39 protein-coding genes and 1 pseudogene (2 of these 40 only partly in view) are annotated in these 57,671 nt (G+C 65.8%); 22 read left to right on the forward strand and 18 right to left on the reverse strand.

The window, feature by feature from the left end; genetic code table 11:
* Positions 1-261, reverse strand: partial view of a DoxX family protein gene (locus LZC94_37235; GenBank protein ID WXB13476.1) — the 5' portion only. The gene continues 156 nt to the left of window position 1, outside the view; 261 of the gene's 417 nt are visible here — the first part of the coding sequence; its start codon is at positions 259-261; its stop codon lies off the left edge, out of view.
* A gap of 105 nt (positions 262-366) precedes the next feature.
* Here LZC94_37235 and LZC94_37240 point away from each other — a divergent pair, with 105 nt between their 5' ends.
* The 3 genes from LZC94_37240 (at position 367) to LZC94_37250 (ending at position 4,295) form a co-directional block, all read left to right on the forward strand.
* Entirely contained in the window at positions 367-1,008 is a 642-nt protein-coding gene (locus tag LZC94_37240) for a TetR/AcrR family transcriptional regulator (GenBank protein ID WXB13477.1), read from the forward strand.
* 229 nt (positions 1,009-1,237) lie between these two features.
* Positions 1,238-2,710, forward strand: a complete 1,473-nt coding sequence (locus LZC94_37245; protein ID WXB13478.1) for a cellulase family glycosylhydrolase — start codon at positions 1,238-1,240, stop codon at positions 2,708-2,710.
* Between the two features lie 112 nt (positions 2,711-2,822).
* Positions 2,823-4,295 carry a tetratricopeptide repeat protein gene (locus LZC94_37250; GenBank protein ID WXB13479.1) on the forward strand — a complete coding sequence of 491 codons (1,473 nt, stop codon included), beginning with the start codon at positions 2,823-2,825 and terminating at the stop codon, positions 4,293-4,295.
* 63 nt (positions 4,296-4,358) lie between these two features.
* Here the strand turns inward: LZC94_37250 and LZC94_37255 are convergent, their stop codons facing one another.
* Positions 4,359-5,576 (reverse strand): DUF2236 domain-containing protein, encoded by a 1,218-nt coding sequence (locus LZC94_37255; GenBank protein WXB13480.1) that lies wholly within the window; start codon positions 5,574-5,576, stop codon positions 4,359-4,361.
* 91 nt (positions 5,577-5,667) lie between these two features.
* Here LZC94_37255 and LZC94_37260 point away from each other — a divergent pair, with 91 nt between their 5' ends.
* The 4 genes from LZC94_37260 (at position 5,668) to LZC94_37275 (ending at position 9,775) form a co-directional block, all read left to right on the forward strand.
* Positions 5,668-6,288 (forward strand): TetR/AcrR family transcriptional regulator, encoded by a 621-nt coding sequence (locus LZC94_37260; protein WXB13481.1) that lies wholly within the window; start codon positions 5,668-5,670, stop codon positions 6,286-6,288.
* Positions 6,289-6,436: 148 nt separating this feature from the next.
* Positions 6,437-7,198, forward strand: coding sequence for a glutathione S-transferase family protein (locus tag LZC94_37265; protein ID WXB13482.1), 762 nt, complete (start codon positions 6,437-6,439; stop codon positions 7,196-7,198).
* A 558-nt stretch (positions 7,199-7,756) separates the two neighbouring features.
* A complete protein-coding gene (locus tag LZC94_37270; GenBank protein ID WXB13483.1) occupies positions 7,757-8,386 on the forward strand; it encodes a LysE family translocator in 630 nt (209 codons plus the stop codon).
* A 321-nt stretch (positions 8,387-8,707) separates the two neighbouring features.
* Entirely contained in the window at positions 8,708-9,775 is a 1,068-nt protein-coding gene (locus LZC94_37275) for a hypothetical protein (protein ID WXB13484.1), read from the forward strand.
* Between the two features lie 205 nt (positions 9,776-9,980).
* Here LZC94_37275 and LZC94_37280 read toward each other — a convergent pair whose 3' ends face one another.
* Positions 9,981-12,200, reverse strand: coding sequence for an ATP-binding protein (locus LZC94_37280; GenBank protein ID WXB13485.1), 2,220 nt, complete (start codon positions 12,198-12,200; stop codon positions 9,981-9,983).
* 86 nt (positions 12,201-12,286) lie between these two features.
* Complete coding sequence (locus LZC94_37285) at positions 12,287-15,244, reverse strand: PAS domain-containing protein (GenBank protein WXB13486.1); 2,958 nt, start codon at positions 15,242-15,244, stop codon at positions 12,287-12,289.
* A 96-nt stretch (positions 15,245-15,340) separates the two neighbouring features.
* Here LZC94_37285 and LZC94_37290 point away from each other — a divergent pair, with 96 nt between their 5' ends.
* Positions 15,341-16,360, forward strand: a complete 1,020-nt coding sequence (locus LZC94_37290) for a chemotaxis protein CheB (GenBank protein ID WXB13487.1) — start codon at positions 15,341-15,343, stop codon at positions 16,358-16,360.
* Positions 16,361-16,419: 59 nt separating this feature from the next.
* Here the strand turns inward: LZC94_37290 and aceK are convergent, their stop codons facing one another.
* The gene (gene aceK / locus LZC94_37295) at positions 16,420-18,144 is read right to left on the reverse strand and encodes a bifunctional isocitrate dehydrogenase kinase/phosphatase (protein WXB13488.1); all 1,725 of its coding nucleotides are present in this window, start codon (positions 18,142-18,144) and stop codon (positions 16,420-16,422) included.
* A gap of 69 nt (positions 18,145-18,213) precedes the next feature.
* Here aceK and LZC94_37300 point away from each other — a divergent pair, with 69 nt between their 5' ends.
* Complete coding sequence (locus LZC94_37300) at positions 18,214-19,104, forward strand: LysR family transcriptional regulator (protein ID WXB13489.1); 891 nt, start codon at positions 18,214-18,216, stop codon at positions 19,102-19,104.
* Here the strand turns inward: LZC94_37300 and LZC94_37305 are convergent.
* On the reverse strand, positions 19,053-20,009 hold the full coding sequence (locus LZC94_37305) for a LysR family transcriptional regulator (protein WXB13490.1): 957 nt from the start codon (positions 20,007-20,009) through the stop codon (positions 19,053-19,055). The two genes, LZC94_37300 and LZC94_37305, sit on opposite strands and share 52 nt — an antisense overlap.
* Before the next feature lie 142 nt (positions 20,010-20,151).
* On the opposite strand from LZC94_37305, the gene LZC94_37310 reads away from it, so the two are divergent.
* Both LZC94_37310 and LZC94_37315 read left to right on the forward strand, forming a co-directional pair.
* On the forward strand, positions 20,152-20,886 hold the full coding sequence (locus LZC94_37310; protein WXB13491.1) for an SDR family oxidoreductase: 735 nt from the start codon (positions 20,152-20,154) through the stop codon (positions 20,884-20,886).
* 346 nt (positions 20,887-21,232) lie between these two features.
* The gene (locus tag LZC94_37315; GenBank protein ID WXB13492.1) at positions 21,233-24,931 is read left to right on the forward strand and encodes an AAA family ATPase; all 3,699 of its coding nucleotides are present in this window, start codon (positions 21,233-21,235) and stop codon (positions 24,929-24,931) included.
* Here the strand turns inward: LZC94_37315 and LZC94_37320 are convergent.
* From LZC94_37320 to LZC94_37340, 5 genes are read right to left on the reverse strand one after another with little or no spacing between them, the layout of a single operon-like run.
* A complete protein-coding gene (locus LZC94_37320; GenBank protein WXB13493.1) occupies positions 24,924-25,940 on the reverse strand; it encodes a hypothetical protein in 1,017 nt (338 codons plus the stop codon). The genes LZC94_37315 and LZC94_37320 overlap by 8 nt on opposite strands.
* On the reverse strand, positions 25,937-26,989 hold the full coding sequence (locus tag LZC94_37325) for a hypothetical protein (GenBank protein ID WXB13494.1): 1,053 nt from the start codon (positions 26,987-26,989) through the stop codon (positions 25,937-25,939). Before LZC94_37325 ends, LZC94_37320 begins: the two co-directional genes overlap by 4 nt.
* A 13-nt stretch (positions 26,990-27,002) precedes the next feature.
* Positions 27,003-27,557, reverse strand: coding sequence for a hypothetical protein (locus LZC94_37330; GenBank protein ID WXB13495.1), 555 nt, complete (start codon positions 27,555-27,557; stop codon positions 27,003-27,005).
* A gap of 38 nt (positions 27,558-27,595) precedes the next feature.
* Positions 27,596-29,149, reverse strand: a complete 1,554-nt coding sequence (locus LZC94_37335; GenBank protein ID WXB13496.1) for a VCBS repeat-containing protein — start codon at positions 29,147-29,149, stop codon at positions 27,596-27,598.
* Positions 29,142-30,743 carry a sigma 54-interacting transcriptional regulator gene (locus tag LZC94_37340; GenBank protein WXB13497.1) on the reverse strand — a complete coding sequence of 534 codons (1,602 nt, stop codon included), beginning with the start codon at positions 30,741-30,743 and terminating at the stop codon, positions 29,142-29,144. Before LZC94_37340 ends, LZC94_37335 begins: the two co-directional genes overlap by 8 nt.
* 974 nt (positions 30,744-31,717) lie before the next feature.
* Between LZC94_37340 and LZC94_37345 the strand changes: the two genes are divergently transcribed.
* The 5 genes and pseudogenes from LZC94_37345 to LZC94_37365 all read left to right on the forward strand — a co-directional run bounded on the left by LZC94_37345 (position 31,718) and on the right by LZC94_37365 (position 41,352).
* Complete coding sequence (locus LZC94_37345) at positions 31,718-35,332, forward strand: hypothetical protein (GenBank protein WXB13498.1); 3,615 nt, start codon at positions 31,718-31,720, stop codon at positions 35,330-35,332.
* 112 nt (positions 35,333-35,444) lie between these two features.
* Positions 35,445-35,963 (forward strand): G/U mismatch-specific DNA glycosylase, encoded by a 519-nt coding sequence (gene mug, locus LZC94_37350; protein ID WXB20296.1) that lies wholly within the window; start codon positions 35,445-35,447, stop codon positions 35,961-35,963.
* 187 nt (positions 35,964-36,150) lie between these two features.
* Positions 36,151-36,576 (forward strand): DUF2892 domain-containing protein, encoded by a 426-nt coding sequence (locus LZC94_37355; GenBank protein ID WXB13499.1) that lies wholly within the window; start codon positions 36,151-36,153, stop codon positions 36,574-36,576.
* Between the two features lie 110 nt (positions 36,577-36,686).
* On the forward strand, positions 36,687-40,424 hold the full coding sequence (gene hrpA / locus LZC94_37360; GenBank protein ID WXB13500.1) for an ATP-dependent RNA helicase HrpA: 3,738 nt from the start codon (positions 36,687-36,689) through the stop codon (positions 40,422-40,424).
* Positions 40,425-40,571: 147 nt separating this feature from the next.
* Positions 40,572-41,352: pseudogene (locus tag LZC94_37365) on the forward strand (cyclase family protein).
* Here LZC94_37365 and LZC94_37370 read toward each other — a convergent pair.
* Positions 41,343-43,022, reverse strand: a complete 1,680-nt coding sequence (locus LZC94_37370) for a PQQ-dependent sugar dehydrogenase (GenBank protein WXB13501.1) — start codon at positions 43,020-43,022, stop codon at positions 41,343-41,345. The pseudogene LZC94_37365 and the gene LZC94_37370 sit on opposite strands and share 10 nt — an antisense overlap.
* Positions 43,023-43,097: 75 nt before the next feature.
* Here LZC94_37370 and LZC94_37375 point away from each other — a divergent pair, with 75 nt between their 5' ends.
* On the forward strand, positions 43,098-43,433 hold the full coding sequence (locus tag LZC94_37375) for a nuclear transport factor 2 family protein (protein WXB13502.1): 336 nt from the start codon (positions 43,098-43,100) through the stop codon (positions 43,431-43,433).
* A 53-nt stretch (positions 43,434-43,486) separates the two neighbouring features.
* Here the strand turns inward: LZC94_37375 and LZC94_37380 are convergent, their stop codons facing one another.
* The gene (locus LZC94_37380; GenBank protein ID WXB13503.1) at positions 43,487-44,686 is read right to left on the reverse strand and encodes a hypothetical protein; all 1,200 of its coding nucleotides are present in this window, start codon (positions 44,684-44,686) and stop codon (positions 43,487-43,489) included.
* Positions 44,687-44,936: 250 nt separating this feature from the next.
* On the opposite strand from LZC94_37380, the gene LZC94_37385 reads away from it, so the two are divergent.
* Positions 44,937-45,386, forward strand: coding sequence for a hypothetical protein (locus LZC94_37385; protein WXB13504.1), 450 nt, complete (start codon positions 44,937-44,939; stop codon positions 45,384-45,386).
* A gap of 143 nt (positions 45,387-45,529) precedes the next feature.
* Positions 45,530-46,663 (forward strand): hypothetical protein, encoded by a 1,134-nt coding sequence (locus LZC94_37390; GenBank protein WXB13505.1) that lies wholly within the window; start codon positions 45,530-45,532, stop codon positions 46,661-46,663.
* Between the two features lie 314 nt (positions 46,664-46,977).
* Here LZC94_37390 and LZC94_37395 read toward each other — a convergent pair whose 3' ends face one another.
* The 3 genes from LZC94_37395 to LZC94_37405 form a co-directional block, all read right to left on the reverse strand.
* Positions 46,978-47,880 carry a hypothetical protein gene (locus LZC94_37395; protein ID WXB13506.1) on the reverse strand — a complete coding sequence of 301 codons (903 nt, stop codon included), beginning with the start codon at positions 47,878-47,880 and terminating at the stop codon, positions 46,978-46,980.
* Between the two features lie 97 nt (positions 47,881-47,977).
* Positions 47,978-49,219, reverse strand: coding sequence for an aminotransferase class V-fold PLP-dependent enzyme (locus tag LZC94_37400; protein ID WXB13507.1), 1,242 nt, complete (start codon positions 49,217-49,219; stop codon positions 47,978-47,980).
* Between the two features lie 211 nt (positions 49,220-49,430).
* Positions 49,431-51,725, reverse strand: coding sequence for a DEAD/DEAH box helicase (locus LZC94_37405; GenBank protein WXB13508.1), 2,295 nt, complete (start codon positions 51,723-51,725; stop codon positions 49,431-49,433).
* Positions 51,726-51,923: 198 nt separating this feature from the next.
* Between LZC94_37405 and LZC94_37410 the strand changes: the two genes are divergently transcribed.
* Entirely contained in the window at positions 51,924-52,922 is a 999-nt protein-coding gene (locus LZC94_37410; protein WXB13509.1) for an LLM class flavin-dependent oxidoreductase, read from the forward strand.
* 13 nt (positions 52,923-52,935) lie between these two features.
* Here the strand turns inward: LZC94_37410 and LZC94_37415 are convergent, their stop codons facing one another.
* Complete coding sequence (locus tag LZC94_37415; GenBank protein WXB13510.1) at positions 52,936-53,553, reverse strand: hypothetical protein; 618 nt, start codon at positions 53,551-53,553, stop codon at positions 52,936-52,938.
* A 126-nt stretch (positions 53,554-53,679) separates the two neighbouring features.
* On the opposite strand from LZC94_37415, the gene LZC94_37420 reads away from it, so the two are divergent.
* Positions 53,680-55,167, forward strand: coding sequence for a hypothetical protein (locus tag LZC94_37420; protein WXB13511.1), 1,488 nt, complete (start codon positions 53,680-53,682; stop codon positions 55,165-55,167).
* Here the strand turns inward: LZC94_37420 and LZC94_37425 are convergent.
* On the reverse strand, positions 55,157-56,989 hold the full coding sequence (locus tag LZC94_37425; protein ID WXB13512.1) for a protein kinase: 1,833 nt from the start codon (positions 56,987-56,989) through the stop codon (positions 55,157-55,159). The two genes, LZC94_37420 and LZC94_37425, sit on opposite strands and share 11 nt — an antisense overlap.
* A 331-nt stretch (positions 56,990-57,320) precedes the next feature.
* Here LZC94_37425 and LZC94_37430 point away from each other — a divergent pair, with 331 nt between their 5' ends.
* Positions 57,321-57,671 carry the 5' portion of a hypothetical protein gene (locus tag LZC94_37430; GenBank protein WXB13513.1) on the forward strand. Its footprint extends 54 nt past the window's final position, so 351 of the gene's 405 nt are visible here — the first part of the coding sequence; its start codon is at positions 57,321-57,323; its stop codon lies off the right edge, out of view.

The following is a 57,671-nucleotide window of genomic DNA, read 5'->3' on the forward strand; positions in this document are numbered from 1 at the left end:
CGTGAAGGCGCCGATCGAAAATGGGAGCAGACACAGCACCGCCAAATTCTTCAGCGGCGGTTTGAACACCCCCGCGAGCAAGCCGGCGACCCCGAGCACCTCGATCCACCCGATGGCCACGGTCCACCCGGCGCCGAACCCAATGGCGAGCATTCCCTCGCGCATCCCCGCATCCCCCAGGACTTTGGCCAGCCCCGCGTACGCGAAGATGGCCCCGAACCATGCCACGGCAACCCAATGAACGACGGAGCGATAGCGCATGATGTGCCCTCTCGATATGTATACCGTACGGTATAGATTAAGTATGGGCCTTGCACGGCAACGTCAAGCGATTTATCTACCGGGTGGTATACAAATGGTGAGCCGATGACCGAGCGGGGCCGTCCGCGCGCGTTCGACCGAGACGTGGCGCTGAGGCAAGCGATGCAAATCTTCTGGGAGCGCGGCTACGAAGGGACGTCGGTGGCCGATCTCACGGACGCCATCGGCATCACCAAACCGAGCCTCTATGCGGCGTTTGGCTGCAAAGAGGAGCTGTTTCGCGAGGCGGTGGCGCTCTATGACGCGCTGGAGGGCGGGGATCCGATGCGCGCGCTGCAAGGAGGGCGCACCGCGCGCGAGGCGGTCGAGGAGATGTTGCGGAGCAATGTGAAGGGCTTCACCGATCCGAAAAAGCCGAGCGGCTGCATGATCGTGCTGGCGGCCACCCTCGGCACCCCGGAGAACAAAGAGGTGCGCGACTTTCTCGTGAAGTGCCGGCAAGACTCGCTCGATGCCATTCGCGCACGCATGGATCGCGGGGTGTCCGACGGCGATTTGCCGAAGCGCACCGATACGAAGGCGCTCGCCACCTTCTACACCACGATTTTGGAGGGCCTTTCCATTCGCGCGCGCGACGGCTCCTCCCTCGAAACCTTGCGCACGGTCGTCGATTGCGCGATGCACGCGTGGGATACGGTGGTGAAAGGGCCTGCGCGCCGCGCGAAGGTGAGCCGCGCACTCCCCTGAACCGTATAAATCTCGCGAAAAAGTGCACCTGCGCCAAATGAAAAGCGGATCCGTGTACCTGCATCATTTTAGTTAGGAAACTTTCCTAATTAAAACGGTTGACCGTCAGCATAGGCAGCCATACCGTCGCGAAGTCGCCGCCGCGCGGATCGATGGACGGATGGGCGGATGGTTGAAGGAGCAGCGGCGGCAACGCGCATTTCGGCACACGACACACAAGGAGGTTCCCATGACCCTTCGAGCGATCTTCGACCCGCGCACCCGCGGTCGAACGGGTGTGACGGCATTTGGGCTCATGCTGGCGGCGGGCGCCGTCGCATGTACGAGCCGCGCCGGCGACGACCTTGCAATCGACGAGGCGCCGCTGGCGGCGGCCGCCGAATACCAAGCGGAGAATGCCACGATTGTAGACGGTGTGGTCGAGTCCAACCACACGGGGTACACCGGATCGGGCTTCGTCAATTACAACAACGCCGTCGGCAGCTATGTCGAGTTCACGATCAACGCCGCGGCGGCCGGAAGCTCGACATTGACCCTTCGCTACGCCAACGGCACCACCACCAATCGCCCCATGGACATCTCGGTGAACGGCGCGGTGGTGAGCGCGGGGCTCGCCTTCGGGGGCACCGGCGCCTGGACGAATTGGGCCGACGCCAAGGTGAACGTCACCTTGAAGGCCGGCGCCAATGTCGTCCGCGCGACGGCCACCACCGCCAACGGAGGACCGAACCTCGATCGCATCACGGAGGGCTCCGGGGGCGGCACCCCGACGGGGACGCCGGTCGAGGCCAACGGGCAGCTTCGGGTGTGCGGCACCAAGCTTTGCAACAAGAACGGCAAAGCCATCCAACTTCGCGGTATGAGCACGCACGGCCTGAACTGGTATCGCAACTGCGTGAATGGCGCGTCGCTCGACGCGCTCGCGAACGATTGGAAGGCCGACATCGTCCGCATTTCGATGTACATCCAAGACGGCGGCTACGAGAGCAATCCCCGGATGTACACCGACTTGGTGCACTCGATCATCGAGCAGGTGACCGCGCGAGGGATGTACGCGCTGGTCGACTGGCACATGCTGGAGCCGGGCGATCCCCACTACAACTTGTCGCGCGCGAAGACGTTCTTCTCCGAGATCGCCACGCGCCACGCCTCCAAGACGAACATCCTCTACGAGGTGGCCAACGAGCCGAGCGGCGTGAGCTGGGCGAGCATCAAGAGCTACCACGAGCAGATCATCCCCGTGATCCGCGCCAAAGACCCGGACTCCGTCATTTTGCTCGGCACCCGTGGGTGGTCGTCCTTGGGGGTGTCCGAGGACTCCGACGAGAGCGAGGTCGTGAACAATCCGGTCAACGCGACCAATATCCTCTACACGTTCCACTTCTACGCCGCCTCGCACAAGGCCGAATACCTCGATACGCTCTCGCGGGCGGCCGACAAGATTCCCGTGTTCGTGACGGAGTTCGGCACGCAAACGTACACGGGTGACGGCGGAAACGACTTTACCCAATCGCAGAAGTACATCGACCTGATGGCGGCCAAGAAGATCAGCTGGGCGAACTGGAACTACTCCGACGACTTCCGCTCGGGCGCCGTCTTCAAGGAGGGCACCTGCCCCAACGGCCCCTACTCCGGTACAGCACCACTGAAGCCCGCCGGGGTCTGGGTCCGCGACCGCATCCGAACGCCCGACGATTTCTGAGGTCCGTTCTCACCGACACCCCCTCACAGGGAAGATCGACCGGCGCCCGACGGTATATGCTCGGCATACACGTATGAGAGCTCGTTGGGCGTCGGTTGGTTTCTTGGTCCTCATGGCGACGATCGGCTGCGGCAGCTTGCGCGGGCGGGCCGATAGCGCGTTCGAAAAGGGAGATTACGAGGGCGCCGCGCGCGATTACGCGCAGGTGGTGGCGCAAGATCCGACCGATCAAGAGGCCAGGGCCAAGCTCGCCCAGGCACGTGAGAAGATTTTTCTCGGGCTCTTGGCCGAGGTCGCCGAATCCAAGCGCACCGGCGACAAGGAGCGCGTGTTCTCGGCCTTGGGCCGTCTTCTGGATCGGGCCCGCGGCTGGAACGATCCGGGGAGCCCCGCCATTCAGAAGCGCACCCACGACGAGGTGGCGTGGGCGGAGGAGCAAATCGGCATCGAGTGCGGCGCGCTCCTCGCGCGCCATGCCCCGCTCTTGGCCGAAGATCAGCTGGAGGCGCGCGATCGGCAAGTGCTGCGCCACTTCCCGGGCTCCACCGTGAAGAGCGTGATCACCGATACGATTCACGAGTATGCCGAGACGCAGTGCAAGCGCCTCGCGCCGGCCAACCCCGCCGCGAGCCCCTACTTCGCCGATTTGGTCGGCAAGTACTGCGCGCATTTTCACGTGACCACGGCGCGCGTGCCGGTCCTGCCCTACCATGTCTCGCGCGTGGTGCTCGCCGGTCAGGTGGACGGCCTCTCGCTCGAAGGGCGCGACGCGTTTGCCACGGCGGTGCAAAAGGGGCTCGAGCGATCGAGCTTCTGGGATCCGCGCGCGGAGGCGCCGGCCATCGTGACGGTCAGCGGGAAGAACCACGCGGCGTTCAGCTCGCGCAAAATGACCCTCTCGCGGCCGTGGGTGGAGCGCATTCCGTATCAGGCCATGGAGGAGTACCAAGAGTCGTATACCGAATACTATCCGGACACCGAAACCTATTACGACACCGAGCATTACACGGAGTTCGAGACGTACACGCACTCGTGCGGCGACGGCAAAAACACGTGCACCGATACGCGCCCGGTGAGCAAGACACGCCAGGTGCCGCGCACGCGCCAGGTGACCAAATCACGCACCGCGTACCGAACGAAGACGCGCCCGGTCACCCGCTACCGCGAGGAGGATCGGGTGTTCGCGTTCGAGGCCACCGAGCGCTCCGGCAACTACGAAGTGGACGTGGCGGCGCACATCGATTTCAAACAAGGCGTCGCCCCCTTCGCCGTGCACCTGTCGAACACCAAGAGCGACAGCGGCATCGATCACGACTCGTCGTTTCCGCCGGCCGGCGTGTCGCCATCGCGCTCCAATTTGCAGACGCGCGACGCGTTCTGGCTCGAGCAGCTGCCCACCATCACCCAGCGGACCACGCTCTCCGCCCACAGCCATTGGGTGGCCCTCTTTTGCTCGCAATCGACGTACAGCTCCGACGAGGCGGCGCGCTGCTATTACGTCCCCGCGGCCGAGCGCCCCAAGGCCGCGCGCGACGTGCTCTTCGGATCGTTCGGGCCCGATATCGACAACGTTCAACGCCTCTGACGGGGCCGCGCCGCGCTGGGGCCGAGGGCTCCCGGCGTTCGCCACGAGGGCGCGGGTCGGAGCTCAGACGTGGATGCGGCTCGCCTGCGTCAGGGCGAGGCCGCGCGTGATTTGGCTGCGCAGGATGCGGCGCCCGACCCGCACGGCCACGCGGCGACCGCCGGGCACCAAGCGGCGCGCGATTTCCATGGTGGAGATGGCCGGCGAGATGGCGAAGACGGCGTATTTCCAGCGGTCGTCCGGGAGGCCGAGCGCGTCGGCGGCCACGTCGCCCATGATGGACCGCGAGAGCCCGCCGCGCAGGGCGCAGAGGATGGCGGTGGCGCGGCGCTCGAAGGGCGTGGTGCCGTAGGCGAGCGGGAAGTAGACGAGGGCGGAGGCCAGCGCGCGGCTGTCCTCGTCGGGATCGGGTTGGCTGGCGCCGAGCAGTCGGAGGTAGCGTTTGCCCTCCCGGTAGTTGCGCGGCAAGAGCTTTTCGTCGACCCCCATCACATAACCGACATAGCGCCAGAAGTGCATGATGGCTTCGCGCTCGCGCCGCGAGTGCAAAATACCGAGCACGCGCAACGATAGAAGATATGTCGTGGAGAATTGAAGGTTCGTCCCCAAAAGGTCACTTTGGTTGACGGGGAGTCCCCATTCGTGGGTCTTCCACTCCGGCGACCGCCCTAGCTTCGCCCGCACGAACGCGTGGAGCAACCGCACGCGCACCGTGGTCTTGAAGCCGGCCGTATAGCGGCCCATGTCGCCCGACTCGGTGATGTCGAGCACGAACTTCCCCGTCTCGGCGATGCGGCGCGAGGTGTTGGAGGTCAACGCGCCGGTGGTCATGAGCGGCTTGACGGCGGCGCTCGAGAGATAACCCGACATGAGCGATCCGCATGCGAGCGCATATCCATTGGCGATGCCCACGCGCTGGATGGTCTCGCACGCATACCGAAGGGTCTCGGGCTCGACCCACGCGGGGACCCGATCGAGGTGCGCGAAGAACCGCGCCAGCGCTTTGGGCGAGCCTGGGACGGCGTCGATTCCATGCTCCAGGGCCAGCTCGAACATGCGCCGGCCTTCGCCTGCGGGGAGCTCGTCCATGCACGCAACGAGGTCGTCCGCGAGCGGATCACCTTCCAGGAGCGCCTTCTGCAGCACGTCCATGAAGGGGTGCCCCGGCTGCAGCTTCGTGCGGCAATACCCGACGAGACGCTTGGCCCACGCGGGTGGATGCATGGGATCGCGCCATCGCGCGGGTATGGCTTCTGGAGTGGCAAACGCAACGTCACCCATGATGAATCCTCCCCTGCCCCGGTTGTGCATCTGGTGCTTTCAAAACATAATCCGAGTGATTACTCGGTTCTACTCGGATACGGGAGCCAGCATGCCCAAGCGTAAACTTCCGCCTCTTTTACCGAACAAAGTGCCTCGTCAGGCGCGCTCGCAGCGAACGTACGACGACATCGTGGAGGCGGGTGCTCGGCTTCTCCTCAAGTCGGGCTACGAAGCGCTCACGACCAATCACGTGGCCGAGGAAGCGGGCGTGGGCATTGCGTCCGTGTACGAGTACTTTCCGAACAAGCAAGCCATCGTGGCGGCGGTGGTGACCCACGTCGTCTCCGAGATGGTGGGCGAGTTTCGGGAGTCGCTGGCCGAGGCGATGGGCTCGGAGCCGCAGGAGGCGCTTCGCATGTGGCTTCGTACGATGTTTCGCGCGGTGGAGCGCCGCAAGGCCATCATCACCGTCTTCGTTCGGGAGGTGCCTTTTTTATTGGAGATCCCGGCCGTCGAATCGCTGAGCGCGCGCTTGCTCGAGCTCGCGCAGAGCGCGGCGGTGCTGGCGCGGAAGCCGTTGATCGTGGAGCACGCGGCGGCGGTGAGCTACTTGATGACCGTGATGGTCCAAGCGGCGGTGCTGGGATCGGTCATTCGTCGGCCGGCGCACCTCGGCCAAGAGGAGCTGCGGGAGACGCTGACCAAGCTCTTGATCGAGTTGCTCGCGTGATGGCTCGGCGGGTCACGGCGTGGGGCGTGGCCTCTCGGAGGGTCACGGCGCGGGGCGTGGCCGCTCCGAGGGTCACGGCGTGGCCGCTCCGAGGGTCACGGCGCACGCGGGCCATGTGCGGCGGGGCTCGATGGGATAAGCTTTTCCCGTGAACGACTCCAAGCGGCTGCTGATCGGCGAAGACTTCTCCCCGTGGACCGAAAAGGCGTGCTGGGCGCTCGACCACCGGCGGGTGACATACACCTTCCGGCAATACCAGCCGATGCTGGACGAGCCGGGCTTGCGGCTGCGGACCAAGAACTTCAAAGAGAAGGCCACGGTGCCTGCGCTCCTCGACGGACCGCGCATCCTCCGCGACTCGTTTGCGATCGCGCGCTACGCGGAGGAAATCGGCGAGGGCCCGTCTTTGTTTCCCGAGCCGCACGCGCAGGACATCGCCGCATGGAACGAGCGCAGCGAATCGGCCCTTCGCGCAGGGCGCGCGCTCTTTCTCGTGCGCCTGGAGAACGATCCCGCGGCGCAAACCGACAATGTGCCGGGCTTCGTCCCCGCGGCGGTTCGGCCGCTCGTGCGCCCCGTGGTGCGAACGGGGATCTCTTATTTGCGGCGCAAGCACGGTGTCGACGACGAAGCCATCGCTCGGGCGCGCGGGCACCTCGAGGAGACGCTGTCATCGCTCCGCGCCGCCTTGGCGGGTGGCTCCAGGTACCTCTTCGGACGATTCACGTACGCGGACGTGGCGATGGCCGTCGTATGCCAATTCATCCACCCCGTGGCCGATCGATACATCCGCCTGGCCCCGGCGAACCGCGCGTGCTGGGCGGAGGAGACCCTCGCGCGATCGTTCCGCGACATCCTCGACTGGCGGGACGCGCTCTATGCGGAGCATCGGACGATTTGTCGCTCGTAGCGTCATCGACTCGATTTTTTCCGGTTCAAAGAGTGGGCGATCGCGTCGTACATCGCGAGCTCCCGGCGCCGATGGCGCACGCGCACCACGAGAAGTAGGACCACCCAAATGACGCACACGGCGATTACCTCGACCTTGTCCCGGGTGGTCGTCGGGCGCACGACGCCGTTGCAGCCACGCGTCATCGCGTCGTTGGTGAACCACATCGCCACAAGGCACGGCGGTAAGTAAAGGACGGAGAACAACCACGCGCGCAGCCACCAACGAGGACGCATCGGCGGCACCTCCGAATCGGGGTCGGATGGCATTGCGTCGCGTGGATCACGATCGGGCATGGTGAACGTTACGGCGCGAGGACGTCGGACGCTACCGTGCCAAGGCGATACGCCCTCCCGCGAGAACGCCAAGGCGATGCGCCCTCCCGCGAGAACGCCAAGGCGATACGCCCTCCCGCCAGAACGCCAACGAGGAACACTCCCCGCATCACATGGTGCGAAGCTAAACCGTGTGCTACCAAGGCCTGGACACCTTCGTCTCTCGCGGAAGCTGCCCAATTCGATGTTGACCCTCCCCCAATTCACCGCATTCCTCGCCGCCGCCATTCTCATCACGCTGTCGCCGGGACCCGATAATTTAATGGTCCTGAGCCTCGGCGCCTCCCAGGGACGCCGCCAGGGGATGGCCTTTGGATTCGGCTGCGCCATTGGATGTTTGAGTCATACGTTGCTGGCCGTTCTCGGCGTGAGCGCCTTGATTGCGGCGTCGGCCATCGCGTTTACCGCGCTGAAGACCGTTGGCGGGCTCTACTTGATTTGGCTTGGATGGAACGCCATCCGCAGCCGCGGCAGCAGCCTTCCCTCCGACGAGGTCGAGACGGCGCCCGCTCCCCTCGGCACGTTGTTTCGCCGCGGGCTGTTGGCGAATGCCATCAACCCCAAAGTGGTGCTCTTTTTTCTGAGCTTTCTACCGCAGTTCGTCGATACGGCACGCGGTCACGTGGGGCTGCAGACCGCGTTGCTCGGCGTGACCTTCACGGTCCAAGGTGCGTTGATCTTCGGCACCCTCGGATATTTCGCGGGCGCCATTGGGCAAGGGCTTCGGCGGCGGCCGACCACGGCCATGTGGCTCGATCGGGTGGCCGGCTCCATCTTCATCGCGCTCGGTATCAAGCTCGCGGTCTCGCGCTAGCGACGCCTCGCACCTACGAGGGTGCACCCACCGGCTCTCCAAGGACGAGCTGGCGACGCCGCGCGCCCGCGGGTTACGATTTGCGTCATGACCCAGCTCGAAGAGCTCGCGCGAACCTACTTCGACGGAGGTCACGTGGTCGGGCACCTTGGCCATCGCGCTCGGGACGCTGTCGCCAGGTGATACCCTGCGTGCGTCATTTGCCGTGTTTCTCGACACCCGGGATGGTCGCATGATCGGCCAGCGAAACTACGATTGTTTCGAGCCGTTTTAGTGCATCGTTCTCGCCTCTGACGACTCTTGCCCCTGGAGGAGGATCCCATGATCAAGCCGTACACGGCGGTCGGTCTCGTTCCCACGGTTCGCGGTATTCGGCGCCGCGCCGATATTGGCGACAACATCGAGCATCTGCGTCATTTGGCCAAGGCCGCGGCGTGGCTATCCAGCCTCGATTTGCCCGTGCGCCTCATCGCTATACCCGAGGGCGCGCTCCAGGGATTCAACGACGAGGTCCTCGACCTGGATCACGTGGCCTTCGCCCGCGACTGCGCCATCGACGTTCCGGGCGAGGAGACGAAGCAGCTCGGAGAGATCGCGCGCGCGTTCGATTCGTTCGTGATCGCCCAGGCCAAGGCGCGTCATCCGGACTTTCCCGATCGGTTCTTCAACGTGGGGTTCATCCTCGATCGCGCCGGGAAGCTGATCCTCAAACACCACAAGGTGGCGCCGCTCTTCCCGGTGGAGCACTCGGTGGTCCCGCACAATGTGTATGATACATGGATCGCGAAGTATGGAAATAATCTCGATGCCTTCTGGCCGGTGGTGGACACCGAGATCGGCCGGCTGGGCATCATGATGGCCAACGAAGGCTCGTATCCGGAGAACGCGCGGGCGCTCGCGCTCAACGGGGCCGAGGTGATCTACCGTGGCTCCTACCCGCACCCGGCCGCGGGCAATGGCATGTTCGAAATCCAGACCCGCGCACGCGCCCTGGACAACAACCTGTACGTGGTGGCCCCCAACATGGGCACGTACTACCTCTCCCGAGAGGACACGACCCCCATCGACACGTTCGGCGGACAATCGCTCATCGTCGACTACAAAGGTAGAGTCGTGGGCGAACAGCGCTATGGCGCGGGCTCCACCTATGTGGCAGGCGTCATCGACATTCAAGCCTTGCGCGACCACCGCGCGCGCGCCCAGTGGGACAACTGGATGAAGGATCTGCCGACGGAGCTCTATCAGCTCCTTTACAAACAGCCCATCTACCCCAAGAACATCTACCTCGATCGCGTACCGATGAAGCACGCCGAATACCGTAAAGAGATCATCGAGCGCCAAATCCGGCTCATGCACGAGCGCGGTATTTGGAAGAAACCCGACGAGTAAGGCATATTCCATCGGATGGCGCGCGTATTGAATCGCGTTCGAACGAGCGCCACCGCGTTCAGTCGCGCGCCGTGGTTCTCCTCCGAATGGTGAGCGCGCGCGATGGTACAGACGGAGGTGGCTACGATGTGTGCCATTGCATCGACAAAAATCGCGCGGGCGGGTGAAAAATTTCGTTATTCACTGGCAAACGAGAGAGGCCCCGTCAGGCGCGGGAGGCGTCGGCCGCGCGGTAGCGATCGACCAGCTCGCGCAGGCGCTCGATGCGCAAGGGTTTCTCCAGAAACCCCGCGCCGAGCGACGAGGCTTGTTGCTGAAACTCCGGGCTCGAAATCACGATGGTCGGGATGCGCGAGAAGCTCGCATTTTTATGGAGCTCGTTCATGCACGTCCAGCCATCCATGACCGGCATTTGGATATCGAGGAGGATGAGCAGCGGCCTGCGCCCCGCGTGCAAATGGTGGAGCGCCTCGGAGCCATTTTCACAGGCAACGACGGAGTAGCCGTCCTTCTCCAACACGTTGGTGAAGAGCTCGCGCATGTCCTTGTCGTCGTCGACCAGAAAGATCGATCCGTCCGAAGCGCCCGTCGCTTCGTCCGCGCTGCCCTCGCCCTTGGCGAGCTCCTCGATGCCGCTGGCCGGATGGCTGGCGCGCGCCGAATCCCTCGGGTCGGGCCCGATCATGGGCAACGTCATGCAGAAGGTGGCGCCCTTTCCCCACTCGCTCTCGGCCCAAATTCGGCCGCCGTGCGCCTCGACGATGCCTTTGGCGATGAAGAGACCGAGACCGCGCCCTTTGACCGCCGTCTCCTCGGCTTGCCAGAAACGCTCGAACACGTGCGGCAGGCGCTCCTTGGTGATGCCCGGCCCCGAGTCGGACACCGAGAGGCGCAGCTCCCCCTCGCCCTCGGCGGCGGCCACGTGGATCACGCCGCCGCGGGGGGTGAACTTGATGGCATTGGAGATCAGGTTCGACAAGACCTGCAGCACGCGCTCCTTGTCGCACGACACGGGAGAGGAGTCGGGGGCGTCGGTGACGACCAGCTCGATGTGCTTGTCTTGCGCGGTCGGGGAGAACATCTCGCGCACGTCGGCGAAGAGCTCGGCCACGGAGCAATGGCGCTTTCGAATGGAGAGGTGCCCCGACTGAATGCTGCTCCAATCGAGCAGCTCGGCGATCAGCCGGGTCATCCTGTTGGCGGATCGGGTGACCATATGCAGCAAGTTCAGCGCATCGTCCGTGTCGTTGCGCTCTTCGAGCCATGACTGCGCGCTCGACGCGGCCAGCATGATGCCGTTGAGCGGATCCCTCAAATCGTGGGACACGATCGCCAAGATGTCGTCGCGCGAACGAACGGCGTCGCACGACGCGGCATAGAGCTCGGCGCGCTCGAGGCACATCGCCGCGCGGCGCGCGACGTCTTGGGCCACGCTCAGCTCGCGCGCGGAGTAGTGACGCCCGGATTCGGCCATGATGAACGTGAGCACGCCCAAGGTGCGCTCGCGCACCTTCAGGGGCACGACGAGGATCGATTTCGCAATGGGTCCGAGCTGCGGCGGAAGATGGGCCATCATGGCCGCCGACATGGCCGACCCTACGTACGGCTTGCCGGAGCGCACCACCTGCGCTTGCAGCGCACCCGCCTTGATATCGGGGACCCTGGCCTTGATGACCTCCAGCATCGGGCGCCGCTTTGGGTCCGCCCACGCCACCTTGACGCGCCGGAAGGCTTTGCCGTCGACCAGGATGTCCAGAAAGCAAATATCGGCCAGGATGGGCACGGCCAGATGGACGACCCGCCCGAGCGTGCTCTCGGCATCCATCGACGACGCAAGGATTTCGCTCGCGTCGGCCAAGAAGCGCAACATGCTCTCCGAGTACTTGAGACCCGTGATGTCTGCGAGCGTGGTGCGACAACCCATCACCTCACCGCCGGCGTCGATGAGCGGTACGGAGACCACTTGCACGGTGAGCCGCGTGTTGGTGTTTCGCACGGAGAACGTCACCTCCGTGGTCACGCGCACGCGTTCCGTGAAGCACATCTGAAGATGGGCGCGAAATGCGCGTTCGTCTTTCAAGGCGACCAGCCCCGAGAGCTGGCGCCCAATGACATTGGCGCGCGGTGTGCCAAAAAGCCCCGCCGCGGTGAGATTCGCTTCCTGAATACGTCCCGTCCTGTCGAACGTGCAGTAACCCACGGGGGCGAAGTCGAAGAGATCGGCGTAACGGCTGCGTGACTCTTCGAGCTGCGCGTGCGCCTCGCGCAGCTCGCGATTCTGCATCTCCAACTCGACCTGATGAACCTGCAAATCGTGAAGGAGGCGCTGAATCTGAGCCGCCGGTTTTCGCAGATGAGGGTCGCGCTCGAGTGCGTCCAGCGCTTTCGTCAGATCCGCTTGTGACGTGAGGTCCTTTCGCCCCATGAGCGCGTCTCCCCTGGCAAGTTCGAAAAAGGGATCGCTCGCCTCGTTTTTCAAGGACTTGAGCATGATGCTCCCGAGGGAGCAAGCTACGGGCCGTCCTCGAACGACAGCAGAATGAGCCCCGTATCTCCGTTCATGGGCGGCATGCGACTCCCGCTGACGCGAACGGATTTCAGCTCATCGCCAAACGGATAAGAGATGTGAACGTCGCGGAATGCCCCGCCCGTTACTAGAGCGCCTTCCAGGAACTCTTGCAACCTCTTCGTGGACCAGGGGCCAACCGGCAGCTCGGCGAACGATTTTCCAATGACGCGATCGGGCTCCAATCGAAAGATGGGATAAAAATTCCGATTCGCCCAAACGACCTTCGTTTTCCCATCGATGATGAGCAGCGCATGCCCGATGACATCGAGGAACGTGCCCGCGTACTCCGCCACGTCTTGGCCGAGCTGCAACGCACGGTGTCGAACATCGATGTCGTTCAGACTGATGACCACGCCCGTGATGGAGTGCTCCAGGGTTTTGTAGGGCGTGACGCGGACGATGTACCATCGCTGATCGCTCGCCTGCACCTCGCGGTTGAAGGGCACGAGCGTCTCGATGACCTCTGCGCCCACCGCATCGAGCTTCAGCCCACCGAGAAATGGGTTCAAGTGGCTGACGGAGCGCCCCACGTCGCCGGGGAGCAGATTGAAATGCTTCTCCGCGGCATACGTGAAGCGCCGGATGCGCATGTCGAGGCCGGTGATGACGAGGATGCTGTCCACACTGTTCAAGACATTGTGCAGATCGTCGTTGGTGAGTTGCTGTTCGAGCATCCGCGTCTGAAGCTCGTCATTGACGGTGGTGAGCTCCTCGTTGGCCGATTGGAGCTCTTCCTTCGATGTCTCGAGCTCTTCGTTCGTGCTCTGGAGCTCTTCGTTCGAAGACTGGAGCTCTTCGTTGGACGATTTGAGCTCCTCGTTGGCGCTCTCGAGCTCTTCGACGATGCTCTGGAGGTACTCCCGGGTGACCGTGAGCTCCCTCTCCACGTCTTGAAGACGCGCTTCCTGCGCATGGGTCGCCACCGGCGCGGCCGCGGCCTCGGCCTCCACCGCCCGCACCTCCCGCTCGATCACGTCGCAAAAGGACACGATGATGCACTTCGATTTGGTCTCGGGCTCGACGATGGGGATCGCCTCCACCATGAGCGAGCGTATTTTGCCATCCTCCGTGATCTTGGAGGGCGTGCTGACCCGAGCGTTTTCTTTGATCGCTTGGTGAATCGTTCGGCGGATGTCGGGTTGGAGCTCGGGCCTGGCCAAGCGAAGGATGTTCAAGCTCGCCGCCCCCGGCGCCGGCTCGAAGAAGGAGCCCGTGCGTCCTCGGAAGTGCAGAATCTCCAGATTCTCGTTGATGACGACGCCAGGCGGGCCGTAGGTGTCGAGGACCTTGCGATCGGCCAAGGCCGCGATGTTTAGGATGGGCCGTGCGCCGGACGTCGGCTGATTCGACAATGGCGGCTCCCGTAAAATGGTCCCGAAACCGACGTCGAGCGACGTCTGCGTGGGGACGTGTTTGGCAGCGTATACTTTGTTTTTACGATCCACGAGGGAAAAGAGATCCGGCGAGTCGCCGACGCTCTCCGAGGTGCCGAGCAAGAGATACGCGTTCGGGTTGAGCGAATAATGAAGAATACGCAGCACCTTCTTCTGCATGACCGGCTGCAGATAGATGAGCAGGTTGCGGCAGCTGACCAGATCGAGCCGGGAGAACGGCGCGTCTTTGGTGATGTTGTGCGAAGAGAAGACGATCATGTCGCGCACGCGCCGGCAGATCTGATAATCGGCGTCCTTCTTCACGAAGAACCGGCGCAGCCGCTCGGGGGAGACGTCGAGCGTGATGTTCTGCGGGTAAATCCCGCGACGCGCGACGTTGACGGAGGTCTCGTCGACGTCGGTCGCGAAGATTTGAATGCGGTAATCGTGCGCGCGGTCGTCCAGATATTCGAGGAGCGCGATGGCGATCGAGTACGGCTCCTCGCCGGTCGAGCACGCGGGGATCCAGATCCGGAGAGGCGGGCTCGTTCTCTTGTTGTTCTCCGTGATGCGGGGGAACACCTGGCTCTTCAAGACGTCGAAGACCGCCGGATCGCGGAAGAAGCTAGTGACGCTGATGAGGATATCCTTGTAGAGCGCACGCACTTCGTCGTGGTTGGACTGCGCGAATTTGATGTAGTCGGCGAGGCGTTCGATCTTGTGCAGGGCCAGGCGCCGCTCGATGCGCCGCTCGATGGTGCTCGGCTTGTAATACGTGAGATCGTTGCCGGTCACCGAGCGGATGAGGAGGACGAGCTTTGCGATGTTCTCCACCTCGGCCTTCGGGCGCGGCGGGCGGCGCTCGGTGATGTACGGGTGGCTGCCGATGCTCATCAGCTCGTTCGCGAGAGCCCGGGGTCCCAGGCAGAAATCCACCACCCCGCTCGCCAAGGCGCTGCGCGGCATTCCATCGTATTTCGCGGTGGCGGGATCCTGGGCCATGGTGATTCCGCCCGCCTCTTTGATGGCCTTGAGCCCGAGCGTGCCATCGGCTCCGGTGCCCGACAGAACGACCCCGACCGCGCGCGCGCCTTGATCCTCGGCCAGGGAGCGGAAGAAGAAGTCGATGGCGACCGCGGGGCCCGGCGCGGTGCTGTGCGGCATGAGATGAAGGACGCCCTGGAGGAGGGCGAGGTTCGCGCCGGGCGGGATGACGTAAATGCAGTTGGCCGCGACGCGCATCCCGTCCTCGACGGTCACCACGTCGATGGTGGCGTTCCGCGAGAGGAGCGGCGCGAGGTAGCTCTCCTGCTCGGGCGCCAGGTGCTGGACGACCACCAGCGCCAGGTGATCGAAGGAGATGTGCTCCACCAGCTCCGTGAGCGCCTCGATGCCGCCGGCCGACGCCCCGATGCCGACGATGAAGAAGTCCGAGCCGTCGTCTTCCGACTTTTTTGCCGACGCGGCGACGTCCGACACGTCATCGTCGCTCGAGCCTGCGGGAGATTGGGAATCCGCGTCAACCATGAGTCACCTTTGAAGTTCGGGCCACGATAGCGTCCGTCTCGGCTCGCCGAAAGCTCGTCATTCGACGGCGGCGCGCAAGTTGCTCCGTAGCTCCGCATGATCACGCATGACTTGGTCGTCATCGGTGGCTCCGCGGGCTCCCTGGAGCCTCTGCGCACGATCGTGGGGGCGCTCGGGGGCTTTCGGGGGACCGTGCTCATCGCCGTGCATGCGTACCCGAACGCCCGAAGCCACCTCCTTCCGGGTCTGCTCGCGAGCCTGGGAACGTTGTCCGTGACCCACGCGCGCGATGGAGACCCCCTCGCGCCCGGTACGGTCCTCGTGGCGCCGCCCGCGCGGCACCTCATCGTGGAGCCCGGGCGGGTGCGTCTCACGACGGGGCCTCGGGAGAATGGGACACGTCCGGCCATCGATCCGCTGTTTCGCACGGCCGCGCGCAGCTATGGGGCGCGGGTGGTGGGCGTTTTGCTCTCGGGCCACCTCGACGATGGCACCTACGGCCTCGCCATCATCAAGTCGCATGGGGGCCGCACCATCGTGCAGAAGCCTTCGACGGCCCGTCACCCCGATATGCCCGAGAGCGGTATGCACAACGTTCGCGTCGACGCCGTGCTCTCCCCGGAAGAAATAGGACCTCGCCTTTGCGAGCTTGCCAATACACCCATTATGGAGGAAACGACGATGGGTCGACTCGGATCCAAGGGAGCTCCGCTCGATCGCATTGCGCACGACGAGGGGATCGCGGGCGAGCGCCACGCGACCGTATTGTCCTGCCCCGAGTGCCACGGCGTGATGATGCGGCTGGAACGGCCGGATCTGCTCCATTTCGAGTGCCAGATCGGGCACGCGGCGTCGCCGCTGTCGCTGGAGGCCGCCCAGGCGACGGAGGTGACGGGCTCGCTGGAGTCCGCGAGGCGCGGGTTGCGCGAACAAGCGCTGCTCGCGTACATGATGGCCGAGCGCGCGCGTGGCAATCGCGATATCGAGGGCGCGGCCGAGCTCGAGGAGCGGGCCCACGCGTACGAGAAGAACGCCGACGCGATCGAGGGCATCCTCTCGAAGGTTCAACGATTCGGCCATGGCCGCGCTCCAAACGACGGCGATTTACCGGGATAGCGGCGCACGCATCGGGGATCGTCGCGCGCAGGCGCTCGATTTGCTCTCGGCGAAGACGATCATCGCGAATAGCCGCGGTTGGCGAAGCGCTGGCTCTCGCCATAGGGGAAGACCTCCTCCTCGTGGCCCTCCCGGATATGCTCCTGGCGCTCGGCCCAGAAGCGCGCGTCGGCGAGCTCGCGGTGCTCGGCCAGGAAAATGTCGCGGGCGCGGCCCTCGGGGAAGAGGAATGTGGGGAATTGCTCGGGGAATACATCGTTTGGCTCGACGGTGAACCAGGGCTCGCCGGACATCTCTTCGTCGTCGTCGCGCGGGGTGGGCATCCGCCGAAAGCGGCAATCGGTGAGGTACGAAATCTCGTCGTAGTCGTAGAAGACCACGCGGCCGTAGCGGGTGACGCCGAAGTTCTTGGTGAGCAGATCGCCGGGGAAGATGTTGGCGCGCGCGAGATCTTTCACGGCCTCGCCGTACTCGCGAATGGCGTCGTGGAGGTGCGGCTCGTCCAGATCTTTGAGGTACACGTCCAGCGGGATGAGGCGGCGCTCGACATAGACGTGCTCGAAGACGATGCGATCGCCGTCGAAGATCACGGACGAAGACGCCAGGCGGGCGATCTCGTCGAGGAGCGATTTGCTGAAACGGTCGCGGGGGAGCGCGACGTGGGTGTACTCCAGGGCGTCGGTCATCCGGCCGACCCGGTCGTGGTGTTTCACGAGCTGGTAGCGATCGAGCACGTTGTTTCGGTCGGTGTCCTTGGGCGGCTCGAACCAATCGCGAATGACTTTGAAGACGCACGGGAGCGACGGCAAGGTGAAGACGAGCATCACCATGCCTTTGGTGCCGGGGGCGAGCACGAACTTGTCCGTGGAGTGTTTGAGGTGCTGCTGCATATCGCGGAAGAAGAGCGTCTTGCCCTGCTTCTGCAGGCCGACCAAGGTGTAGAGATCGGCGCGCGGGCGGCTCGGCACCACCGACTCCAAGAAGGATACGTAGGCGGCCGGCACCTCCATATCGACCATGAAATAGACGTGTGAGAGGCTGAGGACCCGGCCGATGCTCTTGCCGTCGAGGAGCAAGGCGTCGACGAAGATGGAGCCGCCCTCGTCGCGCAGGATGGGGACCACGAACGGGATGAGCGCGTTCCCGTTGATCACGCGCGCGACGATGTAAGCGGCTTTGTTTCGAAAGAAGAGCGAGCGCAGGACCTGGACTTGAAAGTTCGGCTGCCGCTCCCAGCCCTCGGGGAAGTGTTCGGCCACCGCGCGGAGGATGTAGCGAATGTCGCGCTCGAGATCCTGAAACGGGAGCTTGAGGTCGAAGCTCTGGAGGATATGGCGAAAGGTGGAGGCGAGATCGTCCGGGTAGTACGAGCGGTACGTGGGCTCGTCGCCGTCGAGGTGCTCGGTGGAGACGGCGGGGCGCGAGAAGATGTATTCGTTGCGATGGTAACGGCGATCGAGCACCCGGCTGGCGACGGAGTTGTAAAAGGTCTCGGCGCACTCCGGCTGCTTGTGGTCGTGCAGGAGGGCGATGAACGAGGTGCGGATCGATTGCCAGAGGGTGTCGTCGAGGCCGAGATCGGGGAAGCGCTCGGCCAGGGTGATCACCGCCTCGCGGACGCGCTGATCGTACATATCGATGCGCGCGACGGCCGCCGCCCGCCCGCCGGCCCAGTCGGCCCGCTCGAAGCGCTCCTTGGCGCGGCCGGTGGTCTCGCGAAAGAGCCGATAGTGCTTGTCGAACCCGTCGAGGATGGCCCGTGCGATGTAGAAGCTTGCGCTCATCTCCTCCAGATTACCGCGGCTCTCGCCTCGGGAGCAGCGGATGCGGTGCGGGGCGACTATCGTCACACCATGGACCTGAATCTCCTCATCGCCCTCGATACGTTGCTGCGCGAGGGCAGCGTCGCCAAAGCTGCGGCTCGGCTCTCCCTGAGCCCGCCCGCCATGAGCCGCACCCTGACCCGCATTCGCGAGGCGACCGGAGATCCCATTCTCGTCCGCGCCGGCCGCGGCCTGGTGCCGACCCCGCGCGCGGTGGCCATGCAGGACGAGGTGCGCGCGGTGGTGGAGCGGGCGGCGCGTTTGCTCGCGCCGGGTGCGCCCAGCCGGCCCGAGGAGTTCGTCCGCAGCTTTGCGATTCGGGCCAACGACGCGCTCATCTGGAGCCTCGGCGCGCGGTTGATCGCGCGCGCGGCCAAGGAGGCGCCGAAGGTGGTGCTTCGGTTCGTGCCCGAGGGCGACGAGGACGTGGACGCGCTCCGGGACGGCCGGGTCGATCTCGACATCGGCGTGCAAGGTGCGCTGGGACCGGAGATTCGCATGCAACAGCTGAGCGTCGAGCACTCCGTCGCCCTCGTTCGCAAGGAGAACCACCTCGCGTCCGGGCGCGTGACGTCCAAGCGCTTCGCCGCCGCCTCGCACCTCCTCATTTCACGGCGCGGCAAGAGCCATGGGCCCATCGATCGCGAGCTCGCCAAGGAGGGGCTCGCGCGCCACGTGGCCGCGGTGGTGCCGTCGTTCGGGGCGGCGCTCAGCATCGTGTCCACCAGCGATCTGGTGGTGACGGTGCCGGCCGGGGTCGCGGCCACCGCCGCCCGCACCTTCGAGGTGGTCTCCTTTCGGATCCCGCTGGAGCTCGAGTCGCTGGCGTTTGCCATGGCCTGGCACCCGCGCTTCGACGCCGATCCGGCTCACGCGTGGCTTCGCGACGGCGTCCGCGCCTCTTTCCGCGCGCCGAAGTGACGGGAGGGCGCCACGAGCTCGATGACGAAGTCGAGGAAGGCGCGCACCTTGGCGGGCGGCAGCCTGGCCGAGCGATGGTACGCGTGGACCGGGAAGCGCTCGTCGGCCCACTCGGGCAGGAGCTGCACCAAGCGCCCCTCGGCCACGAGATCGCGCGCGAAGAACTCCGAGAGCTGCGCCACGCCGTACCCGCCCGCGCACGACTCCACCAGGCTCACCGCGTCGTTGACCAAGAGGCGGCCGTTCACGGCCACGGGCACGATCTTCTTGCCGCGCTGAAACACCCACTCGAACGCGCGGCCGGTGGAGGGGTTGCGGTACAAGAGGCATTCGTGGTGCGCGATGTCCCGCGGGTGCTCGGGCCAGCCGCGCTTGGCTACGTACTCGGGCGAGGCGCAGGTGATCACGCGCGTCTCGAAGAGCAGGCGGCAGGTGAGGCTCGAGGGCAAAGGCTCGCCGAAGCGCACCGCCACGTCGAAGCCTTCGCCGTCGAGATCGCCCATGCGGTCGCGCACGAAGTAGTCGAGCGAGACCTCGGGGTAGCGGGCCACGAAGGCGCCGATCTGGGGGGCGAGGACGTAGTGCCCGAAGGTGGCGTCGACATTGACGCGCAAGCGCCCGCGCACCCTGGCCTTGGCGCCGGTGGCTTGCGCGGCCGCGTCTTCGATGCCGGAGAGCAACGGGGCCACCTCCTCGTACAGGCGCGCGCCCTCCTCCGTCAGCGCCACCGCGCGGGACGTGCGATGAAAGAGGCGCACGCCCAGCTGCTCCTCGAGGCGCGCCACCGCGCGGCTGACGCCCGACTGCGTGATCCCCAGCGCCTCGGCCGCGCGCACGAAATTACCCGCCTCGACGATCGCCGCCAGGACGCCGAGGCCGTTCACGAACGTGGGATCGATCGACATGATGACTGTGAGTCATTCTTTGTATTCGAACCATGTATTGGAAGCAACGAAGCCGTTCGCCTACATAACGGGGGCCGCGGAGACGCGGTCACGGAGACGTGACGAACCTGCCGGCGCGCAGGGCGAAGCTCAGGAGAACGGTATGTCGAACATTCGTGGAAAAGTGGTGGCGATCACGGGCGCGAGCAGCGGCATCGGCGAGGCGGCCGCGCGCCTCTTGGCCGAGCGCGGGGCCAAGGTCGTGCTCGGTGCGCGGCGCACCGAGCGGCTCGAGACCATCGTTCGAGAGCTCCGGGCGCGCGATCGGGAGGCGGTGCACCAGAGGCTCGACGTCACTGCGCGAGGTGACGTGGAGTCGTTCGTGCGCTTTGCCTGCCAGAGCTTTGGGCGCGTCGATGTCCTGATCAACAACGCCGGGATCATGCCGCTCTCGCCGCTGGAGCAGCGCCACGTGGACGAGTGGGATCGCATGATCGACGTCAATATCAAAGGAGTGCTCTACGGCATCGCGGCGGCGCTCCCGAGGATGAAGGAGCAGGGCGGAGGGCACTTCATCAACGTCTCCTCCATCGCCGCCCACCGCGTGGTGCACACGGCGGCCGTTTACTCGGCCACCAAGTTCGCCGTCAACGCCATCTCCGAGGGGTTGCGCCAGGAGGGCGGCGAGACGATTCGGGTGACCGTGATCTCGCCCGGCCCCACCACGTCGGAGCTGCCGAACACCATTTCGGATCCGGCGACCAAGGCCTTCGTCGAACAGTACCGCAAGGCGATCCTCCCCGCGGAGGCCATCGCTCGGGCCATCGCGTTTGCCGTCGAGCAGCCGGCCGACGTGGACGTCAACGAGATCATCGTGCGGCCGACGGCGCAGGGGTGAAAGGCGGTATCGAAGTTTGAAAAATAGCTGCAGGCCGACCCAGGCGTCTTGGATATTCGAGTATGCCGAAGGTACGCGAACGCCGGGTGCGCTTCGGGTGCAGGCGGACGGGTTCCTGGTGCGAGCGGCTCTAGGCGGTTCTCCCGGGTGATGGCGTCCGAGGACCCGGTTTGCGATGCAGACGGAATATCGCGAGGGTGGGTGCCCTGGAGGTAACGCGCGCGCAGGGGCGCGCCACCTTGGTCGATCTCAACCAACCCCGTTCGGCGTCGGTTTATGACTCGGTGACGTCGAAAACGGACGCAGGCGGCGATTGACATCGAAACGCCAAGACCGAGAATGCCTCATGACGCACGTCGAGGCGGATACCGAGCTTGCGCTGCGAACCTCCATGGTGCGATCCACCGTCGTTCCGGAGCGGCTGGGGCCCTACCGTATTTTGCGCTGCGTGGGCTCAGGTGGAATGGGCGTCGTGTACGAGGCGCTCGACGAGGAGCGCGGCGCCCGGGTGGCCCTCAAAACCCTGCCCGACGTGCAGCCGGGGGCGCTGGCGCGCTTCAAGAAGGAGTACCGCAGCCTCGCCGATCTGACCCACTACAATCTGGCCACGCTGTACGAGCTCATGGCCATCGACGACACCTGGTTTTTCACCATGGAGTTCGTCGATGGGGTGAGCTTCCTGCAATACGTGTGGGGTACGAAAGCGCTCGCGCTTCCTCCCGACGCGGCCGGCATTTCGTTCGACGCGGAGACGCGGCTGCGGGCGGCCTTGCGGCAGCTCGCCGTTGGGGCCTCGGTGCTTCACACGGCCTCCCTCCTCCACTTGGATCTGAAGCCGGCCAACGCGCTGGTCGAGGCGTCGGGGCGCGTGGTGATCCTCGACTTTGGCTTGGTGGAGTCGCTGGAGCGCGGCGCAGCCGGTGAGGAGCAGGCCGGGGTGCTCGTGGGCACGCCGCTCTACGTGTCGCCGGAGCAGGTGCTGGGCGCGCGGCCCACGCCGGCCAGCGATTGGTACGCGGTGGGCACCATTTTGTTCGAGGCGCTGACCGGCACCACGCCGTTCGAGGGCACCGCGCTCAACGTCACCTTGGCGCGCACCTGGGGACCGGCACCGAGCCCGGGCACCCGCCGCGCGGGGCTGCCGCCGGATCTGGTCGATCTGTGCGTGCGCTTGCTCGAGCAGGATCCCGAGCGGCGCGCGGGGGCCAGGGACATCCTCGCGGTCTGCGAAGGGGCGCCGCAGTCGATCCGGACCGGCACCCTGCCCGCCAGCGGGCGCTCGCTCATCGGTCGTGAGAACGAGCTCGCCACCCTTCGCGCGTGGTGCGACGAACCCGAGCGGCCCCTGTGCGTCTTCGTCAAAGGCGCGTCGGGTGTAGGCAAGACGGCGCTGGTGCGCGAGCTCCTCACCGAGATCGAGACGGCCGACACCATGGTGCTCCGCGGGCGCTGCTACGAGCGCGAATCGGTGCCGTACAAGGGCTTCGATGCGCTGGTCGACGCGCTCTGCCGCAAGATCGACGCGCTGCCGTTCGCGGAGCAGCGCGCGCTCTTCGACGCCGACATCCACCACACGGCGCGCATCTTCTCGGTGCTGGAAGATCTCGAGGTCCTGCCGTCGATCCCCGCGCCCATCGGCGGGTACCTGGAGCCGCAGACGTTGCGGCAGCGCGCCTTCGCCGGGCTCAAACGGGTGCTCCGGCACCTGGGCGAGCGCCGGAAGCTGGTGCTCTTCGTCGACGATTTGCATTGGGCCGACGCCGACAGCGCGCACCTTCTGTGCGAGCTGGTGGCCGATCCCGATCCGCCGAACATGCTCGTGCTCGCCGCGTACCGCGATGACGAGGACGAGTACAGCCCGTTCTTGCGCGAGGTGCGCGGGCGCCAGCAGGCGGGCACCTTGCCCTTCACCGAGCGCGAGCTTCACATCGAGCCGCTCGTGCACGACGACGCCGTTCGCTTTGCGCGGGTCTGCTTGGGTCCCGGTGAAAAGGAGGAGCGCGCCGCCGATGTGGCGCGCGAGGCGGCCGGCATCCCCTTCTTCATCGATGCGCTGGCGCGCCATGGAGGGCCCGCGAAGGAACAGGGCGAGTCCCCGGCCCCATCGCTCGATCGCGTCATCGACGCACGCTTGCGCAAGATGCCGGACGATGCGCGCCGCATGCTGCAGGTCGTGGCCATCGCCGCCCGGCCCATCGAGCAGGCGCTGGCCTTTTCGGCCGCTCAGATCCGCGGTGACGCGCACGCCGTGCTCGCCCAGCTTCGCTCGGCGCAATTGCTCCGAACGCGGGGGCTGCGAGGTACCGACATCGTGGAGGTCTATCACGATCGCATTCGGCAGAATGTTGCAGCGTCGCTGCCGAAGACGGCGCTCACCGAGATTCACGGATGGCTCGCCACCTCCCTCGAGGCGGGCCAGCGCACCCCCGCCGATGTATTGGCCTATCACTTGCGAGAAGCCGGGGAGCTTCGTCGTGCCTCCGAGTACGCCGAGCGTGCCGCCGAGCAGGCAGCGACGGCGCTCGCGTTCGAACGTGCGGCGGAGCTCTACGCGAACGCATGGAGCTGGGGCGATCCGATGACCGATCACGCTCGGGAGCTGCAGATACGAAGGGCGCAAGCCTTGTTCAACGCAGGCCGCTGCGGGGAAGCTGCAACCATTTACCTGGCCGCCTCCGAAGGCGCCGCGCCTTTGGAGCGCCGCGAGCTGCGCCGCCTCGCCGCGGAGGCCTATCTCTACGGAGGCCACATCGACGAAGGTCTGGCGGTGGCGCGCACGCTGCTCGACGAAGTCGGGCTCTCCTACCCGCGCTCCCCCGCGTGGGCGGCGGCCAAGACGGTGGCGCAGCTCGTCTACCTTCGGTGGCGCGGGATCGATTTCACGCGTCAAACCGAGACGGGGCTAACGTCCCAGGAGATCTTTCCGACCGATCTCGGCTGGTCGCTCGGGAAGGGCCTCGGCAATGTGCTGCCCTTGGAGGGCACGTACTTCCTCGTGCGCAGCCTCGCCTCCGCGCTGCACCTCGGCGAACCGAAGCGCATCGGCCGGGGCCTCGCGCTGGTGGGCGGCACGGTGCTCGCCCCCTGGCGCATCGGCGCACGCTACATCGAACGGGCGGAAAAGATCGGGCGCGAGACGGACGACCCTTACTTGGCGGGGCTGCCGCGGATCATGCGCGCGCTCGGGCACATCTCGCAGACGGGGCGCTGGAAACTCGCGCTCGAGATGGTCGACGAGGGGGTCGCCATCTTGCGCGAGCGGTCCACGGGGGTGAGCTGGGAGGCGGCGCTCGGCACCGGCATCGCACTCAAGGCGCTGGAGGCGATCGGCGATCTGGGCGAAATCGGCCGGCGGGCGAGCCCCTGGAGCCGCGAGTCGACGGAGCGCGGCGATCTGTTCGCGCAGACCATGTCGGGGCAGTTCGAAGCGCTCGCGCTCATCGCGCAGGGCGACATCGACGGCGCGCGCAAGCAGGACCACCGCATCTTGCTGCGCTGGTCGCGCGGCGGCTACACGGCGCAGCACTTGTACTCGCTCTACCTGCGCATCTATTGCCATTTGTACACGGGCAAACCCGAGAGCGCGTGGGATCTGTTTCACCTCGAGCTGCCGCAGATCGAGCGCGCCTATTTTCTCAAGCTGCCGATCTCGCGGCTGCCGACCTTGCACCTGTGGGCATGCCTGAAGCTCGAGCGCGCCCGCACCCACCGGGGCGAGCGCGATGCGCTGCTCGAAGCGTGCGAGCGCATTCGACGCCGGCTGGCGCGCGAGCAGCGCATGGATGGCCCCGCGCACGCCAAGCTGATCGAGGCGGGCATCACCGCCGGGCGCGGCGAGCGGGAAAAAGCGCGCGACCTGCTCGAGGATTGCCGGGCCGAGTACCGCCGCCTCGATATGCTGCTCGCGGCCGCGTGCACCGAGCGGCGCCTGGGCGAGCTCTCCGGCAAGGACGATCTGTGCGCGGCGGCCGACGCGGAGATGCGCAAGCTGGGCGTGGCCGATCCCACGAGCTTCGTGCACGTGATGGCGCCGCGGTTCAACTGAAGGCGTAGCGCGCGCAATAGCAGAAGTACGCCTTGGCCTCGAGGCGGCCTTCGGGAAACACCGTGAGCTTGATCCCCAGGTCCCGCTGGATCGACACGAGCCACGCGGCGCCGGGGATGTCGACCGTCTCCGTGCCGAGCCACTCCATGGCGGCGCGCGCCTTGGCGGGCTCGCAGGCGCCGCGCTCGATCAGGCGCGCAAATAGGGGCTCCCAGCTCGCCGGCTCCCGGCTTCGGGCCACGGGCTCGTAGAGCATGCCGAGGACGGGGCCGACGCGCTTGCCCAGGTCGAGCTCGACGTTCGTTCCGCTCCGCGGGCCGAGGAGGTCGAGCAAGAGCGCGAGGTGCCGGCGCTCGCCGGGCCAGGCGATCGCGTCGAGCCAGGCGGGGATGGCGGCGTGCGGGACCGACGCATCCATGCGCAGCTCGCTCCGTCCGCGAGGGACGAGCGACGCGGCGGTGGCGACGCGGCCCCCGGGCGGGAGCAGCTGCATGCAGCGGATGTAGGTGGCGAAGGCGTCGGGATCGAGCGCGCCGCTCGCCAAGGTGAGACCTTCGCGCGCCAAGTCGATGAGATCGCGGAGGGGGATCGTGCGGCGCGCGAGCGGGTTGCGATGATCGGGATCGGCGCAGACGAACGCAAACGGAGGTGGATCGCCCGAGTCGGGCCGATCGTACTCGAGCCAGACGTGCGGCATCTCGGCCAATCGGCCGCGCCCTTGGGACCAGGCGTGCAAGAGCGGTTCGAGCGCGCCAAAGGGCGCACGGGGATCGCGCTGCGCGAGCGCGGCGGCGAGCGCGGCGCGGCACCCTTCCCAATCGGCGGCGCAGACGACCAAGTCGACCCGGTCGTCGTCGGGCTGCAAGCGCACCTCGAGCCCGCCCCAGCTGAACGCCGGCGGCAGGCGCGCGGTGAACTTGCCGATGCGCGCCACCGTCTCGGGTGGGACGAGCACCGGCGCGAGGTGCGGGGCAACGAGGCGGAGGAGCTCTTCTTGCGGAAGGATCATAGGAGCACGAAGCGGGGGTGAAAGCAGAGGTACGCTTTGGCCTCGCACGTACCATCGGCGGAGAGCACCAGCTTGATATCGAGCTGGCGCTGCACATTGGTGAGCCAAGGCGCGCCGGGTAAGTCGTAGGTGGCGTCGCCGATCCACCCGAGCGCCGCGCGCCCTTTCTCCGGGCTCGCGAGCCCGCGCGCGACGAGCGATTCGATGAACGCCGACCACCGCGGATCGCGATCGGGCCGGGTGAGCAAAGGAAACTCGAGCGCCAGGGTCGGGCGCACGGCGTCGCCGAGATCGAGCTGCACCGACGCCAGCGGAACGTGCGCGCCGAGCAGCGAAAGAAAGTCGGCGGCGATGGCTTGATCGCCGGGCCAGCCGATGGCCGCCAGCCAGCCTTGCACGGCGAAGGTGGGCACCCCCGCGAGCACGCGCAAATCGCGCGAGCCGCGGTGCGGGATCACGCCCACGTGAACGATCCGCCCGCCCTCGGGGAGCCGCGCGGCGCACGCCGCGAGCCGGTCCATCGCGCCGTCGTTCGCCGGCTCGCCGAGCAGGAGGCCGGCGCCCCGCGCCGCGAGCGCGCGCAGCCGCGAGGGCTCGAGCGGCGTCTCGTGCGCCACGGGGTAGCTGGGGTCGACGCAAAATTGAACGAACGGCGCGCTCGGTCCCTCGGCGAGGAGATCGTGCTCGATCCAGATCAATGGTACGTCCGCGAGCGGACCGTCGGGCTCGACCCACGCCTGCAAGAACGGCGTGATGGGGCCGAATCGATGGGCGCCTCCTTCGAGGGCCCGGCCGAGCGCCCCATCGCCGCCGTGGCGGCGGGACGCGCAAAGGAGCATGTCCACCCGTTCATCCGCGGGCGCGAGTCGGCACTCGAAGATGCCCCAGAAGAAGGCGGCAGGGAGGGTGGAGACGAACGATTCGATGCGCCGCCACGCCGGCGGTGCGATCAGCGAGGGCGGGGCGTGGGCGGCGAGCGCCCCCACCACCGTGCTCGGGGGTGCACCGCCCGCGGCGCCCGACTCCCAACCTTGCGGGAGCAGCGACATAGGTGGAACGTTATCAGCTGGCCTTGGCCGTGAACCCCGACGGCAAGGTGCCGGAGTTGCCGGGCGAGTTGGTCACCACCACGTCGTACGTCGAGGCTTGTTCGAAGACGGCATTGGCGGTGAGCACCGAGTTGCCATTTCGATCGGTGCGCACCTTCACGTGGGTCGCCTGCACCGTTATTGTGGGGGTCTGGAACGACAAGGTGGCGTTCTTGGCGAACAGCGAACCTTTGACGGTGAGCTCGAGGGTGGCCTTCACGGGCCCGCTGTTCGGGGTGCAGGACTTCACCTGAATGCCATGAATCGGCCAGGGGTTCCTTTGGATGGGCGGCTCCTTCACGTCCTCGAGCAGCGCGGTCGCCTCGCGCGTGATGACGTCGAGGATGCCTTTGGTGTCGCGGCTGCGCAGGAGCGCGAGCTTGTCGGACGGGATTCCGTACTCCTGAAAGACGGCCTGCGGATCGGTGGTAAAGCGTTCGACGAGCTCGGGGTCGCGTGAAATGTCGGCGAGCAGATGGAGGAGAGTTCCGCTCGATTGACTCGAATCGGTCTCGTGAGTAGCGCTCATGGTGCTTCTCCTACGAATGGAGGTTGGTCGGGGCTCCGCTAGGGGGGCGTGAGGAAGCTATCGTAAAGGAGGTTTCCGCGCTGCGGATTCCAGGTCGCCTCGATGAGATCGAGCACGGGCGAAGCGCGGTAAATGATGCGAATGTCGGCGCCCGCTTCATAAGGGTCCGCGAGCGAAATCCAATTCTCGCCATTGGCGAACGCCCAGCGGTTCGGCGGCACGATTTGTCCCCCAATCGTCACCGAAACGACCGACGCCACGCGCCGATCCGGCAGGGTGATGACGGCGCCGCGCGCGGGCGGACGCCACGCGTACGGGCGATCGCGCGTGGCGCGGTTTCGCGTGTCGCTCACCGCCAGCCCCTCGGCGACCGCGAGCCCTTGCGGGCCGCCGTCGGTCTTGAAGCTGGGCGCGGGGGCAAAGCCGCCGAGCTGCCCTTGAAAGATCCAAAGCGGCGCGCCGATCACCTCGTCGCCCCACTGGCCAGCGACCAAATCGAGCAGGCCGTCGGCGTTCAAATCCGCGAGCAGCACCTCGGCGCTGAGGCGCGAGGGCTCGGAGGTCCACACGGGGCGGCGGCTGCCCGGCGTGGGCCCCGGACGAAAGAGCACGAAGTCGCTGCCGCACCCCGTATCGCCGGGGAAGCAGCCGCGCGCGGCCGCGAGGGTGAGCCCGGGGCCGATGCCGATGCGCCCCGCGTCGACGAAGGTGACGGGCGCGCGCGTTTGCTCGGAGACCCAGGAGGGCTTCCGGTCGATGGGAATGGCGTTCCCGCGCGGCGGTCCCCCGCGGTACACGAAGGCCGCCTCGCCGGCGATGGCGAAGTCCATCCAGCCATCCTGATCGAGATCGGCGGCGACCACCCCGAGACCGAACACGCGGTTTTCGCTCTTCCAATCGCTGGTGCCGTGCAGCTTTCCGCCTTCGTTCAAATAGATGCGCGTGGGCTCGCGCTCGACCCGCGCAAAGGAGCGGCGGACGGCGTGCGGCCCCTTCTGCACCGGCTCGGTTGCCGGGAGGTTGAAGCCGGGCACCACGAGATCGAGCAGCCCATCGGCGTTGACGTCGGCGAGGGCGTTGTCGAACGTGCCATACCCCTCGGCGATGCGCTGGGACGGGAGGCTCTCGAGCCGCCCTCCCTGATTCATGTAAATTTTGATGCCGCCGCCGCGGGTGAGGCGGCGCTTATCCATCGTCACGGAGACGGCAACGTCGAGGCGCCCGTCGTGGTCGATGTCCCCGAGCGCCACGGCGCCCAGATAGTCGATATCGTCCGAGTACCAATCGGGATAATGGTTGAAGCACGAGGTCTGCTGGGCCGAGCAATGGTTGTAATAAACCATGAGCGGCTGGGGGCTCATATCGTTGCCATTGCCGACAATCATGTCGGGGAGGCCGTCTCCATCGAGGTCGGCAAAAGCCACGCCGGTCGCGAACGAGCCATCCATGGCCGATTCGAACGAGGGCAACGGGCGGTAGACATCGGAAATCGGCTCCGCGGTGTGCGCGCGTGGGCCGGGGCCCGCGGCGCAACCTGCAACCATGGTCAGGATCCCGGCTGCGAGCACCCCCGAGAGGGCACGCTCAACCATCTTCGGTGAGCCCGTCGAGGAGCCGGCCGAACGGAGAGCCCGCGTCGATCCCGAGCGCGCGACAAAACGCTTCGACCCGTTCGAGCTCGCGCCGCAGCACGCGGTGATGGTTCCGGCTCTTGACCTGGGCGTCGCGTCCGAAGAGGCGAAAGGCCTCGTCGCGGCTCTCGAGCTTCTCCGTCGCCGCCGCCAGCACCAGGCCCGGAAACACGCCCGCCAGATCCAGCTCCAGCGGCCTTCCTTGCGCCGCATGACGCTCGGCCTCGCGCACGAACGCCGTCGCCGCCGCGTGGAGCAGCTCGACGAGCGATCGCCCGGGCTCCACGTCTTCGTACGCGAGCGCGCGCGCGAGGTGCGGCTCGTCGACGGTGAGCGTGTGCGGAAGCTCGCCCCCGTGCTCCGCCAAAGCGACCGTGTACGCGCGGCGCATCACATTATCCAGCTGCCGTAGATTTCCGGGCCACGCGTACGCGAGCAGCCGGTGTTCCGCGGCCGGGGTGAGGTTGATCGTGCCATTGGGGACCCGTTCTCCGTGCCGCCGCTCAAGCATGTAGCGTGCCCACGTCGGGATCTCGTCGGGCCGTTCGCTGAGGGATGGGAGACGGACGGGCAGGACGTTGATGCGATAATAAAGGTCCTCCCGAAAGCGTTGCGCGCGCACGGCCGCCTGCAAATTGGCATTCGTGCCCACCACGAAGCGCGCATGGGCGCGTCGCTCGCCGCCGCTGTCGCCGAGGACGCGGTATGCACGGGTCTCCAGCATGTAGAGCAGGCCCGCTTGGGCGCGCATCGACAGCTTGTCGATCTCGTCGATGAACAACGTGCCCTTGCCGGCCCGCTCGACGGCGCCGCCGTGATCGCGCGCGGCGCCCGTAAAGGCGCCTTTGCGCCAGCCGAACAGCTCCGCGAGCTGCAGATCTTCCGGCACCGTCGAGAGGTCGAGCACCTCGAAGGGTCCTTTGCGGTACGGCGAGCGCTCGTGGCACCACCGCGCCAGGCGCGATTTGCCGGTGCCGGTCGCGCCGGACAAGAGGATGGTCTCGTCCTGCTGCGCGAACACCCGCAGCATGCGCACGATACCTTTCATCGCCTGCCCTTGAACGGGCAGCAGCGGATCTTGGTCGTGGGTGACCACCGGCCGAAGCGGCAGGGCCGTAAGGTGCGGCGTCGCGATATCGGCGAGCATGCGCAAACGCGAAGCGCACGCGCGCCAGATGAAGGGTTGCCCCACCGCCGCCCGGCACTCGGCCTCGAGCGAAATCATGCCCTCGATCTCACCGCGGGCCCCCCGCAGCGGGAGCACGAAGACATGGGTGATGCCGCGCTCGAGGAGCCGCTGCCGCGTCTCGCCCGACTCGAGCGAATCCCCTGTCCCGCTCCTCGGCACCGGCGCGTCCTCGCCATCGGCCTCGACCCGCTCGATGCGTCCAAGATTGACGTCGATGGAGGCAGCACAACGATGCTTCGCCACCACGCGCCACGCCGTCATGGAGGGAAGCCGCGTGGACCCCGGCTCGGGCGCGACGGCCTGGTCACTTCCGACCTCCAGCACCACGAGCTGCCGATATCCATCGGATGGCCGTAGATGGACCATTCCTCGCGCAAGCCGAGCTCCTTCGGCGTGGACACTTACGGCCAACACGCCGACGACCTCCGCAAACATCGCTGAAAGCGTGTGTGCGGCGGCCTCCTCGAAGAAGCTCGATGCGTATACCCGCGACAGAAAGGCGTCGATCCCGCCCAAATCCAACACGAAGCCGAGGGTAGCGCCGGTCGTCGAATTCGAACAGCCGCGAAAGCGACCACGTGATGAATGCGCGTCCGTTCAGTCGCCCCCATGCACCCGGCCCGACGCCATGGTCGGAATTGGGCATTGCGAGGTCGACGGACGTCTCCCGGTAACGGGGTGTTCCAGGGAACGAAGTGTTCTCTCCGACGTTCCATTGTCGCGCGATTCTGTTGGTACTCCCCGGAGACAGACTGCGCACGCTTCGTAGTTCGATTGACATCGTCACGTGGGCTGGGGTGTGCGGCGGGCGGATAAGACCGGCAGCTCGTGGATGAGCATCGTCATATGAAGGCTTGCTTGGTGCGGTGGGTGATGTGCCTAAGAACTGATGAGCCACGGGTGGGAGCGATGATTCGCGCGCCGATGACGGAAATAAAGTCCCATCGACATCCGATTGGCGAGCCAATTTAACGGCGTTACATACAAAAAGTCGATTCAACGAACATTGAGCACGCCAATATAATCGGCGTTCGATGAGCTACGATCTGAGCAAACTCGATCCGCGGTCCTTCGAGTCTCTGGTCAATGCGCTTGCCGTACGGGTGCTGGGAGCGGGGCATACCGGATTCGGTCCCGGGGCAGACGGCGGACGCGATGGGTACTTCGAAGGGGAGGCTCCTTACCCGAGCACCGTCGATCGCTGGCGCGGACGGTGGATCATTCAATCGAAATTTCATCCACCGCACCTGTCGAAAAATCCTCAAGCTTGGCTCCTGGAGCAAATAAATGATGAGCTGGAGGCGTTTGGCGCGCTCGATTCGCCCCGCAAGTGGCCGAACGTGTGGATCATCGCGACGAATATCGATCCTAGCGGCGTCCCCCATACGGGGGCGTTCGATCGGGCTCGAGAAGCGGTGAGGCGCAAACGCAAGCCGTTGGCTCGGCGTTTCGATATCTGGGGAGGGGCCAAGATACTCGACTTTCTCGGACAGCACGAAGACATCGCGCACCGGTATGGACACTTCTTGACGCCGGGGCACGTCATTACGGAGCTATACGAGCAGCTGAAGCACACGCGCGCGAGCATCAAGCAGGTCATCGAGCACCTCCTCGTTCGCGGCATCGAGGATCATCGCAATACGCGATTGGATCAGGCCGGATCGTACGAAGACAGGCGGCCCGGAATCCATCGTCTCTATGTCGATTTACCGTTTCACCCTCGGCAGAAGCGACAGCCCGAGAGCGTCGGTGCATGCTTGGCTCGTACCGTAGCGAAGAGTCATCGACACGATCCGCAGGCGCCGACTCACGAACGGTGGCTCGAGTGGCTCCGTCATCCTTCCCGGGCGCCCGTGTGGCTCATCAAAGGGGGTCCGGGCCAGGGCAAATCGACCACTGCGCAGTTTCTTTGCCAAGTACAACGCGCGGCCCTGGTGCTCGCGGATACGTCGCTCGTCGTTGCACCGGATACGCGCGCTCTGGCGGAAGAAATCCGCAGCGAGGCAATGGCGCGCGGCGTCTGGGTCACATCGCCGCGTATTCCCATTTACGTCGAGCTAAAAAACTTCGCCCAATGGTTCTCGGAGCGCCATACAAAGGAACCCAAGGGCATTCTCACGTACATCGCCGGGACACTAGCGCTGGATATTCAGCAAGATGTACCCGTGGGAATGCTCCGAGAGGCCATCGGGATCCGCGGTTGGCTCGTCGTCTTCGACGGGCTCGACGAGGTGCCGGCCGACATCAAGGACGCCGTGGCACGCGAGGTCATTGCGTTCGTTCGCGAGGTCCAAATGTCGGGGGATATTCTCACGCTTTGCACCTCTCGTCCACAGGGCTACGCCGGGGAGTTCGATTCCATGCCGGGATGCGCATCGATTGAGCTGGCGCCGCTCGGGAGAGAGACGGCGCTCGAGTGCGCTAAGTTGGTCATCCAGATCGGGCGCAGCAAGAGCGAATCCGAGAATGCGTACGGCATTCTGCTGGATTCGATGCAATCGTCTGCGATGCAGAATTTGATGACGACGCCACTTCAAGCACACATCATCGCGATCATCGTGCGCAACGGACATCGCCCTCCGGAGCGAAAATGGGACTTGTATCAGCAGTTCTACGAAGTCATGCGAAATCGAGAGGCCAATCGCAACCTACCGGACAAGCGCCTGGCCACGCTATTTCGTCAAGATACGGCGCTGCTAAAACGGGTTCATGACGAAATGGGCTTCGTTCTTCACGCGAGGGCAGAAACTTCGCGTGGTGCGCACTCGACGCTGGAGAAAGGTGTCTTCGAGAAGCTGGTCGAGCAGATAGCCTCGGAGCGGAAGGAGGGCGACGTACGACCGCTTCTGGATACGGTGAAGATAGCGGCTACGGACAGGCTCGTTCTGATCAATACGCCCGACAAAGGGACCGAAGTGCGGTTTGACATCCGACAATTGCAAGAGTTCTTCGCAGCCGAGTTCTTGTACGATGGAGTCGACCCTGACGAGCTACGCGAACGGCTTGCGACGATCGCCAGCGATCCACATTGGCGCGAGGTCATGCATTTCTTGCTGAGCGCGCTCGTTCAAAAGAATCGACGAACGGAGTTGAGTGTAGCCCGAGAGGTGCTGCAGATGCTCGATGACGGCGGCCACGACGACGCCGAACGGACACTCAGCACACGGTTGGCACGTGGAGCGTTACTCGTCGCGAAGCTCCTCGAGGACGGGGTGCTCGAGAGTGACAAGACGGTGCGAAACTTGTTTCGTGAGCGAATCAAGCCACTCGCGGGGCTAGAGGAGATCGGGCAAGGCAGCCCGATCTTGAACATTCGAGCACCAGCGTCCGTTCGATGGCTCACGGATGTCATGCTCGAGTATTTGGAGACGATGGTACCGAGCGAGACGACAGGAGCGGGGCGCGTTCTTTGGCATTATCTGCAAGATGACGATCCTCGCATCGAGAGGGTGGCGGCCGTCTGGCGTCGAAATCCCGAGCAACTGGCTCGCTCGCTCGGCGGCGGCCTGCACATGAGCGAGCTGCGCGCGTGGCAACTATCTGCCCTGCTCGATTTTCTCGCCAACGACTCGATTTTGAACACCGCCGATACGTCTCACGTGTTCGACGTTTGCTACCTCATACGTGGAGCGCTCTACACGTACTCACCTTTGTATCAAGCATTCCGAAGCATGATCGTCGCGAGATATACCGAAGATGCTGCGCAGGCCATTGACGCAGTCTGGACCGAGCGCCCCCACATGCGTGCCGAGAACGAGTACGATACGTTGCGCACATTCGAGAAGCGCCGCACACGCTTGAGTGATGGGGAGCTACCCGAGCTCGTCGCGACCGATTCCGTGACCAAGCTCGGTGGCTTCTTTCGAGTCCTGCGTCTCGCTGTCATTGCAGCCCACTCGCACGCTGCAGAAGACACCGCCGCTCTTTATCGCGCCATCGGACCGTCGTGGCAATGGCTCAACGTTCTACCCGACTGGCTCGAGACTCACTTGCCCATTCCGCCCATGTGGCCGCTCGGTTCGCCGACCATGGCTGCTTCTGCGATCTGCGAGATGACTCCTTCGGAGTGGCAGAGCGCCTCGCAGGATCGGACGAGACCCGAAGTCGTGAGTTGGCGAGGGAGGTTCTCCGAGTTGGGCTATCAAAAACTTCTCGAAAGTCACCCGGAAGTCGCATTCGAGCTATGGGCCGCTCGTGACCACCTTCCTCCAGAAGTGACGGGCAGATCTACTCGGAGGTTCGAAGTTCAGGAAATGATAGAGACCATCGTGGATGGTCTGCGTACGAAGCCATCGCTGGTACACTCGCTAACGGGAAGAGATCTGAGCATCGTCTTGGCGCACGCGAACCCATCGCTTCGATCTCGGCTGGTCACGGAGCTCGCCGGAGCTCGCGTTTCGTTCGGGGGCATCGATGACGGGTCGCCCGTTCCATTCATGCTCTCACTCCCTGAAGAAGCGCCGTTACTCGTCCCTGCGGCAAACGCCATTCTCAGCAGTTATGGCTGGATATCCATCGATGCTCGAGTGTTTTCGAGCTCGACGAACGGCTTCATCCACGAATGTCAAAAACTCGTGGCAGCCTATGTCCCCTCGCTCGATCTCGTTCGCCAAGCGGCAGCCAGCAGGGACGATGAGGTGGCAGGGGCGGCGCTCATTCTATCGATCCTTCATCCGTCGGGCGAGTATCGGTACCTCCTCGAATCCGAGACGCTGCTCCAAACGTTGGCGCACAAGGGCTCCGACGTTCCGATCGCGGTCGGACACTGTGTGTCCCTGATGCGCTGGGAGGACATTCCCGAAATACGACGGGTCATCAGCGGGCTCATCGCCATCGCGCCGGATGGCTGGCACGACTTAATAGCAGCATGGCGAGAACGCGGGCGCGCACCCGTGACGAGCGCACGGGCCATGGATAAGTGGCTAGGGCACGCCGGCCTGCGGCTCGACGAATGACGAGCCCTCGATCGCGCACGGAGCCGCGCGTGCGCGCTATAAAGGAGACGTGACCTATGTCGTTGGCAGGCGCCCTACCGAAGCGGAAATGGAGGCCGCGCGCGGGCGGAGCATTCCCGACGTCATCGCGCCCAATCTGGCGGTGCTCTTCTGCGGCATCAACCCCGGCCTATGGTCCGGCGCCACAGGTCGCCATTTTGCGCGGCCCGGGAATCGGTTTTGGCCTGCCTTGTATGCGTCGGGCTTTACGCCGCGGCGGTATGCGCCGGGTGAGCAAGAGTCGCTCGTGACCTTCGGACTCGGCATTACGAATGTCGTGGCGCGCGCGACGGCCAGCGCCGATGAGCTCACGCGCGACGAGTACCAGGCGGGCTATGTCACTTTGGCCGCGAAGGTGCGGAGGTACACACCGGTATGGCTCGCCGTCGTCGGCGTCGTGGCCTATCGGTTTGCGTTCGGGCGGCCCAAGGCGGTGGTGGGCAAACAAGACGAGACCATCGGCACGACCCGCATTTGGGTATTGCCCAATCCAAGTGGGCTCAACGCCCATTGGACGCCTGCGGCGCTCGCCGGCGAGTTTGCCCGCCTAAGGCGCGAAGCGGTCGGCGCCCGCCGCGGACCCCGCGCTTGAGTGACGAATTGCCTCGTATCCCGATCACGACACGCCGTCGGGCTGCAACGATTGCGCGATGAGGGCGCCTCTCTCGGACAATCGCGTTACGCACGCAACACGGCAGCGCGCCTAAAGCGCGAAAACATTACCGGGCACGCGCATTGCTCGAATCCCATGCATGATCCACAAAGACGCCCAACTTGCCATGAAGACGCTGCCTGACTTGGGATACGACCGCGTGCGGGCCCATACGGCCCCCGTCGTCAATGCTCGGATCGATCGACAGACCGAGGGCGCCATGCACCGCGCGCTCACCAGCGAGGAAACGGCCGGCACCCGGCTCGCGGAGCTGGATCGCGAGTGGGACATCGATCGTGCGTTGATGGCCTTCGCCGGCGCGGCGGGGTCCGTGTCGCTCTACGCTGGGCGGTTCAAGAATCGGAAATGGTTCTACCTGCTCGGCGTGCAGCTCGGCTTTTTGGTCGCCCACGCCGCGACCGGGTGGTGCCCGCCCGTCGCGCTCTTCCGCCGCATGGGCGTGCGCACCCGCCAGGAGATCGACGCCGAGCGCCAGGCGCTGCAGGCCGTGCTGCGCGAGAAGCTCCTGCCGGCCGGAACGGTCGGCGCCTAGCTCGCGAGCTCACCCAGCTCACCCCGCTCGCTCAGCGCGCCTAGCGAGCCGATCGGACACGAATCTCGGCGAAACATGCCGCGGGAATGCTATTTCCGCATGCCGAGCCGATGTCCACCGATTCCCCTGTGCACGACGAGCAGGACGAGCACCAGCCCCGCGGCAGCTCGCCCATTCAGTTCCCACCGGAGCTGCCGATCTCGGCGCGCGTGTCCGACATCGCGACCGCCATCCACGAGCACCAGGTCGTCATTGTCGCGGGCGCCACGGGCTCCGGAAAAACCACGCAGCTGCCGAAGATCGCGCTGGCGATGGGCCGCGGGCTCGAGCTTCGCATCGGCGTGACGCAGCCTCGGCGCATCGCCGCCACCAGCGTGGCGGCGCGGGTGGCCAGCGAGCTCGGTTCCCCGCTGGGCACCGACGTGGGCTACCAGATTCGCTTCGAGGATCGGACCTCCCCGCGCACGTACGTGAAGTTCATGACGGACGGCATCCTCCTCGCCGAGATCCAAGGCGATCCGCTGCTCCGCCACTACGACACGCTCGTCATCGACGAGGCGCACGAGCGGAGCCTGACCATCGATTTTCTGCTCGGGTGGCTGAAACGCCTGCTCCCCCAGCGGCCCGATTTGAAGGTGATCGTGAGCTCCGCCACCCTGGAGACCGAGCGCTTCTCGGAGTTCTTCGGCGGGGCGCCGGTCATTCAGGTCGAGGGCCGCACCTATCCCGTCGACGTCCTCTACGAGCCGCCGCCCGACGACGTGGACCTCCCCGAGGCGGTCGCCAACGCCGTCGCCAACGTGACCTCGCTCGATCCGCGCGGCGACATCCTGGTCTTCCTGCCCGGCGAACGCGAGATCCGCGAGACGGAGAACGAGCTGCTCGCGCGCGATCTCCGGCACACCGTCGTCCAGCCGCTCTACGCGCGCCTCTCGGCCGCCGAGCAGGCCAAGGTCTTCGCCAGCATCCCCCAACGGCGCGTCATCCTGGCCACCAACGTCGCCGAGACGTCGCTCACCATCCCCGGCATCGTGTATGTCATCGACGCGGGCCTCGCGCGGCTCTCGCGCTACGAACCCCGCTCGGGCACCACGCGCCTGCAGATCGAAGCCATCTCGCAGGCGAGCGCCGATCAACGAAAAGGGCGGTGCGGCCGCGTGCGCGAGGGCATCTGCGTGCGCCTCTACGACGAGCAGAGCTTCGCCGCGCGCCCCGCGTTCACCGATCCGGAGATCAAGCGGACGGGCCTGGCCGGCGTGATCCTGCGCATGAAGGCGCTCGGCCTGGGCGACGTCGAGGACTTCCCCTTCCTCGACCCGCCGCAACCCAAGGCCATCGCCGAAGGGTACCGCGTGCTCGAGGAGCTGGGCGCGCTGGGCCCCAAGCGCGATCTCACCCCGCTCGGCGAGCGCCTCGCGCGTTTCCCGGTCGATCCCCGCATCGGGCGCATGATCCTCGCGGGCTCCGAGCTGGGCTGCCTTCGCGAGGTCCTCGTCATCGCGGCGGCGCTCAACATCCAAGATCCGCGCGAGCGCCCGCGCGACGCGCAGCAAAAAGCCGACGAGCAGCACCGAAAATTTCGCGACGAGCGCTCGGATTTCGTCGGGCTGCTCCGCTTATGGGATTTCGTTCGGGAGGCGGAGCGCAAAGGCAAATCCCATTTGCGCAGGGTCTGCAAAGAGAGCTTTCTATCGTTTCTTCGGATCCGCGAGTGGGGCGAGATTCATCGGCAGCTCACCGAGGTGGTGCGCGACATGCGCATCCCCGCGGAGGCGGGCGCCAAGACCGCGCAGGCGAACGACGAGGCGCTGCACCGGGCGCTCGTCACCGGGCTCCTCTCCAAAATTGGAATGTGGCACCCCGAAAATCGCATCTACATGGGCGCGAAGCAAACCCGATTTGCCATTCATCCCTCTTCGTCGCTGGCGAAGAAGGCGCCCGCGTGGATCATGGCCTTCGAGCTGGTCGAAACGACGCAGCTCTTCGCGCGCACGGCGGCGAAGATCGAGCCCGATTGGCTGCTCGATGCGGCGCCCCATTTGCTGAAACGCAGCTACTCCGATCCGCATTGGTCGGAGAAATCGGCGCGCGCATCGGTGCGGGAGCACGCGACGCTCTTCGGGTTGCCCGTCGCCCGCGATCGCAGCGTGGACTACGCGAGCGTGGCGCCGGCCGAGGCGCGGCGCATGTTCCTCGAGCACGCGCTCGTCCGCGGCGAGTACAAAACCAAGGGCGCCTTCCAGCAAAAGAACGGGGAGCTCCTGGCCGAGGTCGCGCGGCTGCGGGACAAGGCGCGCCGGAGCGACATGTTGGCGGACGACGACGCGCTCCTGGAGTTCTTCGACCGCCGCGTGCCCGAAAACGTAGTGAACGGAAAGACCTTCGAAGCGTGGCGCGAGCAGGCCGAGAAGGCCGACCCAAAGCTCTTGCTCCTCTCCTTGGACGACGTGCTCCAGGGCGAGCAAAACCTCTCGCCCAAAGACTACCCCGAACGAATAAGCCTCCACGGCGCCACCTTGGCCGTCACCTATCGGTTCGATCCATCGGCCGACGACGATGGCATCACCCTCACCGTCCCCCTCGTCCTCTTGCCGCAGCTGGCCCCCGGCGAGCTCGATTGGACCATTCCGGGTTGGCACCAAGAGAAGCTCGCCGCCCTCCTTTACGAGCTCCCGCGATCCATCCGGCGCGATTTGGGCGAAATCCCGGAGCTCGCGCGCGCCTTGGCCTCGCGCACCAAACCGTTCAGCGGTCCGATGATTCCAACCCTGACGCGGGCCATCGCCGACATCACCGGGGTCGATGTTCCGGAGGATGCATTTCGACCCGATATGGTCGCCGCGTACCTGCGTCTCACGTGCCGCGTGGTGGGCGAGGACGGCAAAGTCGTCGCGCAGAGCCGCAATGTCGACGATCTCTTGAAGCAGCATGGCGCGCAGGCGCGCGCCGTTTGGCAAAAGGCCGCCCCCTCGCTCACCTGGGAGCGAAAGGGGCTCACCACCTGGGACTTCAGCGAGCTGCCCCCGTTCATCGTGCAGCGCGTGGCCAAGACGGAGATCCGCAGCTATCCGGCGCTGGTGGATCGCGGCTCGTCGGTGGATCGGGTGCTCCTCGAGTCGTCGGTCGCCGCGGAGGCCGCGTCGCGCGCCGGCATCCGCCGCCTGTTCGTGCTCGGCGCGAAGGGCGCCATCTCCTCCATCGCGCCGCGCATCCCCCCTGCGTTTGCCCGCCCCAACGGCGCCCTGACATCGCGCGCCGAAAACGAAACATTCCGCGAAATGACCTTGATGCGCATCGTGGATATGGCCTTTGGCCTCGGTGAAGATACCCCACTACCGCACCAAAAGAACGAATTCGAACGCATGCTCGCGGCCGGCGCGCCGCGCGTCGCGCCGGTCTTCCGTCTCTTCGCCGACGCCATCGCCGCCGTCGCCTCGGAGCTCGACAAGACCTTGCGCGCGCTCAAAACCGCCTCCAAGCACCCGAGCGGGCGCGCCGCCATCGTCGACATCTACGCGCAGCTCGAGCACCTGTTCCCCGTGGACCTGATGGCCTCGATCACCTTGCCGCGCCTCGAGCACTTTCCGCGCTACCTCCGCGCCGCCCAAGCTCGATTGGGCCGCGCGGTCACCGATCCCCGCAAAGACACGGACAAGCTCGCCCCCTTCGCCCCGCTCTGGTCCAGCTTCCTCGCCAAACGCGCAAGCGCCCGCGATCCCCTCGCGGTGCGCGAGCTTCGATGGGCCTTCGAAGAGCTGCGCGTCGCCATCTTCGCCCCCGAGCTGAAAACGGCCGTTCCCGTATCCATCGCCAAGGTGTCGGCCGCCCTCGCGGCGTTGCGAGCTTGATTCGGCGTTGCGAGCTTGATTCGGCGTTGCGGGCTCGATTCGGCGTAACCGGTCGCCGCCCCCGAAGACGGCGCATCGGGCGCCTCGTTCGAGTGCTACGATCGGTTCACCTCTGCCGATCCCGCGTTGCCTTTTCGAAGGAGCACCATGCGCCGCATCGTCGATCTATCCATCTACCTCGAAAACGATGTCATCTCCGATCCGCCCGGGTATCAGCCGAAGATCACGTACATCACGCACCACCAGTCGGCGCCGCAGCTGCTTCAGTTCTTCCAGGGGCTCGCCAAGGAGGATTTGCCCGATGGCGAGGCGTGGGCCATCGAAAAGGTCGAGCTGATCACGCACAACGGCACGCACCTCGACGCGCCCTACCATTTTCACTCGACCATGGATGGCGGCGCGCGCGCCATTACCATCGACGAGGTCCCGCTCGATTGGTGCTTTCAACCCGGCGTCAAGCTCGACTTCCGTCACTTCCCCGATGGATACGTGGTCACGGCGCGCGACGTGGAGGAGGAGCTCGCGCGCATCGGTCACACGCTCGCGCCGCTCGAAATCGTGGTGGTGAACACGCGGGCAGGCAGCCGCTATGGCCACGACGATTACGTCACCCGCCGGGTGCGGTATGGGTCGCGAGGCCACCTTGTACTTGCTGGAGCGCGGCGTGCGCCTCACCGGCACCGACGGTTGGAGCTGGGACGCGCCATTCGTGCATACTGCAATGAAATATGGCGAGACGCGCGACCCTTCGCTCATTTGGGAGGGCCACAAGGCGGGGCGCGATATCGGCTATTGCCATCTGGAGAAGCTGCACAACCTGGAGAGCCTGCCGCCGAACGGCTTTTCCATCTCGTGCTTCCCCGTGAAGATCCGCGCAGCGTCGGCCGGCTGGACGCGCGCCGTCGCCATCTTCGAGGATCAGCGGTAGGTCACGCGCCAGATCGTTCCATTGCCATCTTCGCCCACGAAGAGCGCGCCGTCTTTGCCGGCGGTCACGCCCACGGGCCGCGCCCAAACCTTCGCGTCGTCGATCACGAACCCGGTCATGAAGTCTTCGTATTCCCCGGTGGGGACCCCCGCCTGCGTGAGGACGCGCACGATTTTGTAGCCCGTGCGTCCACCTCGGTTCCACGAGCCGTGGAGCGCGACATAGGCGCCCTCGCGGTACTCGGGCGGAAATAGGGTACCTTCGTAAAACGATATTTGCAGCGGGGCCGAGTGCGATTGCAACAGCACGTCGGGCACGACCGACTTGCCCGCGAGGTCTCTTCGCGCGCCCGCATGGCGCGGATCCTCGTGGTCGCCCAGGTAGTACCAGGGCCACCCGTAAAAGCCACCCTCGCGCACGCGGGTGACGTAATCGGGGACCAGATCGTCGCCGAGCTTGTCGCGCTCGTTGGTGGCGCACCACACGTCGTGGGTCTTCGGGTGCACCGTCAAGCCCGAACAATTGCGGATACCCGTCGCGAAGACGCGCGCGTTCTTGCCATCGGGGTCAAACGCGAGGACATCGGCCCTTCGCTCTTCCGCGCCCCACGTCGAGCCCACACCGTTCGTGGCCTCGAAGGCGCGGATCGCCTCGGGCGCGAGCACCGGCAAGCCCTCGGCCACATTGGACGCGGAGCCCACGGAGACGAACATGCGCCGGCCATCGTTCGAGAAGGCCAGATCGCGCATGGTGTGACCACCCCCGGTGGCCGCGAGGCGGGCGACCACCGTCTCGGCGGGCCCGCGCGCGGTCTTGTCGCCGTTTGCGTACGGATAGCGCCGCACGGCGTTGACCTCGGCCACGTAAACCCACTGGGGCGATGGGCCAGGCGGAAAAAAGGCGATTCCAAAGGGATCGTCGAGCCCCTTGGCGAACGTCTCCACGCTCTCCGCGCCGGAGCCGTCGGGGCGCGGGCGAAGCACCTGGATTTCACCGGCATCGCTGGCGGCCACGAACAAATCGCCATTGGGCGCGGCGCGGAGCAGGCGAGGACCCTTCAAGTCCTTTGCGAACAGCGCGGCGTGAAAGCCCGGTGGGACCGAGGGCTCCGCGCCCGGGGGAGGGTCGACCACCTTGGCATTGTTGCGCACGGACTCCGTGGCAAAGGGAGCCGGCAGCTCGGCCACCGTCACGCGATGGCGCACGCCGGGCCCATCGCTTCGAAAGCCGCCATGACCCGATGTGGAGGGAGGCGCCTTGTCGTCCGCGCCCTTCACCGTGGCCAAGTAGTCGATGAGGGCCTTGCGCTCGGGGGCCGAGCGGGTCGAGAGCGCCATCGTGGTTCCGGGCACGAGCGCGCTCGGCTCATCGAGGAACCGATCCAAGGTCGCGGGGTCCCAGGTCCATGTGGCGGCGCGCATGGCGCGTGAATAACCAAAGCGCGCATCGCCCCCCGCGTTGCGCCCCACGATCCCGCGCAAGGACGGGCCCTGCGCGCCCTCGACGTCCTTCCCATGGCAAACGGCGCAGCGCTCCATGTAGAGCGCGCGACCGTCGATCGCGGCCGTCGAGGGCGCGTCTCGACCATCGCGCGAACGGAGCCACAAAGCCGCTCCCGCCACCAACACGACGGCACCCACGGCGGAGACGACCACGATGCGCTGAGCCACACCGTATCCGTATCCTCATTGGCGCAAAATACAAGAATCTCATGCGCCCGCGGCGTACACTTCACCGGAGGTCCCATGAGCCACGACGTTTCCGAGGTGGTCCGCAAAATTTTCGATGTGTATCGGACGGGGGACGAGGAGGCGCTCGACGATCTGCTCAGCGACGATTTTCGATTTACGAGCCCGCGCGACGACCGCATCGACAAGGCCACGTACTTCGAGCGGTGTTGGTCCAATCGCGACAAGATTCGCTCCCATCGGATCGAAAACCTCGTGGTCGACGGGAGCGCGGCCTTCGTTCGCTACCAATGCGAGCTGACGACGGGCGCGAAGTTTCACAATACCGAATACATCCGCGTCGAGGACGGGCGGATCAAGGAGGTCGAAGTTTACTTTGGCGCGTCGCTCTGAGCCGGCCACGGAGCCCGGGCGCACCGACCGGCCTTCGAGCGACGGCCTGAACGTCAAAAGACGTAACGAACGATCTTCGTGTAGTTGGTCGCGCCGACGAGGAGCTTGCCTTCGGGTGTGAGCTTGAGCCTCGAAAGCGCGTTGCTCTTGACGACGTTCGTGGAGGAGCCGCCTTTGGGCGGGACCCAGGAGAGGCCCTCGCTGTCGGAGTAGAAGACGGCCCCGCCATCGAGCACCACGAAGTCGCGGTAGCCCGCGGCCAGCGGGACGGCGACGAAGCTCGCGTCTTCCTTGCCGTCGGCGGAGAAGCGGGCGAGCTTCGATGCTTTGCCGTCGGTGACGACGGCGGTGAGGGAGCCGTCTTTGCCAGCTTTGGCCCCGGAGACGCGCGTTGGGATGGCGGCTCCCTTCGACTTTCCATCGGCGCCAAAGCGCTCCAATTGGGTCGAGGTGGGGACGAGGGCGTCGCCTCCGATGGTGAGCCCGTACTCGGTCGAGGAGGTCGAGCCGAGGAAGCCCGACGTTCCGAACCCCGTGACGGCCGCGCCGGTCGCGCCGATCAGGAAGGTACCAAACGAATCTTTTCCATTCGTGCGCCCATACACGGCGAGGAGCGCGCCATGGTCGCTTCGAACATGAAGCGCCGACGACCAGGTGTTCGCGGCTGAAAAATTGAGCTTCGTACGGCCGCCGGTGCCATAGGTGGTGTCGACCGCGCCCGCGGGGGTCACCCGGACCACGACGATCTCCTTGCCCGTATCCGTCGTGGTGGAATCGGGGAACCCCGATCCGCCCACGAGAATGCGCCCTTCGGAGTCCGTCGCCAGGGCCGCCGGGTTGGCGACGAGCGTGGTCGGCAGCTCGCCCTGGGTGGCGAAGGAAACATCGAGGGTGCCATCGGCGAGATAGCGGCGCAGCAAGGTGCCATTGCCCCATCCAATCGAGCCACCCGCTTTTCGGAGCGCGACATACGTAGCCCCATTCGGACCAGGCGCGGCGGCGTAGATACGATGCGTCGCGTCCGTGATCCCCGAGCCCGCGGCAAAACTCGAATCGATGCTCACGGCCGGCGCTTTGGGCCCCGGCTGGCCCGGGTCGGCGTCCGACTTGGACGCGTCGAGCAGGCCCGCATCTCCGGGATCGGGTCCAGGGGATGGGTTCCCCGAGTTCTCACTCGAGCAACCTGCGAGGGCACTCAGTGCGGTGAAGACGACGGGCGCAAATCGGATCGAGAGCGAAGAGGTCAATGTCATGGGCCACCCTTTCCAAGCCTTGGACGGGCCCCCTTCGAGCTCATTCGGCGTTGGCGTCATTTTCAGAATGAACGGCACGACAAGCGTTACGCCATGAACCACACGCACGCCGTGTCGATTCGCGCGATGCGCCCATCGTCGAGGTGGACTCGGCTCGCCCGTCGGCGTACGCCGTGGGCGGGTGCCTCGAAATGCACCCGTTGCGGCGGTGTGCTGCCTGATTCAATCCGGCTCGGACCACTCCCAGGGTGTGAAAAGCCACATCTCACCCGCCGCCATCCTGTTCGCGTCGATCGGTTGCCTCCTCGTCGTGGCGTGCTCCAGCGACGACAAGAGCGAGCCACCGGCCACCGCGACGGGTCTCACCTGTTCCAACGCCAATCAGTGCTATGTCGGACTGGACGCCGCGACGGTGAAAGGTCATGTCGTTTGCCTCACGCAGCTCAAGGACGGCTACTGCACCCACACCTGCACGAGCGACGCGGACTGCTGCGCCGTCCCTGGCGAGTGCAAGCACGGCAAAGAAGTCTGCGCCCCCGTGCAGTCCGCGGAAGGGAAGTACTGCGTGTTGAGCTGCGAGGCGAGCAACCTCCCCGCGGGCACCGAAGCCACCGCCTATTGCCAACAACACGCCAATCCAAACTTTACGTGTCGCTCCACCGGCGGCGGATCGGACAATCGCAAATTCTGCGGTCCGTGAGCCGAGGTTCGTCGTGATCGTTCGCGTGGGCAGCAGTCAATTGCACATCTTCTACGATTGATACCATGGCTGCGGTTCGCGAACGACATGGGAGCACGGCTCTTCTAGGATTCTGCGCCATTCCGACGCGTCCTGGAGGTCCCATGTTCCGTTCCTTTGCACTTCCCTTCGTCGTAGTCGCCACCATTTGTACGAGCTGCAGCTCCTCGAACCCCGAAGCTTCCTCGGTGCCCGATCCGGCATCGAGCGCCGAGTCCGCGCTCGATGCGCTCACACCCGCGCAGCGCGCGGGACAGCGCATCATTTATTCGTACCCCGGCTTTACGCCGCCCAAAGCATTGTTCGATCGCATCCGCGCGGGCGAAGCCGCCGGCGTGCATTTCTGGTCGGCCAATGTCGAGAGCCCGGAGCAGATTCGGGCGGTGATCGCAGAGCTCGTGAAGGCGCAAAAAGAGAGCCCGATCCATCTGCCGCTGCTCTTCATTACCGATCAAGAGGGCGGCGCCGTTCGGGGCTTGCCCGGCGAGCCCGTCATCTCGGCCAAGAAGATCGGTGAGTCACCGGACGCCGCGCGGCTCGCGTGGAAGGCGGGCCATGACGCGGCCGAGAATTTGGACGGTGTGGGCATGAATGTGAACTTGGCGCCGGTGCTCGATGTGTTTCGAGAGCCGGGCAATTTCATCGACAAGCCCGAGCGCTCGTACAGCCAAGATCCAAACGTGGTTCGCCTGCTCGCCTCGAGGTTCATCGTGGCGAACCAGCGCGTCGGGATCGCGTCGTCCGTCAAACATTTCCCCGGCCTGGGGTCGGCGCGTGTGGATCAAAATACCGATGAAGCGCCGGTGACCCTCGACGTGCCGCTCTCCACCCTGCGACGGGTGGACGAAGCGCCTTATACGGGCGCGATTGCGGCGGGCGTCAAATTGGTTATGCCATCGTGGGCGACGTATCCGAGCTTGGACCCGAATCGCCCGGCGGGGCTCTCGCCCCTGGTGATGCGCGACGAGCTGCGCGGGCGTCTCGGCTTCAAGGGCGTCACCATCAGCGAGACCATGATCGCCGGGGCTTTGAACCCGTTCGGCAATGTCGGGCAGCGCAGCGTGCTGGCGGCCAAGGCGGGGTTGGACCTCATTCTGTGCTCGTTCGGCGATGTGAGCCAGGGCGATGAAGCGCGCGAAGCGCTGGCGAACGCGCTGCAGAACGGGGAGCTCGACAAAGCCGACTTCAACACCGCCGTCCGGCGCATCACCGCGCTGCGCTACGGATTGAGTCGATAAGCGCCTCGCCAACGCCGACCCGTCGTTGCTTTCGGCGCGCGGCCAAAGATTTTCGGCGGGAGGACAACTCGCTCCCGCGCGCACAAAAAGAAAAAGGCACCACGTAGGGCCCGGGGGGGGAGAGCCGTCTACGTGATGCCGACCATCCTAATTAGCGAAGCTCATGCCAGTGGCCTGGCCGCGCGATCCTCGAGGAATTCCGATCGAGCCCGCTTTCAAACGTTGCAAGGTTGCGATCGTGCCTTTCACTCTCGAATCGCGAAGGGGTGCCGCGGCGCACGACGCCGCGGCGCGATCGCGGGTGGCGCGCAACGTCATTGTGTCGGTTCGGTGAAGCCAAAGGGGCGCTCCGGTCGCGCGCGGGGTTCGGGTGGCGGGAAACGCCGAAGCGCGGTGGTCGTCCAGGGGGAGTCGTCGACGGGGTTCTCTGCGCTCTTGAACTTCCACTCGACCCGGTCGGGCCCATTGGCGCGGAGGTGGAGCTCGATGGCTTGCGTGTCGACCAAATGGGTCCAGGCGCGCCCATCGAACCGATACACCATGGAGCGGCCAAGCATGGTTCCGCATGTGGTCGGTCCGAAGGAAACGCTGAACACGACCAGGGTGGGTCGCTCCTTGGTGGCGTTCCCCGCGATGCCCGTGATGAGCAGGCAACGGAGTCGGGGTACGGGTGCGCGCGCAAGGTCGATGGGCGGCAACGGCTCCCCGGCCATGGAGTGGATCACGACCGTGCGCGTGCGCGCGTTCCATTCGGAGTCAATGGGCCCATCCCCCGCATCGAACGTGTCGTTCCACTCCTCGGGCTCGACCTGGCTGCCCGCGTCGGCGGCCGCCGGTGCTCCGGGTCCCACGCGCGCGGACCCGGTGCCCGAATTCGGAGCGGCGCCAGCATCCGGCGCCATGGCGGCTTGGGGCTCTCGCGGGGTGCCGCGCGCTTGAACGGCGTCGCCCTGGCGAAGGACGACGCCGCGATCGACGCGTACCGTCATCTCGTTTGGATTGACGATTCGAACGACTACGCCCTTACCCACCGGATGCATTTTGCAATTGGGCGAGGTCGGGGCAGACATGGCGACGGCGGCGCACGTATCACGAAAGAACTCGACGGGATCCCCTTCGCGCGCCCCCGGCGGCGCCGGAAACCGAATGCGCGACTCGCCGTTTTCGACCTTGGTCACCACCTTGCCGCTCAGCGGCGCGGGCGAGCACGCGCTCACCAGAGATGCCAGAGGTGCCAGAAGCGCCGGAAGTGCCCGAAGAGCGAGACCAGAAAGGAAGCTGCTTCGACGTGCCGTCATATCCGCCCTTCGCAGACTACGTCGGCAACCCGTTGCGTCCAAGCTCCCGCAACGCGTCCACCAGCGCATCCACCTGGTCCACCGTGTTGTACAACGCCGGCGTCACGCGAACGCAGGCGCCATTGGCCACGCCTTCGCGCGCCACGGTGAAGATGCGGTGGCGGTCCATGAGCCACTTGGCGATGGCCTTGTTGTCCGCCGGCGCGACCTTTCCCGTCATTCGAAAGGACGTGATCGCCCCATAAGCCCCGGGCTCGTTGGGGGTGAGCACCTCGAACGGCCCGACCTCCGGCGCGCGGAGCGCCCAGCGATCGCGCAAATAGCGAAGCCGCGCATCCTTGTTGCGCGCGCCGATGGTGAGATGAAAATCGAGCGCGGTGGGGATCGTGTTGAGGACGGCGACGTTCCACGTGCCCATGTGAATGCGGGATCGGATGTCGGTCGGCGGAAATTCGTCGTCTGCGTAGTCGATGTCGATGTCGTCGAGGCGCTCTTTTCGGATGTACATGAAGCCTGCACCGAGCGGCGCGCCCAGCCATTTGTGAAGGTTGAAGCCCGCGAAGTCGCACCCGAGATCCGGCACGCCCCAATCGAGGTGGGCCCACGAGTGCGCCGCGTCGACGACGACGTCCACCCCGCGGGCGCGCGCCATGGCCACGATATCCTTCGTGGGAGGGACCAACCCCGTGCGGTTGGACATGTGGGTCACCAGCAAGAGCTTCGTTTGCGGGTGCTTGGCGAGCGCACGTTCGTAGGCGTCGAGGACCGCTTGCCGGGTGGCCGGTTCCGGCAGGTCGAACTTCGCGACCACGGCGCCCCGGCGGCTCTGCAGCCAATTCATGACTTGCTGGATATCCGGATAATCCAGATCGGCATAAAGCACCGTATCGCCGGCTTTTATGTTCTTGTAATTGCCAATCAGATGCTGAAGCGCCTCGGTCGCGTTGCGCGTGAACGCGATCTCCTCGGGCGAGACCCGGAGCAACCTCGCGACCCGCTCGCGCACGGCCTCGTAATCGGCCTCCAGGTGCGTGCGCATGTAATGCGAGTTGCTCGCGTTGAGCGCTTCGATCCGGCGCGTGTATTCACGAAGAATGGGCCGGGCCATGAGGCCGAAGTAACCCGCCTCCAGGTTCACGAAGTCGGGGTCGACCGAGTATTGGCGGGCTACCTTCCGCCAATAATTTTCGTTCGACGCGAGCCCTCGCGGATCCGACTTTTCCGGTGGAGCGATGAGCTCGCTCTCTTGGGACTCCATCGCCTCACCCCCCGTCTTCGCGGAAACGTTTCCGCACGCCATTGCCCCCATCGTCGCACCCAGTCCAATCAAAGCACTTCGACGGTCGATATCCATGACGAGACTATGAACGCCGCACAGGCCCCGGCAAGCGCTTTCCATGCACGCAACGCGTAAACCATCGCCGGGCGCCAATCGCCCCTGCGATGGCACCCGCGCGTGGCCTATCACGTCACGCCGCGCCGCTCGAAACGTCTTCGTGCACGGCGTGGACGACCCGTGGGGTCGCGCGAACATGACCGCCGCGCTCCCCGTCCTCCAGCGGTGAAAAGAGCGTTTCCACATCTTCGGCCGTGAGCCCCGGTGTTTGCTGGGGCTTGTCGCCGAGGAGCATGGTGGAGACGCGCTGCTTGTTTTGCTGCATGAGCATCACGCGCTCTTCGACGCTGCCGGCCACCGCCAGGTTGTAGACGAACACCGGGCGCTGTTGGCCGATGCGGTAGGCGCGATCGGTGGCCTGCAGCTGCACCGCCGGGTTCCACCAGGGATCGTAGTGAATGACGATGTCGGCGCTCACCAGATTGAGGCCCGTTCCGGCAGCCTTGAGGCTAAGCAGGAATACGTCGGCCAAACCGTTCTCGAAGGCATCGCACTTGGCTTGGCGATCCACGGTGGCTCCCGTCAGGGTCAGATACGGAATCTCGCGCTCGGCCAGGCCGTCGCCCAGGAGCCCGAGCATGGTCGTGAACTGCGAAAAGACGAGCACCCGGTGCCCCGCCGCCAAGAGCCCCTCGAGCAGCTCGAAGAAGGCGTCGTACTTGGCCGATTGGCGCACGCCGCGGGCCGCGTTCAGTTGCACCAGGCGCGGATCGCAGCACACTTGCCGCAGGCGCAAGAGGGCGCCGAAGATCGGCACCGCCGATGCCGCCAGTCCCTTGGACTTGATCACCTTGCGAACCTCGGTGTGGGCGGCCACCCGGATTTGTTCGTAGAGCTCACGTTGATTGCCGGAAAGATGAACCAGCCGCATCATTTCCGTCTTCTCGGGGAGCTCGGACGCCGCCTCCCGCTTCATCCGCCGCAGGATGTAGGGAGCGATCTGCTCGCGCAGCATCTCCAGGCGGTCTTCGTCTTTCAATACCTCGATGGGACCGCGATAACACCTTCGAAACGAAGGCTCATCGCCCAAAAGACCTGGGTTTAGAAAGTCGAACAAGGCCCACAGCTCGCCGAGGTGGTTCTCCACCGGGGTGCCCGTCAGGCACAGGCGGTGGTCGGCGTCGATCATCTTGATCGCCTTGTTGGCGAGGCTGGTGGTGTTCTTGATCGCCTGCGCCTCGTCCAGCACCGCCATGTGGAAGTGCTGCTTGGAGAGGCGCTCTTCGTCGCGGACCAGGATGGGGTAGGTGGTGATCACCACGTCGCTGCCGGGGAGCTCGCCCCACAAGGCATGCCGCCCCGGGCCACGAAAGAGGGTCACCTTCAGGTGCGGCGCGAACTTGCCCAGCTCGCGCTGCCAGTTGCCCGTCAGGCTGGTGGGGGCCACGATCAGCACGGGGTAATCGAGGCGGCCTTGCTCTTTCTCCGTGCAGATGTGGGCGATGGTCTGCAGCGTTTTGCCGAGGCCCATGTCGTCGGCCAGCACGCCGCCCACGCCATTGGCGCGCAGGTGCTGCAGAAAGGCGAGGCCCTCCTCTTGGTACGAGCGCAAGGTGGCGCGAAGCGCGGCGGGGCGCGGGGCTTTCTTGGGGCGGCTCATGACGCCGAAGGCGCGCTCGGCCACGTGCTCGGGATCGCGCCAGGAGATGCGCGTGCCTTCTTCGCGGAAGGTCTCGTGGAGCGGCACCAGGGCGGGGGCGCGCACCCCGGGGAAGACCATCTTGCCCTCCTTGGGCTTCGCGCCTTGCCAGAGCTCGATGACCACGTGGAGGAGCGCGCGCAGGCGCTCGTTCGTCATGGTCACGTTGTGCGTGTCGGTGACGCGCATCGAGTAGGTCGAGGGGAAGCCGCGCTCGAGCGAGGTGAGCCCGCCCTCGCCCTCGCCGGCCCGGTCGATGAGCTCGAGCACCAGCGGCAATAGATCGACGCGCTTGCCATCGACCTCGACGCCCAGCTCCAGACTGAACCAGTCGGGCAGCTCGTCGTCGCACGGCTCGATGGCGGCGAACCACGGGGTCTGCGGGTCGACGACCTGGAACGGGTAGTCCTTGTCGATCTCGACCCGAAAGCCCTGCGCGCGCAGCTTGGGAACGGCATGTGCCGTGAAGGCACAGTAGGAGTGGTCGTCGCCGAAGGCTCGCACGATGAAGTCGGCTTGGCAATCCATCGGCGGCTCGATGTCGTCGACGCACTGGATGTCGACGGCACCAAGGCGCTCGATCGCGTGCCGAGCCCGTTGCTCGCCGGCCCGGTCCCGCTCCGGCTCCCCATCCTTGCTGTCATGACCACAGTAGTCGAATGTAAGGGTGATGAGCGGCATCGGGATCTCCTCGTACGAGCACCCGAGCCCTTCCATGCGAGTCACCATCACCGATTCCGCGTGGAGCCTGGCCACGGGAATGAACGCCGAAGAAATCACGATTCCTTTTGATCAGATTTGTGAAGGGAATGCGAGAAGGTTCTGCCCCTGGCATGCTCGGCGAAGGTTCCGCCCATTGCCAAATTTTTCGATGGACACTACCGAATTGGTCGCCAGCCTATCCATATCTGGCCGTGTGTGTCCATCATGTCGATACCGCTCTCCGCCCTCGATCTAGTCCCCCTGGCTCGCGGCAGTACCAGCCATGAAAGCGTCAAGGCGTCGGTCGAGCTCGCGCGCACCGTGGAACGCTGCGGTTACGTGCGACTCTGGTACGCGGAGCACCACAACATGCCGGGCATCGCCACCACGACGCCCGAGATCCTCATCACCCACGTGGCGCTCTCCACCTCGCGCATCCGCCTGGGCGCGGGCGGCGTGATGCTGCCGAACCACTCCCCGCTGAAGGTGGCCGAGTCCTACCGATTGCTCGAGGCCATGCACCCCGGGCGAATCGATCTGGGCATCGGGCGCGCCCCCGGCACCGATACCCTGACGGCCCTGGCGCTCCGGCGTTCGCGCCAGGCCCTGGTGGTCGATGATTTTCGCGAGCAGCTGGGCGAGCTCATGGGCTTTGGCGAGGGCGCGCTGCCGGCGACCCACCCCTTCGCCTCGATCCGCGCCATGCCCGACGACGTGAGCTTGCCGCCCATTTGGCTCCTCGGCTCGAGCTCGTACAGCGCGAAGCTGGCCGCCGAGCTGGGGCTCGGATTTGCCTTCGCCGGCCACTTCAGCCCCGATCCGCCCGAGGAGCCGATGCGCATCTACCGCGAACGGTTCCAGCCGGGCGCCCTCGATCGTCCATACTCCATCCTCGCCCTCTCCGTCTTTTGTGCCGACACGGAGCTGGAGGCGACCCGCATGGCCTCCTCGGTGCTCGTCTCGTTCGCCCAGCTGCGCGCCGGCCGCCCGGGCCGGCTGCTCAGCCCCGATGACGCGCTCGCTCATGGTTTCACGCGCGAAGAAGAGGCCGCGGTGGCCTACTACCGGCGAAACCAGATCGTGGGCACCCCCGACCAGGTTCGCCCGCGCATCCAAGCCGCCGCGGAGAGCACGGCGGCGGACGAGATCATGGTGGCCACCCACGCCTTCGACCCTGCGGCGCGCCGGCGCTCGTACGAGCTTACGGCGCAGGCGCTGGGCTGATGGGGTCGAGCGTTCAGGCCTCGGCCTTTTTTTCGAAGTATTGAAGGTCGATGAAGAGGCTGGCGGCGAGCACCAGGGCGCGCTCGGGGGGTGAGAGCTCGGGTTGGTAGTCGACGCGGAAAGTGTCGGCGTCGGTGAAGAGCTCGCGAACCACGCCGCCCCACTTCTTGGCGATGACCGCCACCTGCCTTCCGGCGCGCTCGAACGGGAAGGTCCACATGCGCCAAAAGGGCGAGCTCACGGTAAAGAGCAGGTTGCCCGCGGGGTCGAGCACGTCGAAGCGTTTGCTGAAGAGCGCAAAGCGCTGCTGAATCGCGCCGAGGAGGTTGCCGCTGGCGTCGAAGACCTCCAGGCGCTGAAAGAAGAAGCGGAACGGGTGCACCGCGCGCAGCACCGGGTTTCGGTACATGTCGAACACGTGGATCTCGAAGGTGCGCCAGTGGCCGAAGAACTGCCGCGCCAGCACGGCGCCAAACCCTTTGCCCGACTCGGCCGCGTACAGCACGGGGTGCCCTTCTGCGGTGAGCACTTCGTACTTGTTGCGTGACTCGTAACCAAAGAACTCCCCGAGCTCGCGCCTCTGACGAACGAGCAACGCGGGGTAGGCGGCAAGCGGACCGATGTTCGACATGCCTCGCAATGTGGATCGCTCGGTCGATTTGCGCCAGGGGCGCGCATCCCGTGATCCCCGCGCGGCGGGTGCCCTCGCCGTTGCGGCTGTTCGCCGCCGGGATATGCGGGTAAAAACCGCGTTCGAATGGAAGCCCGCCCGCGATCGAAAAACGACGTTCTCCTGCGCATCGGCGCGCTCCTCGGACTGGCCACCTTGCTCGCTCTGCTCGCGGCCGTCGCGTTCGATCTCGCGTTCGCGGTGCGCTTCTTCGGTCATCGGGTGCTGCTCTATGGGGAGGCCGAGCCGCTGCACGAAGCCGTTCGCCTGCAGGCCAAGCTTCCCCTCTACACCGATCCCGTCGCCGGCGCGTTCGATCAAGGGCCGTTTCCGGTGCGCGCGTACGTGGTGTATCTGCCCATTTGGTCGTGGGTGCTCTCGCTCGCGCCCGGCGGCTCGCTGGTGATGGCGGCCCAGGGGATCGCGGGCCTCACCTGGTTTGGAACGCTCGCCGCGTTGGCAGCCACCGCCCGTCCATCGTCTCGCCCCGGGGGGTGGGTGGCGGCCGCGTGGGCGGGCGGCATTTGGGTGGTCACCCTCTTTGCGACGTGCGGGCGCCCCGATTCGGTGGCCGTGGCGCTCGCCGGATATGCGTTCGCGCGGGGCGTCCGCGCAGGTCGATTGGACGCGCGCTCCGGCGTTTTGTTTGCGCTCGCCTTTTGGCTGAAGCCCAACGTGTTGGGGCTGGCGCTGGGCGCAGGCGTGGCCGAGCTCCTCCAGGCGCCGCGCCGTGCGATGCGCGCGCTCGCGGCGGGGCTGGTGGTGAGCGTCGTGGTCGTGCTGGGCCTGCGGTATGTCAGCGAAGGCCAGTGGTGGGCCCACCTGACGCGCACCCTCGATCAGGGGATGGACCTCGCGTTTTGGTGGGACCAAGTGTCGCGTCGTTTGCTGTTTGCGTTTCCGGCCATCGCGGCCCTCGGAGTCGCGTGGGCGCAGAGAAAGACGGAGTCGGGGCGCATCGCCTTGGGCGGGCTGGCCGTGGGCCTCGCGTGGGCGGTGTTCGCCCTCGGGAAACGGGGGAGCGCCTCCAATTATTGGATGGAGCCGGCCATGGGCGCGGTGGCCGTCGTCTCCTCGCTGCGGCCCGTGGAATTGGCCCCGCGCGCCAAAGTCGCGTTCTCGGCGGCGCTCTTCTTTCACGCCATTTGGCTCCTCGCGGCCACGGCGATCGGCGTTCTGGAGGCCTTCGAGAAAGAACCGCAGCGGGTGGCCCTCCTCGAGCGCGCCCGCGCCACGTGCATCGAGCGCCCCGGGGATATCGTCCTCGGAGACCGCCCCGGGATCGAGTTCGCGATCGATGGCCATATCGTGACTACGCCCTTCGCCACCCAGCACCTCGCGCGCATCGGGCGTTTTCCCGTGCAGACATGGGCCGGCGACGTGCGGCGTCGCGAGGCGCGGTGCATCGTCGTCGAGGGCGGGGTGCTCGACTCGCCCGCCCCCGGGCTATTTCCCCCCGAGGTCCACGCGGCGCTCCGCGAGCGCTTCGTCTTCGCGGAGGCGGCCGGCGGATTCCGCTTGTACCGCGCGAAGGACGAGCCGGCGGATCGCGCGGCGGTGGCGCCTAATCCATGACCTTGAACCGAAATGCATAGACGACGCGGCCTTTGCCATCGGGGCCGGCCGCGTTGATGGTTTGGCCGAGGAGGGTGCTCACCACGCACGCGTTGAACGGATCGTTGGCGATGGTGGATCCTTCCAGCTTTCCATGGCGCGGGAGCTGGTCGAGGATGTCGAACGACACGGTGACCACCCCTTCGGGAAGATCCTTGGCGCCGCCGACGGTGCGATCGTAACAGCGGAGATAGCCCCATGGATAATGGTCGATGGCCTTTCGAACGACCGCGTCGGCCACATTGCTCTCATTCGCGACGACGCGCGAAAACAGCCGCACCTGGCGATCCTGCACCTTCGTCATGACCGCGGAGGTGCCATTGAGGCCAAGGCCGATGGGGTCCGCGAATCCGTCCTTCATGGGCGAGCCCGTGGGGGCCATGGCGGGGGGCTTTGCGACTGGGGTTGCCGGCTTCTCCGCCGAGGCCACCGGTTTCGGGACCGAGGTGTGCGGCGTGACCGTCCTCGGGACCTCGGGGGCCGCGGAAGGTTCGGGGGCCGGGGAGGCTTGGTGCGCGGCGGAGGGTTCGGACGAAGGCGACTCCGCGATGGGCGGGGTGCTCGCCGATATGGCGTTTGCCACGGGTGAAACGACTTGGGCCGAGGGCGCGCTTGGATTCGGCCGGTGCGTGATGAGCCAGCCTCCGACGGTTGCCGCGAGAGCAATGGCGACCCCGGAGGCGAGGACCACCGGCGAGCGAGGGCGCGGCGGTGGCGTGGGAAGAGGAGTGACCTGCGCGGTCGAAATGGGCGTCTCCTTCGACACGTCCCGCGGCGGAGGGCTCGGCCGCGGCGCGGGATAGGGGATGGCGTCCCTCGTCTCCAACGCAAACCGCGGCGGCGCGGGCACGGCTAGAGGACGCGCGGCCAAGGTCTCCGCCATCGCGTCGGGGGTGGCCAGAAGAACGCGCATCGCCTCCCAAAGGCTCTTGGCGTCGGGAAAGCGCGCGCCGGGATCGCGTGCCACGCAGCGCTCGAACCAGAGATCGAAGGCGGGCGGCAATCGCTCCGCGAGCCCCTCTTCGCGGGCGCGCGCGCTGGCGCTCGAAATGGGCTCGAACACGATTTCGCGCAGAAGTTGGATGGTGGTGCCGCTCTTGGCCGCACGCCAGAAATAGCTCCCGGTGAAGAGATGATACGCGATGAGCCCCAGGGCCCATGTATCGGCCGCCGCGGTCACCGGGCCGGTCGCCGTCTGCTCCGGCGCCATCCACAGCGGCGAGCCAATGGTGCCATGGGTGGCGCGCGTTTGCGCCTCTTGCACCAGCTTGGAGATGCCGAAGTCGAGCACCTTGAGCACGAACGGCGCATCCCCTGCCCTGCGCGACTTGGCGAGAAAGATATTCTCCGGTTTGAGATCGCGGTGCACCACGCCCGCGAGGTGCGCGGCGGCCATCGCATGGCAAAGCTGCTCGAAGACGGCGCGCACGGTGCCCGCCCCCATGGGGCCGCGCTCGTGCATTCGCCGCCGTAGATCTTCTCCCTCGAGCAGCTCCATGACGAGATAGGGAGCCCCCAGCGCCGCATCGGTCCCCGCCGCGATGACCTCCACCACGTGCTCGCTGTCGATGCGCGCCCCCACGCGCGCCTCCTGCTCGAACCTCCGGGCCAGCGCCGGATCGGCGGCGATCTCGCTGTGCATGACCTTGAGCGCCCGCAGCTTCTCGGTGCTCCGCTGCGAAACGACGTAAACGGCCCCCATGCCGCCCCGGTCGAGGGGGTGCATCACCGTAAAGTCGCCCCCCAAGACGGTACCCGCGGTCAAAAGGTGGGTTCGCATCATCGCACGAGCTTGGAACTATCCAGGGACCGCCCACGGGATGCAATACCCGCCGATGGCGCGCGACGCTTCGGACGAATGCGCCACCCGTGGGCCGCCCTCGCACCACCGTGCTTTGGCGCTTCTCAGTCTGCACGCGGTGTCCGAAGGCGGCTCCGGATTCACGAGCATGCCTCGCGCGCCTCGAACGTCGGGAGCGCGGGCCCGCGTTCGCCCCAGCGGACATCCCACGCCTCGTCCGTGACGAAACGTGGGTGATGAACGCGCTTCCCGATCGGCGCCGGATGCAGCAGCTGAGCGCAACTGGGAACGCCATATGCTCTTTGCAGGCGATATGAATGCAAGGCAACTCGTCGCTGCAGTTCAATCCGCTGTGTTCGTTGGAACGGGCATTTGGCCCGTGGTGAGCCCGCGCTCGTTCCAAGCGGTCACGGGACCGAAACGCGATATGTGGCTCGCGCAAACCATCGGGCTGCTCATCGCCGCGGTGGGGGCCACGCTCGCGATCGGTGCGCGCGGACGCGCCCGCTCGGAATCGACATTTCTGGGCATCTCGAGCGCAACGGCGCTCGCGCTCTGCGACATCGTATTCGTCTCGAAGGGGCGCATCTCGCGTGTCTATTTGCTGGACGCCCTTTTCGAAACCGGCATCGTGGCAGGTTGGCTCCTCACCGCCAGGTTGCCG

The organism is Sorangiineae bacterium MSr11954, from assembly GCA_037157815.1.
Classification (GTDB): domain Bacteria; phylum Myxococcota_A; class Polyangia; order Polyangiales; family Polyangiaceae; genus Pendulispora; species Pendulispora albinea.

Bases quoted from the DNA above. Each gene is read 5' to 3' on its own strand.
- LZC94_37240 (WXB13477.1), top strand. From the start codon at position 367: ATGACCGAGCGGGGCCGTCCGCGCGCGTTCGACCGAGACGTGGCGCTG.
- LZC94_37245 (WXB13478.1), top strand. From the start codon at position 1,238: ATGACCCTTCGAGCGATCTTCGACCCGCGCACCCGCGGTCGAACGGGT.
- LZC94_37250 (WXB13479.1), top strand. From the start codon at position 2,823: ATGGCGACGATCGGCTGCGGCAGCTTGCGCGGGCGGGCCGATAGCGCG.
- LZC94_37255 (WXB13480.1), bottom strand. From the start codon at position 5,576: ATGGGTGACGTTGCGTTTGCCACTCCAGAAGCCATACCCGCGCGATGG.
- LZC94_37260 (WXB13481.1), top strand. From the start codon at position 5,668: ATGCCCAAGCGTAAACTTCCGCCTCTTTTACCGAACAAAGTGCCTCGT.
- LZC94_37270 (WXB13483.1), top strand. From the start codon at position 7,757: ATGTTGACCCTCCCCCAATTCACCGCATTCCTCGCCGCCGCCATTCTC.
- LZC94_37275 (WXB13484.1), top strand. From the start codon at position 8,708: ATGATCAAGCCGTACACGGCGGTCGGTCTCGTTCCCACGGTTCGCGGT.
- LZC94_37280 (WXB13485.1), bottom strand. From the start codon at position 12,200: ATGGGGCGAAAGGACCTCACGTCACAAGCGGATCTGACGAAAGCGCTG.
- LZC94_37285 (WXB13486.1), bottom strand. From the start codon at position 15,244: ATGGTTGACGCGGATTCCCAATCTCCCGCAGGCTCGAGCGACGATGAC.
- LZC94_37290 (WXB13487.1), top strand. From the start codon at position 15,341: ATGATCACGCATGACTTGGTCGTCATCGGTGGCTCCGCGGGCTCCCTG.
- aceK (WXB13488.1), bottom strand. From the start codon at position 18,144: ATGAGCGCAAGCTTCTACATCGCACGGGCCATCCTCGACGGGTTCGAC.
- LZC94_37300 (WXB13489.1), top strand. From the start codon at position 18,214: ATGGACCTGAATCTCCTCATCGCCCTCGATACGTTGCTGCGCGAGGGC.
- LZC94_37305 (WXB13490.1), bottom strand. From the start codon at position 20,009: ATGTCGATCGATCCCACGTTCGTGAACGGCCTCGGCGTCCTGGCGGCG.
- LZC94_37310 (WXB13491.1), top strand. From the start codon at position 20,152: ATGTCGAACATTCGTGGAAAAGTGGTGGCGATCACGGGCGCGAGCAGC.
- LZC94_37315 (WXB13492.1), top strand. From the start codon at position 21,233: ATGACGCACGTCGAGGCGGATACCGAGCTTGCGCTGCGAACCTCCATG.
- LZC94_37320 (WXB13493.1), bottom strand. From the start codon at position 25,940: ATGATCCTTCCGCAAGAAGAGCTCCTCCGCCTCGTTGCCCCGCACCTC.
- LZC94_37325 (WXB13494.1), bottom strand. From the start codon at position 26,989: ATGTCGCTGCTCCCGCAAGGTTGGGAGTCGGGCGCCGCGGGCGGTGCA.
- LZC94_37330 (WXB13495.1), bottom strand. From the start codon at position 27,557: ATGAGCGCTACTCACGAGACCGATTCGAGTCAATCGAGCGGAACTCTC.
- LZC94_37335 (WXB13496.1), bottom strand. From the start codon at position 29,149: ATGGTTGAGCGTGCCCTCTCGGGGGTGCTCGCAGCCGGGATCCTGACC.
- LZC94_37340 (WXB13497.1), bottom strand. From the start codon at position 30,743: ATGGTCCATCTACGGCCATCCGATGGATATCGGCAGCTCGTGGTGCTG.
- LZC94_37355 (WXB13499.1), top strand. From the start codon at position 36,151: ATGAAGACGCTGCCTGACTTGGGATACGACCGCGTGCGGGCCCATACG.
- hrpA (WXB13500.1), top strand. From the start codon at position 36,687: ATGTCCACCGATTCCCCTGTGCACGACGAGCAGGACGAGCACCAGCCC.
- LZC94_37375 (WXB13502.1), top strand. From the start codon at position 43,098: ATGAGCCACGACGTTTCCGAGGTGGTCCGCAAAATTTTCGATGTGTAT.
- LZC94_37380 (WXB13503.1), bottom strand. From the start codon at position 44,686: ATGACATTGACCTCTTCGCTCTCGATCCGATTTGCGCCCGTCGTCTTC.
- LZC94_37390 (WXB13505.1), top strand. From the start codon at position 45,530: ATGTTCCGTTCCTTTGCACTTCCCTTCGTCGTAGTCGCCACCATTTGT.
- LZC94_37400 (WXB13507.1), bottom strand. From the start codon at position 49,219: ATGGAGTCCCAAGAGAGCGAGCTCATCGCTCCACCGGAAAAGTCGGAT.
- LZC94_37405 (WXB13508.1), bottom strand. From the start codon at position 51,725: ATGGTGACTCGCATGGAAGGGCTCGGGTGCTCGTACGAGGAGATCCCG.
- LZC94_37410 (WXB13509.1), top strand. From the start codon at position 51,924: ATGTCGATACCGCTCTCCGCCCTCGATCTAGTCCCCCTGGCTCGCGGC.
- LZC94_37415 (WXB13510.1), bottom strand. From the start codon at position 53,553: ATGTCGAACATCGGTCCGCTTGCCGCCTACCCCGCGTTGCTCGTTCGT.
- LZC94_37420 (WXB13511.1), top strand. From the start codon at position 53,680: ATGGAAGCCCGCCCGCGATCGAAAAACGACGTTCTCCTGCGCATCGGC.
- LZC94_37425 (WXB13512.1), bottom strand. From the start codon at position 56,989: ATGATGCGAACCCACCTTTTGACCGCGGGTACCGTCTTGGGGGGCGAC.